Source organism: Azospirillum brasilense (assembly GCF_008365405.1).
Lineage (GTDB): Bacteria > Pseudomonadota > Alphaproteobacteria > Azospirillales > Azospirillaceae > Azospirillum > Azospirillum brasilense_D.
Window position 1 is genome coordinate 169,170 of sequence record NZ_QOKV01000007.1, and the last position, 54,223, is coordinate 223,392.

Below are 54,223 nucleotides of genomic sequence, written 5' to 3' on the forward strand. Positions count from 1 at the left end.
TCATGATGATCTCGGCCTCCCGCGGGATGCCGACGAGGCCGAGGCGGGTGGCCCGCTCGCCCGAATTCATCATGCCGCCGCTGGCGAGGCTCGGCTCCTCCGGATGCTGGACGATCAGCTTGTCGAAGGTGCGGGCGTAGCTGAGCGCGCGGCGCATCGCCTTGGCGCTGGCGATCGCCTTGGTGCCGTCGGTGAAGGCTACGGCTCCGGCGCGGGACAGCAGGCCCATCTCGGTGATCTCGTTGCCGTCCGTCCCGCGGGTGGCGGCGGCGTAGGCGAAGACCTTGACCAGACGCACCTCGCGGGCGCGCCGGGCGATGAACTCCAGGCTCGCCACCTCGTCGGTCACCGGATCGGTGTTGGGCAGCAGGACCACGGCGGTGATGCCGCCGGCCACCGCGGCGCGCGACGCGCTCTTGATGGTGTCCTTTTCCTCCTCGCCGGGCTCGCCGATCAGGACGCGCATGTCGACGAGGCCGGGGGCGAGGCATTGGCCCTGGAGGTCCACGACCTCGATCCCCTCCGGAACGCCGTCGGCGAACAGGGACGGGCCGAAGTCGGCGATCTTCGCGCCGTCGGTCAGCAGGTCGCCCCGCTGGTCCAGGCCGCTGGCGGGGTCGAGCAGGCGGGCGTTGCGGTAGGCGACGCGGGGTGCGGTGGAATTAGGCATTGGAACCCCGGCCTTCATTTTTATTGGGGTCTCGGGTGAGGAGATCAAGAACGGCCATGCGGACGGCCACGCCCAGTTCCACCTGATCGAGGATCATGGAGCGCTTAAGGTCGTCGGCGACCTCGGAGTCGATCTCGACGCCGCGGTTCATCGGGCCGGGATGCATCACCACCGCGTGCGGCTTCGCCACCGCCAGCTTCTCGTAGTCGAGGCCGTAGAAGTAGAAGTATTCGCGGGTCGAGGGGACGTACTGGCCGCTCATCCGCTCGGTCTGGAGGCGCAGCATCATCACCACATCGGCGTCCTTCAGGCCGGTCGCCATGGAGTGGTGGATCTCGACGCCCAGCCGGTCGATCTGCGAGGGGATCAGCGTTGGCGGCGCCACGACGCGGACGCGGGCGCCCATGGCGTTCAGCAGATGGATGTTGGAGCGCGCGACGCGGCTGTGCAGGATGTCGCCGCAGATCGCCACGATCAGCCCGTCGAGGCTGCCCAGACGGCGGCGGATCGCCAGCGCGTCCAGGAGCCCTTGCGTCGGGTGCTCGTGGTGGCCGTCCCCGGCGTTGATGACCGAGCAGTTGACCTTGTCGGCCAGCAGCTTCACCGCCCCCGAATCGGCGTGGCGAACGACCAGCGCGTCGAGGTGCATGGCGTTCAGCGTCATCGCCGTGTCGATCAGCGTCTCGCCCTTCTTCACCGAGCTGCCGTCCGACGACATGTTGATGACGTCGGCGCCGAGCCGCTTGCCGGCCAGCTCGAAGCTGGTGCGGGTGCGGGTCGAGTTCTCGAAGAACAGGTTGACGATCGTCCGCCCGTCGAGGAGCGACGACTTCTTCGAAGGCTGGCGGTTCTGCTCGACGTAGCCGTCGGCGAGGTCGAGGATGGTGGTGATCTCGCCTGCCGTCAGCCCCTCGATGCCAAGGAGGTGGCGGTGCGGGAAAACCGTCGTGGAATGGGGCGATCCGGTCATGGGCCGCGACTATAGGAGCGGTCCCGAACGCCCGCAAGCGCGCCCTATGACCTTTTCCTATACGTAGGCTATGAGCCGCCCGCAGGCCAGGGCGCCGACCCACAGCGCGAGCGAGGCGGCGCCCGCGAACCGGGCGCCCGGCGGCGGCCGGTCCGCAAGGCTCCAGTCTGCCATGCGCCGCCCGGCGAGCCCGTGGAAGGCCAGGATGTTCAGCAAGGCCAGCCCGATCAGCGCCAGCTTCGCCAGGAAGGCGGGGTTGCCGGCCAGCGCCGTCGCCTCCGTCGTGAAGAGGAGGAGGCCGGTCGGCACCGCCAGCGCGAAGCCGATCACCGCCACCGGCAGGAGCAACCGCGCCAGCGCATCCGCCGGCAGCAGCGGCGCACGAACCCCGATCAGCCGCAGGTCGAAGGCCAGGATCGCCCCGACCAGAAGCGCGAATCCGAGGATATGCGTGATCTCGACCAGCGGGTAGAGCCAGACCGACTGGCGCAGCGACTCGCCGAGCCCGGACGTCTCCAGCGCGACGAGCCAGCCGGGGCCGGTGGGGCCGAGATCGTGGTCCATGCGCGGAACCCGGCGTCAGCGCAACTCGATGGTCTTGTCGGCGGCGGTGATGCGCTCCGCCCGCAGCTCCGCCGGGTCGGACTTGGCAGGGTAGCCGACCACCGTCACGGTCTGGCCGGGCTTGATCGAATCGGCGGGCAGGCCGCGCGTGCTCATGCGGCTGGGCGGGGCGAGCACGACGTGCCAGAGCTTGCCGTCGGCCTGGAGGTTCAGCATGGCGTGCGGGTTGTTGAAGGCGATCTGCTGCACGGTGCCGGTCAGCGTCATCTCCTGCCCCGACTCGTAACCGCCCCAGCCGTGGTGGGCGGCGGCGGGCCAGGTCAGCGAAGCGGACAGGAGGGCGGCGAGGACGAGTGGGCGTGCGGGCGTCATGGCGCAACCTTTCCCCGGTCAGGCGTCTGTTCAGGCGTCTGGAGAAGAGGTTGTGGCGGACTCGGCCGCGGACAAGGCCCGGCTGTGGCCGGCGGCTGGATCGGCGGCGGCCTCCTCGAACAGCCAGTCGCGGAACGCCTTGACCTTCGGGCGCGAGAAGTAATGGGGCGGGGCGGCGACATAATAGGCGTAGTTGCCCGGCAGATGGACGTCGAACAGCCGGACCAGCCGCCCGGAAGCCACGTCGTCCGCCACCAGGACGCCGCGGGCCAGCGCCACGCCGCCGCCCTCCGCCGCGACCTGGAGCAGCAGCGCCGAATCGTCGAAGCGCGGACCGCGGGCGTGGTCCAGCCCGGCGATCCCGGCGGCTTCGCCCCAGGTGCCCCAGGTGATGAAATAGTCGTCGTGGAGCAGCGTATGGTGGCGCAGATCCTCCGGTCGGCACAGGGGGCGGGGGCCGGTCAGAAGGGACGGGCTGCACACCGGATAGATGTCCTCGGTCATCAGCCGCTCGCAGCGCAGGCCGGGCCAGTTTCCGGCGCCGAAGCGGATGCCGATGTCCACGTCTTGCTGGGTGAAATCCACGAGCTGCGGGGTGGTGTGCAGCCGCACCTCCAGCTCCGGATGGCGGGCCTGGAAGCGGCCCAGCCGCATGACCAGCCATTTTGCCGCGAAGCTGGGCATGGTGGATATGGTCAGCGCGCCGGACCCGTCCATGCGGAACAGCCGCTCCGTCGCTTGGGACAGCGTGTCGAGGGCGTCGCGCACCGGCGGCAGATAGGACTGCCCGGTCTCCGTCAGGATCAACGCGCGGTTCATCCGGCGGAACAACGGCATGCCCAGCCATTCCTCCAGCCCCTTGATCTGATGGCTGACGGCGGCCTGGGTGACGTGAAGCTCCTCCGCCGCCTTGGTGAAGGACAGGTGGCGGGCGGCGGATTCGAAGGCGCGCAGAGCGTTCAGAGGCGGCAGGCGGCGGGCCATGGAGCGACTCCGGGAGGCTGTCTTCGGATTAGTTTTCCTAATCCAAACTATGAGAAAGCGTCGTTTGTGCGCAAGGACCGGGTGGCCCATCCTCCAGTCACGGAACACAGTCCGGAACGTCGGGCGACAGGCTCCGACGACCGACACAAGAGGAGACGCGGTCATGGCCCAGAGCATGAATGACGGCATGAACGGCAGCATGAGCACCCGCACCGATGCGCGGGAGCGGCCCGGCCAGGGGATTGGCGGTACGCTGGTCGTCCTGTTCGACACGGTGGCGACCTGGAACGAGCGGCGGCGCCAGCGTCGCGCGTTGGAGGCTTTGCCCGATCATCTGTTGCAGGACATCGGCCTGTCCCGCGCCGACGCGGTGACCGAGGCCGACAAGCCCTTCTGGCAGGGTTGACCTACCCCTATCGAGGAAACGGACGGGAGCGGACCGATGAGCGACAGCGGAGTTCTGACGGGCGGTTGCCTGTGCGGCGCCGTCCGGTACAAGGCGACCGAGCGGCCCATGGGGGTGGTGAACTGCCACTGCGGCCAGTGCCGGCGCTTCCACGGCCATTTCGGCGCCTACATCACCATTCTGCGCGAGACGGTCGTCATCGAGGCGCAGGACACCCTGTCCTGGTACCGTTCCTCGGCGAAGGCGCAGCGGGGCTTCTGCTCGCGCTGCGGTTCGTCGCTGTTCTGGAGTGGCGACGAGTCGGGCTTGTTCGACATCGCCGCCGGCACGCTGGACCAGCCGACCGGTTTGACGACGCTGCGGCATATCCATGCTGAGGACAAGGGCGATTACTACGCCATCGACGACGGGCTGGAGTGTTTCCCGCAGGGAGCACCCGAACCGCCGTGAGCGGTCACGAAAAACCGTTGCGGCAGCCTCAGCCAAGGAGGCTGTGGATGGTTTCCAGGATGGTCTTGGAATTCACCCTGGCGTAATCGTCGGCGTTGTTGGCAATGACCATGCCGAAGACTTCGCCGCCGCCGTTCGTGTCGTTGGTGAGAGCGTAGGCGTTGGCCGAGCCGCCTGGATTCCAACCGCCCGCGCTGTCCAGCGACGCGCCAAGCGCCGAGGTTCTGATTTTCGTCAAGGCGCCTTGAGCGTTCGCACCGCCGTTCTTCAAATCGACCAGAGAGCTGTCGGCGCCGGGCTTCTTCGCGCTGTCGAACAGGATGCGGAGGTTGCCGCCTTTCTCCGCGCCATTCGGCAGGAAAGCGATGTCGAACATGCCGGTGGTTCCGCCGCTTTTGTCGGTCCACATGCTTTCACCCGTCGTCTGCAGCATGTTGGCTACGGCCGGGGGCATTCTCGGTTCGATCAGACCATTCTTTTCCGCCAGGTTCCTTATGGCGGTCAGCGCGGCTCCGCCCGCCGCCCAACCGTTTCGGTCGGCGCTGAGACCGAAAGTCTGGTCGACGAGGTCGCGGACCTTGCCTTTATAGTCCGTGTGCTTCTCCCGCCACTCGGCATGGGCTGCCATCGCTTCGGGTGTGAAGCGTTCCGCGTCGGCGTTCAGTCCCGGCACCGTCTTCGCGGCCGCCGCGGCTTGAGCCAGCGAGTCGGCGGTTACGGTGAACCTCGTCGCGTTGCTCATCCGAAATTGCGCCTCGGTGGAGAGGCTGACCGTGTCCACAGGCCCGGAGGAGGGCGGTTCCGCCGACGGGGCGGCCGCCGCAACCGGACCATGTCCTGAAACCTTCCCCAACGCGGCAAAGGACGGGCTTGGGCTGTGGGTCGCTGCGGGAGGAATGGTCATGGCTGTGTAAGCCTCAAGAATAAACCATTCAGGGTAGTATCGTGGCCGGCGCCTAACGAACCATTAAAGGCGATGGATCGTCAGCCCGCCAAGGCGATGACCAGCGGCAGCGTCGCGGCGGAAGCCAGCGTCTGAACGGTGATGATGCCGGCCACCAGCGCGTGGTCGCCGCCCATCTGCCGGGCCAGGACGTAGGAGCTGGCCGAGCAGGGCAGGGCGTTGAACAGCACCGCGATGGTCAGCGGCAGCCCGTCCACCCCCAGCCAGGACCCGGCGAGCGCCGTCGCGGCAGGGACCAGCAACAGCTTCAGGACGCTGGACAGCGCCACGCCGAGCCCGGCGCCACGCGCCGCGGCGAGGTCCAGCCCAGCGCCGACCGAGAGCAATCCCATGGGCAGGGCGGCCCGCGCCAAAATGCCCACCACGTCCCCGATCACCGGAATCCGGCCGATCCCGCCCAGGTTCAGGGCGGCGCCGATGGCGACGGCGATGATGATCGGGTTGCGCAGGATGCCGGAGACGACCGCGCCGACGCCGTTGCGCTGCGGCGCTCCGTCCGTCACGCGGCCATAGTGCACCATCGCCGTGACGCAGAGCAGATTGACCAGCGGCACCACCACGGCGATGCCCACCGCCGTCAGCGTCAGCCCGGGGGAGCCGTAGAGCGCGCTGGCCCCCGCCAGACCCACATAGGTGTTGGGCCGGATCGCCCCCTGGAAGACCGAGGTGAAGGCCGGCCCGTCCAGCCCGATCGGGCGACGGACAGCGAGCGCCAGGGCGGCGCCGGCGAAGATCCCCGCCGCCATCGTGGCGCCCATCGAACCCATGGACAGGGCGCGCAGGTCGGTCCGCGTCAGTTCGTCCACGATCAGGCAGGGGAAGAACAGCAGGTAGGTCAGCCGGTCGAGCGACGGCCAGGCGGAGTCGGGGATCACGGCGCGGCGGCGCAGCCCCTGGCCGAACAGGATCAGCAGGAAGATTGGGGCCAGCGCCCCAGCGATGGGCAGCATGGGGCCGTCAGGCGTCCCCGTTGTCGCCGCTGTGGCCGCTGCCGCCGCCAATGTCGTTGTCGTACTCGTCGCGTTCCCGCTGTTCCCGCTGTTCCCGCTCCATCCGCCGAATGTGGGCCAGCGCGTCCAGCGCGCCTTGCAGGATGTAGGCGGCGGCCATCTTGTCCACCACCTCGTCCCGGCGCTTGCGGGTCATGTCGGCCTCGCCGATCATGAAACGCTCCACCGCGGAGGTCGACAGCCGCTCGTCCCAGAAGGCGATCTCGGCGTCCCAGCCCAGCAGGTCGGACCGTTCCATCAGGTTCTTGGCGAAGGCGCGGGTGGATTCGGCGCGTGGCCCCTCCGACCCATCCATATTCAGCGGCAACCCGATCACCAGCCCGCCGATCCCGTAATCGCGCAGCGTCCGCGACAGCTCGCGGGCGTCCTGGGTGAACTTCGTGCGCTTCAGCGTGCCGATCGGCGAGGCGACGACGAAGTTCGGGTCGGACACGGCCATGCCGACGGTCTTGGTGCCGACGTCGAGGCCGAGCAGGCGCTGGCCCCGGCCCAGGCGGGCGGCCAGTTCGGGAAGCGTATGGATCATGCCGCGAACCATAGAAGCCGTCTGCCGGAACGGCAAGCCCGGCGGAGATGTTGGGCGGTGCAATGGCGCAGCGAAGCTGCTTGAGTTGTTCTCCGGCATACTTATTCTAGCGCATGTGAATTCCGGAGTCCCTCCATGCCCACCGCCGCCACCGATCCGACTCCCGCGGCTGCATTCAGCCACCGCCCTTTGGCCGATGCCGACATTCCCAACATCTGCCGGTTCGCCCGTGATCGGGAGGAGCTGTATTTCCTGTTCCCCCGCGCGACGTGGCCGCTGACCCCGGAACAGGTGCGCGCCTCGCTGGCCGTACGCCGCGATCCCATGGTGGTGCTGCGCGGTGGCGAGGTGGTCGGCTATGCGAACTTCGCCACCTTCGAGGCGGAATGCAGCGCCAGCCTGGGCAATGTCAGTGTGGCGCCCTGGGCTCGGCGAACCGGCGTGGCGAAGCATCTGGTGCGCATCATGATGGACCGCGCCTTCGACCATCACGGCTTGCCCGAGCTTGTGCTGCGTTGCTTCAACACCAACACCCCGGGACTTCTTCTCTACGCCGCGCTGGGATTCGTCCCGATCGCCGTCGAGGAGCGGACGGCGCCCTGGGGCGACCGGCTTGCCCTTTTCACCCTGCGCATCGACCGGGCGCGTTGGGACGCGGCACGCGGCAAAGATTGACGCGGCCCAACGTCCGGCGTCGGGCGCCTTCGCGAGGTCAGGCGCTGCGGATGCGCTGGACGAATTCGTCCACCGCTCGACGCATGGCCTGGGCATGGTTGCCCAGGCTATTGGCGGCCTCCAGCACATCCGCCGCCGCCTGCCCGGCCTCGCGGGAAGCGTCGTTCACCTGCAGGATGCTGCGCGAGGCGTCGGCGGTGCCTTGGGCGGCCTGCTGGACATTGCGCGAAATCGCCCCGGTCGCCGCGGACTGGCGTTCCACGGCCAGGGCGATGGCGCCGGCGATGTCGTTCACCTGCCGCACCGTGTCGGCGATGTCGCGGATCGCCGACACGGCGTCGTGGGTCTCCTTCTGGATCGCCTGGATCTGGGACGTGATCTCCTCCGTCGCGCGCGCGGTCTGGTTGGCGAGGCCCTTCACCTCGTTGGCGACGACGGCGAAGCCCTTGCCGGCCTCACCGGCACGGGCGGCCTCGATCGTGGCGTTCAGCGCCAGCAGGTTGGTCTGCGAGGCGATCTGCTGGATGAGCTGAACCACGCTGCCGATGCGCTCCGCCGTGCCGGACAGGCTTTCCACCGTGGCGTTGGTGCGCTGCGTCTCCTCAAGAGCGGTCCGGCTGGTGCGCGCGGCGCTGTCGACCTGATCGGCGATCTCGGTGATGGAACCGCTCAGTTCCTCAGTGGCGGAGGCGACCGTCTGGACGTTGTCCGACGCCTGCTCGGTCACCGCGGCGACGGACGATGCCTGGACCGTTGTCCGTTCGGCGATGGCCGCCATGCTGCGCGCGCTGCCCTGAAGTTGCCCCGCCGCCGCCGCGACGGCGCTGACCATGTCCTGCACGCCGGTCCGGAAGGAGTCCGCCAATTCGTTCATCAGCCGCCGCCTGTCCGCCGTTGCGCGCTGGTCGGCCTGCCGGGCTTCCTCCTCCATGACGCGGTTGCGCTGGAGGCTGTCCTTGAAGACCAGCATGGCGCTGGCCATCGCGCCGATCTCGTCGCGCCGGTTCTGCGCGGGAACGGCGATGGAGAGATCCCCGTCGGCCAGCCGGCGCATGGCCTCGGTCATGGCGCGCACCGGCCCGGCCACCGCACGTGTGGTCAGCAGCGCGGTCAGCAGCAGGATGGCCGTCATCGCCACCGAGATCGACGCCCCGATCATGCCGTAATGCCGGGCGGTGTCGTCAAACTCCTCGTCCGCTTCCCTGGCCTCGCGGGCGGTGGAAATCTTGATCTTCTCGTACAGGTCCGACATGGCGGCCAGTTCGCCGTCGATGCGGTCGTCCATGGCGCGGGTCCGTGCGTCGGCGGGACCGCTGCGCAGGATGGGCAGCATCTCCTTCTCGAAGATGTCCACGGCGGCTCCGAAGTGCTTCTCCGCCTCTTCCGCCCAACCGCGCTCTTCCGGCGTGTCCATCACCCCGGCGGTCTTGCGGATGTAGAGTTCGGCGTTCTGGCGGACGGTCTTCCACTGTTCGGCGTGCTGCGGGCTGTAACCGTTGATCTGCGCGTCGGCCACGATCTTGTAGAGACGCCCGTCATAGCCGGCGAGTTCGGTCAGGGTCGTGGCGTCGGCGACCCGCCGCATTCCCTCCTGCTGCAGGTCGCTCAGCCGCGTCATCGCGAGGTTGTTGAACAGGGCGACGGCGGCAAAGCCCGCCACGCCGATGCCGAAGCCGAGGAAAAGGCGTTTCGCCAGCGTCAGTGATGCCGTCATTGAGAGCCTGCCCGGCTGGGTGCGGTGAGGTGGCTTCGGCGCGAATTTGACTGGTATGTTCGGCAATCTAACAGGGAACCCGTCAACGCACCACGCGGCGTCGGCCCTGGGAACCTTTTGCCGCGCTTTCTCCTCCCGGCGCCTCTCGCCGCCGGTCCGGAGGCGCACGCCGGTGGAAGGGATATCCCTGAATCATTGCGGTAATAGAATTCGGGTGATAGCTTCCAAGCCGTTTTTCCAGACGTTTCGGAAGAGAGTGGAAGGCATGTCGCTCGACAAGGCCACCGTGGCCAAGATCGCGCATCTGGCCCGCATCAAGGTGCCGGACGATGAACTGGATCACCTGGCGGGTGAGCTGAGCCAAATCCTGAGCTTCGTCGAACAATTGGGCGAGGTCGACACGCAGGACGTGCCGCCGATGACCAGCGTGGCCGCGCAGACGCTGCGCCGCCGCAAGGACGAGGTGACCGACGGCGGTTACCGCGACGCCGTCCTCTCCAACGGCCCGGAGACGGCCGAAGGCTTCTACGTCGTTCCGAAGGTGGTCGAGTGATGACCGGTCTTACGCATCTGACCATGGCGGCGGCCCTCGACGGCCTCGCCAAGAAGGAATTCACCGCGGTCGAGCTGACCGAGGCCCACGTCAAGGCGGTGGAGACGATCCGCCCGCTGAACGCCTTCATCACCGAGACGCCGGAGCAGGCGCTGGCGATGGCCAAGGCGTCCGACGCCCGCCGCGCCAAGGGCGAGGCCGGCCCGATGGAGGGCCTGCCCATCGCGGTGAAGGACCTGTTCTGCACCAAGGGCGTGCCGACCACCGCGGCCAGCCACATCCTCGACGGCTTCAAGCCGGAGTATGAGTCCACCGTCACCAGCAACCTGTGGCGCGACGGCGCCGTCATGCTGGGCAAGGTGAACCTGGACGAGTTCGCCATGGGCTCGGCCAACATCACCTCGCACCACGGCAACGTCATCAGCCCGTGGAGCCCGGGCGAGGTCGGCAACTGGTCGCGCCAGATCGTCCCCGGCGGCTCGTCGGGCGGCTCGGCCGCGGCGGTGGCCGCGCGCGCCGCTCTGGGCGCCACGGGCACGGACACCGGCGGCTCGATCCGCCAGCCCGCCGCCTTCACCGGCATCGTCGGCATCAAGCCGACCTACGGCCGCTGCTCGCGCTGGGGCGTGGTCGCCTTCGCCTCCTCGCTGGATCAGGCCGGCCCGATGACCCGCACGGTCGAGGACGCGGCGATCATGCTGCGCTCGATGTGCGGCTTCGACCCGAAGGATTCGACTTCGGTCGACATGGCGGTGCCGGATTTCCGCGCCGCGCTGACCGGTGACATCCGCGGCCTGAAGGTCGGCATTCCCAAGGAATACCGGGTGGAGGGCATGCCCGCCGAGATCGCCGCGATCTGGGACCAGGGCATCGAATGGCTGAAGCAGGCCGGCGCCGAGCCGGTGGAGATCAGCCTGCCGCACACCAAGTACGCGCTGGCCACCTACTACATCGTCGCTCCGGCCGAGGCGTCGTCGAACCTCGCGCGCTACGACGGCCTGCGCTACGGTCTGCGGGTCGAGGGCGCCAGCCTGAAGGACATGTACGAGAACACCCGCGGCGCCGGCTTCGGCAAGGAGGTCCGCCGCCGCATCCTGATCGGCACCTACGTGCTGTCGGCGGGCTATTACGACGCCTACTACAACAAGGCCCGTCAGGTGCGCACGCGCATCAAGTGGGACTTCGACGAGGCGTTCAAGCAGTGCGACGTCATCCTGACGCCGACCGCGCCGAGCACCGCCTTCGCCATCGGCGAGAAGATGGACGATCCGATCCAGATGTACCTGAACGACGTGTTCACGGTGCCGGCCTCGCTGGCCGGCCTGCCGGGCATGTCGGTTCCGGCGGGCGTCGGGTCGGACGGGCTGCCGCTGGGGCTCCAGCTCCTGGGCCGGCCCTTCGATGAGGAAACCGTCCTGCGCGTCGGTCAGGTCATCGAGAAGGCCGCCGCCGTCACCGCCACCCCGCCGTTCATGGCCTGAGCCGGACGAGAGAAGAGACCGATGTCGTACATTCAGGGCGAAACGGGCGATTGGGAAATCGTGATCGGGCTGGAGGTCCACGCCCAGGTCATCTCGAACGCCAAGCTGTTCTCCGGCGCCGCCACCGCCTTCGGCGCGGAGCCGAACAGCCAGGTCAGCTTCGTCGATGCCGCCTTTCCCGGCATGCTGCCCGTCATCAACGAGCGTTGCATCGAGCAGGCGGTGCGCACCGGCCTGGGGCTGAAGGCGCAGATCAACCTGCACTCGGTGTTCGACCGCAAGAACTACTTCTACGCCGACCTGCCGCAGGGCTATCAGATCAGCCAGTATCTGCAGCCCATCGTCGGCAAGGGCGAGATCGTTCTGGACCTGCCGGACGGCTCGTCTCGCACGGTCGGCGTGACGCGCCTGCACCTGGAGCAGGACGCCGGCAAGTCGCTGCACGACCAGCACCCCGCCAAGACCTACATCGACCTGAACCGGTCGGGCGTGGCGCTGATGGAGATCGTGTCGGAGCCGGACATGCGCACCGCGGAGGAGGCCGGCGCCTATGTGCGCAAGCTGCGCTCCATCCTGCGCTACCTCGGCACCTGCGACGGCAACATGGAGGAAGGCTCCATGCGCTGCGACGTCAACGTGTCGGTGCGCAAGCCGGGCGCGCCCTTCGGCACGCGCTGCGAGATCAAGAACGTCAACTCGATCCGCTTCGTCATGCAGGCGATCGAGTACGAGGCGCGCCGCCAAATCGAGATCATCGAGGAGGGCGGCAAGATCGACCAGGAGACGCGCCTGTGGGACACGACCAAGTTCGTGACCCGCTCCATGCGCTCCAAGGAGGAAGCGCACGATTACCGCTACTTCCCCGATCCCGACCTGCTGCCGCTGGAACTGGATCCGGATTGGGTCGAGGACATCAAGAAGACCCTGCCGGAACTGCCGGACGACAAGAAGGCCCGCTTCATCAGCGAGTACAAGCTGTCGCCCTATGACGCCAACGTGCTGGTGTCGGAGAAGGCCCGCGCCGACTTCTACGAGGCGGTGGCCAAGGGCCGCGACCCGAAGCTGGCCGCCAACTGGGTCACCGGCGAGCTGTTCGGCTATCTGAACAAGGCCGGCAAGGAGATCGAGGAGAGCCCCGTCTCGGCGGAAAACCTCGGTGGCCTGATCGACCTGATCGCCGACAACACCATCTCCGGCCGAATCGCCAAGGAGGTGTTCGAGGCGATGTTCGAAACCGGCGAGAAGCCGGCCGACATCGTCGAGAAGAAGGGCCTGCGCCAGGTCACCGACACCGGGGCCATCGAGTCGTCCATCGACGCCGTGCTGGCCGCCAACGCCGACAAGGTGGCCGAGTTCCGCTCGGGCAAGGACAAGCTGTTCGGCTTCTTCGTCGGTCAGGTCATGAAGGCGACCCAGGGCAAGGCGAACCCAGCCCTGGTCAATGAAATCCTGATGACCAAGCTGAAAGGCTGATTGGCGACGGTTGTGGCGCCATGTCATGGCATGGTGCGGCGTCATAACCGTTGATTTTGTTCTCCCGTCGGTTTCAATTGGGGCCGGCGGGAGGCCCAATGATTGCAAATTCGCTGACGGTGGCGCTGCTTGCGCTGTGCGCCGGTCTCCTGGCCGGATTTCTCGCCGGTTTTCTGGCGGCGCGGCGCATGGGAGCAAGGCCTTCAGAAGGGAGCCTTTCAAACGCCTCCGGCGCGACGGAGGACCGGCTGCGCGCCATCCTGGACACCGCTCCCATCGGCGTTCTCATCAACACGCGCGACGGCGACAATCTCTACCACAGCCCCAGCGCCATCACCTGTTTCAAAGTCAGCGGCGAGCAACTCCGGCGCGACGGCATGTGGCCGCTCTATCATGACCCGCGGGACCGCCGGACCGCCATCGACCGTCTCTACGCCGATGGCCTTTTCGACGGACAGGAGGTGTTGCTGCGCCGCGGCAACGGCGAAACCTGCATGGGGTCGCTGAGTTCGACGGTCATCGACTTCGAGGGGCAGCGCTGCCACATCAGCTGGTTTTACGACCTGACGGAGCAGAAGAAGGCCGACGCGGTGCGCCGCGATCTGGCCGACCGCCTGGAGATGGCGTTGGACGCCACCGGTGCGGCGGTGTGGGACACCGACATCCAGCGGGGGACCTGCTGGTGGTCCGACAGCTTTCCGCGCATGCTGGGCTACGCCGAGCCACCGGAGATGCCCGCCGACTTTTGGGAATTGCGTCTGCATCCCGACGACCGGCGGCGCGTGCTGACCACCATCGATGCCCATCTGCGGGGCGAGACGGCGGCCTACGCCTATGATTATCGGCTGTGCCGCGCCGACGGCGGCTGGATGTGGATCGCTGCTCAGGGGCGGGCGATTCGCGACGGTGCCGGGCAGGCGGTGCGCTACGTCGGCATCATGACCGACATCACCGAGCGCCGCCGGCAGGAGGAGGAGGTCCGTGCCGGCAAGGAACGGCTGCTGCGGATCCTGGAGGCCAGCCCCATCGCCGTGAACATCACGCGCCGCGATGGTCTGCTGGTGTTCTGCAACACGCAGTCGGAGATCATTCTAGGCCGGTCGCGCGACGACCTGCTGCCGATGCCCGCCGAGCGGCTGTACGCCGACCCGGCGGACCGCCAGGCCCTGATCGACCGCTTCGAACGGGAAGGCCCGTTCCGCGACGCCGAGGTGCGCTTCCGCAAGCCGGACGGAACGATCGTCTGGGTGCTGTCGAGCTGGGGCGAGATTGAGATGGACGGGGAGCCGGCGCTGCTGACTTGGCTCTACGACATCAACGACCGCAAGGCGGCGGAGGCTGCCATGGCGGCTGCCCGCGACGAGGCGGAGCGCGCTCTGGCCGACCTGCGTGCCGCCCAGGAAAGCCTGATCCAGGCGGAGGCCATGGCCTCGCTGGGCCAATTGGTCGCCGGGGTCGCGCACGAAATCAACACCCCCATCGGCATCGGCCTCACCGCCGCCAGCCACATCGCCGAACAGGCCCGCGACCTGCGCGTCCGTTTCGATTCGGGCACGTTGAAGAAGACCATCCTGGCCGAGTATCTGGACACGGTGATGGAGGCCGCCCGTCTGCTCGTTTCGAACATGAACCGGGCGGCGGCGCTGGTGCAGAGCTTCAAACAGGTGGCGGTGGACCAAACGTCCGGCGAGTGGCGGTCCTTCGATCTGCGGACCTACGTCGACGAGGTGCTGTTTTCCTTGCGGCCGCGCTTGAAACGCACGCAGGTGACGGTCGAGGTGGACTGTCCGGAGGGGCTTGAGATGGACAGCTTTCCCGGCGCGCTGAGCCAAGTGCTGACCAACCTCGTGATCAACGCGTTGATTCACGCCTATGACGAGAAGCAACGGGGGACCATCCGGATCGCGGTCCGTGCGGACGGCGGCGATCATGTCGTCATTGACTTTTCCGACGACGGGGCCGGCATCCCCGAGGATCATCTGCAAAAGGTGTTCGAACCCTTTTTCACGACCAAGCGCGGCGAGGGGGGCTCGGGGCTCGGCCTGCACATCGTGCAGAGTACGGTGACAGGCGTGCTGGGCGGTACGGTGGCGGTGCGGTCGGCGACCGGGTACGGCACGGGCTTCACCCTGCGTCTGCCTCGCCGCATCGCACGGGAGGCCGCCATGCCGACGGTGCAGGCGCCTCGGCCGGGGCCGGTGGTGCCGGTCTGATGACTGCCGACGGATCTCGCTAGGCGTGGAGATCTTGGATCTGCAAATGCTTGGGCCTGCGACCACGCCGCTTGGGCGCCTCGAATGCGGCTGTGGCCCCATTTTCGCCGCGCGCTTCCGCCTTCAGTTCCTCAACACAGCGCAATAGCAGTTCCTTTTCGCGAAGGTCCTCGCGGTCGGTGATCTCCAAGCAGCTCAGCTTGATCTCGACCAGATCGATCAGCGTTTCGGCGCAGCGGCGTGACAAGCTCATGGCGTCCCCCTGACCAAAGATTGCTATCGCGTTCTGGTGGTAAACTACCTTTGATTTTCTAAAAAGTACATAAAATTTTATACAGATTTCGTTCTTTTCTGGCTCGTTCCAAATTTTTGGCGAGTAAGCGTTGACAGGCCCCATTCGGATCGTTAGAACGCACCCACGCCAGCGGCGCCACAGAGCGTCGACCCGGTAGGAGGGGTGGCCGAGAGGCTGAAGGCGGCGGTTTGCTAAACCGTTATAGGGGCTCAAACCCCTATCGTGGGTTCGAATCCCATCCCCTCCGCCATTCCTTTCAAATCAAATACTTAGCTGGCTGATTTGGCGGTTTCCTGGGGATGCAACCCAGGAGAAACCGTTGCGCGCGCCGGTGTCGGTCGGAATGCACCCGGGACAGTGCTCCGTCACTTCCAGGTTGCCGCTAATTGTGGAGATCTGACGGTTCGGCGCCTACGCCTCCAAAACGGATTCGACCTCGGACAGGTCGCTCAGGCGGCGGGCCAGCTTGTCCGTGCACTGGATTTCCAGGATGCCGAAGCCGGCGTTGGGCGCAATCGCGTGCAGGTCGCCGGCCATGCCGTTCTGGCTGGCGAAGCGCTTGACCCGCTCCACCATGGCGTCGCGCTCGGGCCGGCCCGGACGCAGGCCGGGCAGGGGACGGGTGAACAGAATCTTGTAGCGTTTGAACATGGCGTGAGCCATGGGAGAGGCTCCCGGCCTGCGGAGTGGAGACGGACGCGCCAGGGGATGTGGCACGTCCGCCCCCACCGGTGCAAGCCCTTCAGGCCGCCATCAGTCCTTGGTCGGCTCCACATTCTCGGCGCCCTTGCGGGTGCCGCCGAAGCGGTCGGCGCCCTTGGCGTCGGGAGCATCCGGCTTCTTGTGGTTGCCGGTGTTCTGCTGGTCGTCGGTGTGCTTGACGGTCTCTTCGGTGTGGGGCTGCTTCATCGCGGGGCCTCATGCTCCGTTCGGAATGGTCACCCCATCAACCGGCCAGGCTCGCGCCCGTTCCCTCAGATCACATTCGTCTCCAACAGGGGGCGGTTCTCTACCAGACGGTCGTAGGCGAAGGCCGACAGGTTCAGGCTGCGGAAGGCGCCGGTCGCGATCAATTCCGCCAGCCCACGTCCGGCGCCCGGCGCCTGTTGCAGGCCATGGCCGCTGAAGCCGTTGCAGAACAGGAAGTTGCGAAGCTCCGGATGCGGCCCGATGACAGCGTTCTGGTCGATCTCGTTGTATTCGTAGAAGCCGGCCCAGGCGGTGGTGACCTTGATCGCCTCGAAGGCGGGGACGCGTTCGGCCAGCGCCGGCCACATCATCTCCTCGAACAGGTCGTGCTCCACCGTCAGGTCGTCGGTATCCGGGTCGCGATCGGCGGGCGGCGGGGCGCCGCAGATGAACTGCTTGCCCTCGGGCCTGAACCACACGCCGGACGGGTCGATGACCAGCGGGCAGCCGGGAAGCTCCTCGCGGCAGTCGAACACGAAGACGCAGCGCTTGCGCGCCGACACCGGCAGGTCCACCCCGGTCATGGTGGCGACGTGGCGGGCCTGCGGCCCGGCGGCGTTGACCGCCACCCCGCAGGACAGCCGCCGGCCGTCGGCCAGACGCACCGCGGTGACCTTGCCGTCGGCGGTGTCGATGCCCGCGACTTCCCCGGCAATCATGGCGACGCCCAGCGCCTTGGCCTTGCGGCGGAAGGCCTGCATCAGGCTGTAGCCGTCGAACCAGCCCTCCCCGGACAGTCCCAGCGAGCCCAGCGCGATCCCTTCCACCGACAGCCAGGGGAAGCGGGCGGCCAGCTCCTCCGGCGACAGCAGGGCGATGTCGGCGCCGCAGGAGAGCTGGATGGCGTTGTTCCGGCGCAGGATGTCCGCCCCGGCGCCGGTCGCCAGATAGAGATAGCCCGGCTCGCGCAGACCTAGATCCACCGGGTCGCCGTCCACAGACAGATGTTCTGTCGCGTTGCGGATGAAGGAGAGGCCGAACTGCGACAGGGCGATGTTCGCCGGGGTCGAGAACTGCTGACGGATCGAGCTGGCCGACAGGGCGGAGGAGGCGCGCTGGTAGGTCGGATCCCGCTCCACCACCGCCACGCTGCCGCCGAAGCCGGGGTCGCTCGCCAGGAAATAGGCCACCGCGCAGCCCATCACACCACCGCCGACGATCACGACGTCGTACCGATCCGCCATCGAACGCTCCCGAATTAACCTTGTTTATCGTTCCGGTGATCGGGCCAGAAGGCGGGGCCGCCGTCAAGAGGGCTCAATAGGGCCGGGGCTCACAGCCCGGCGATGGCGCGGGCGACGGTCATCCACTCGTCACCCGACTCGGCGTCGCGCAGAGCCAGCAGGGGCGGCCAGACGCCAAGCCGGCTGCGGCGACGCTGGGTGACGAAACGCTCGATCTCCTCCGCCGTCGGCAGGCGGTCGGCCTTGCGCTGGTTGCAGCGGCGGTGCGCCAGAACGACGTTCGGCGCCGCGTCGAGTCCGCCATAGGCCAGCGGAATCAGATGGTCGAAAGTCGCCTTAGTGCCCACCGGCTCCCTGCAATAGAAGCAGAGCCCACCCTGCAGCACGTCCATGAGGCGGTAGTCGTCGGGGCTGACGGGCATGGCGGAGGCTCCAGGAGGCTTCACACCGGCAGGCGGATCAGCACGCGCAGGCCGCCGTAGGGGCTGTCGCTGAGCGTGATGTCGCCGCCGTGGCTGCGGGCGACGTCGCGGGCGATGGTCAGCCCCAGCCCGGCGCCGCCGGTCGCCTGGTTGCGCGAGCTGTCCAGGCGGAAGAAGGGCTTGAACACGTCGTCGCGCGACGCCTGCGGGATGCCCGGTCCGTCGTCGTCCACCAGGATGTCGATGAAGCCGTCCTCCCGCTCCGCCCGCACCCAGATGCGGTCGCCGTGACGCCGGGCGTTGGACAGCAGGTTGGCGAGGCAGCGCCGCGTCGCGTTGGGGCGCAGAGGCAGGGTCAGCCCGTCCGGTGCGACCAGGGCGACCTCCGCCCCCTCGCGGCGGACGCCGGAGACCACCTCGTTCAGGATGCGGGTCAGGTCGGTCGGCTGAACGGCCTCCGTCCCCTCGCCGCGGGCGAAGGCCAGATAGCCCTCGATCATCGTCTCCATCTCGGAGACGTCGGTCAGCAGCTCCTCGACCTCCGGCCCGTCGCCCAGCATGTCTAGCGCCAGCTTCATGCGGGTCAGCGGCGTGCGCAGGTCGTGGCTGACGCCGGCCAGCATCTCCGTGCGCTGGGTGATCTGGCGGTGGATGCGCTCGCGCATGCGCAGGAAGGCGACGGCGGCCTGCCGCACCTCGGTCGCGCCCTCCGGCTTGAAGTTGCGCACGTCGCGGCCCTTGCCCAGCGCGTCCGCGGCGGCGGCCAGCCGCTTGATGGGGCGGATCTGGTTGCGCATGAAGATGATGGCGACGGTGAACAGCACCAGGGCCGAGCCGACCATCCACAGAATGAAGATGTAGCTGGTCGGGCTGAACAGGCGGCGTTCCGGCGACATCACCGACAGCACGCCGTCCGGCATCTGCACGCGGATCTCGTACCATTCGCGGGTGATCCGGGTGTTGATGGCGAAGGGCCGCCGCACCCGCTCGTGCAGCGCCTTGCTGAGCGTGTTCTCCAGCATGCCGCGCAGCTTCGGCGGGTGGTCGGGCAGGGTGCTGCCGGGCTCCAGCGTCACGATCAGGTCGGTGCTGCGCGCGGTGGCGGCCAGCGTCCAGTTGCGGCCTTCCGGGGTCGGGTCGTGCTCCAGCATGCCGATGACCATGGCGATGTCGCCAGCCACCGCGAAGGCCAGCCGGTTCGTCATGGTGTCCCAATGCCGGTCGTAGAAGATCCAGGTGGCGACCGCCTGGGCCAGGATGACCGGCGTCACGATGATCAGCAGCGAGCGGCCGAACAGCGTCCGGGGCAGGAACCGCTTCAGCAGCCCCGTCTTTTCCCGGCGCGGCATCGGCATCGGTCCGGCAGCGGTGTCGGTGGTCATTGGTCCTGGTCCTGTTCCTGGCGCTCTGGCGGCCCCGTTACGGGTCCGGCCTCAGCACATAGCCCTCGCCGCGCACCGTGTGGATGTAGCGCGGCTCCCGCGGATCGGATTCGATCTTGCGGCGCAGGCGGGTCACCTGCACGTCGATGGTGCGGGCGTTGCCGGCGACCTTGCTGCGCTCCGTCAACTCCTCACGCGAGAAGATGGTGCCGGGGGAGGCGGCGAGCACGCGCAGCAGCCCGGCCTCCGCGGTGGTCAGCCGGACCACCTCGTCGCCCGCCCGAAGCTCGTCGCGGTCGGGCAGGTAGATCATCGGGCCGAGCTTCACCGGCTGCGGTGGCACCGGGTCGGCCGGGCGGCTGGCCTGGCGGCGCAGGATCGAGTTGATGCGCAGCAGCAGCTCACGCGGGTTGAAGGGCTTGGCGAGGTAGTCGTCGGCCCCGGCCTCCAGCCCGGCGATGCGGTCGTCCGGCTCGCCCCGCGCGGTCAGCAGCAGGATGGGCAGGTCGCGCTCCCGCCGCAGCGACTCGGTCAGCTCCAGCCCGGTTTCGCCCGGCATCATGATGTCGAGCACCAGCAGGTCGAAGGCGAGCCCGGCCAGCTTGGCCCGCGCCTCCGCGGCGTCCTTCGCGGTGGTCACCAGGAAGCCGTTGCCGGCGAGGTACTTGCGCAGCAGCTCGCGCAGACGGGTGTCGTCATCGACGACCAGGATGTGGGGCTGGTCTTCTTCGGTCATGACGCGACTGTAGCGCAACCGCGCGCCGCGCACCAAGGGAAGCGGCGGCGGCCGGGCAGGGCATCAGGTCCCACATCCGGCGGCGGCATCGGCGCCCGCGGTCAGCTCCGCCAGGGTGGACAGGATGCGGTTGGGTGCTGCGGGTTTGGTCAGCACGAGACAGCCCGCGTCCTTGGCCGCGCGCACGAGGTCGGCGGACAATTCCCCGGTGAGCAGGATGGCCGGAACGTCCCGTCCCAACACCCCGCGAAGCGTCTGGATGCCGCTCAGCCCGTCGGTGCCGCCGGGCAGCCGGTAATCGCTGAGGATCGCCGAGGGCGCCTGGAGCGTTGCTTGGGCGGCGGCGAGGGCGGAATCGAAGCTGTCGGCCGCCATCACACCGGCCCCGGCCTGCTCCAGAAGCAAGGTCAGGGAGCTGCGCTGCAACGGATCGTCCTCGACCACCAGCACCCGCCGTCCGGACAGGCGTCCGAGGGACCGTTCGGCGGGGCGGTCCGGGGCGGGATCCGCTGCGGTCTCCTCCTCCGGCCGGGGACGCGCCACCGGCGCCGGGATGGCGGAGGACCGAACGCTGGGCAGAGTGACCGCGAAGACGGAACCGCGGCCGACCCGCGACCGGACCTCCAGCGGATGGCCGAGCAGGCGGGCGGTGCGCTCCGCGATGGACAGGCCGAGGCCGGCGCCGCGCGAGCCGTCGCGGGCGGGGTTGCCGATCTGGTAGAACTCCTCCCAGATCGTGCCCAGCTCGGCGCTGGCGATGCCCTGGCCGCTGTCCCAGACCTCCACCCGCAGGGCGTCGCCGCGCCGCCGCGCCCCGACGACCACCCCGCCGCGCGCCGTGTATTTGACGGCGTTGGACAGCAGGTTGCGCAGGATTGGCTGAAGCCGCGCCGGATCGCTGCGCACCCAGGCTTTGGTGGGCATCACGGTCAGCCGCAGGCCCTTGCCCTCGGCCTCCGCTCGCAATTCGGCGGCCAGTTGCTCCAGCAGCGGGGCGAGCGGAAAGACGCCGACCTCCACCGGCACCACGCCGGCCTCCAGCCGCGACAGGGTCAGCAGATCGTCGAGCAGCCGCTGCCCGGCCTGGAGCGACGCCGAGGCCATGGCGCCCAATTGCTTGAGCGTCGGGTTCGGCGCCTCCTTCAACAGCAGCTCATGAAAGGCGGCCAGACCTTGCAAGGGTTGGCGCAGGTCATGGCTGACGGTCGCCAGCACCTTCATCTTGGCGAGGCTGGCCATTTCCGCGCTGCGCAGGGCCTTCTCCAGCTCCGCCGTCCGCTGGCGGACGCGGTCGTCGAGGCTCTGGTTGGCGCGCAGAAGCTCCGCCCGGACCGCTTCCTCCCGCCGGGCGCCGGCCAGAGCGAAAACGAACAGCACCGCCGCGCCGGTCAGGATGCCGCCGCTGACCGCGGTGGTCCACAGGGCGCGTTCCCGCCAGGGGGCCAACACCTCGGCCAGAGGGCGGCTCGCCACCACCACGATCGGGAAACCGGTCAGCATCCGCGCGGCGGTGATCTGCCTCCCCTCCACGATCGCCGGGCTTTCCGGCGGGTCCCAGGGCTGGGGCCAGGCGGTGGAGGGCGGAGCGACGGCGCTGTCCGGCGGCCATTCGGCCAGCTTCTCCTTGCCGCTGGTGAACAGGGCCAGCCGAGCGCCCTCGCCCCAGCCGGCCTCCCCGTACATTTGCGAGAAATAGGTGTTCTGGATGCCCGCCACCGCGATGGCCTGCAGACCTCCCTCGTCGTCGCGCAGGGCGCGGCTGATGGTGAAGCGCCCTTGGTTGACGCCGGCGCCGTCGGGCAGGTGGGACCCGACATGAAGACCCGGCGGCGGTCCCCGCGTGGTGTCCAGATGAGCCTTGGCATAGTCCCGCTCCGACAGGTCGCGGGGCGGTGGCGGGTGTTCCGCGCTGTCCAGAAGCAGCCGGCCCTGCGCATCGAGCGCCCAGACGCCGCCGATCTGCGGCAGTCGTTCGGCGCGGGCGCGCATCGCCGCCTGGATGCGCTGTCCTTCGGCGGAGTCGCGGCGGTCCCACCGCTCCAACTCTGCCAGCAGCATGCGCAGTTGGGCATCCCCCGATTCGATGGCGCGGCTGGCGTGTTCGTCGAGGAGGTGAGCGGTCGCGGCGAACTCGCGGCGGGCCTGTTCCAGCGTGGCGTGGCGGTCGCGCGACACCGAAAGGGCGGACACGCCGACGCACAAGGCGGCAAAGGTCAGGAAAGCGGCCACAAGATGGGCACGCTGCATGCCGCCGGCTCCTTCCAGGAAAGCTAAGACAAAAGAATCAGGGCGCCAAAACTATGGGCTAAGCAACAAGCCCGGGACAACTCCGCCGAAGGGCAGGGCCGACTCCGACGAACGAGGCAAGAGTCGTGAGTCGGAACAAGTGTCCGGGCTTTGGCCGAGGGGTTCGGGTTGCATTGCGGCCTTTCGATCCCCACGTGAGAAGAGTCGAATTTCTTTGGGTCTACGGTCCGCTTGCAGATCGCTGCGTCTGGTCCTTCCCCTCGGTGATTTGATGTGAACCCGTGGCATGAGCGCCATGGGAAACCTCGTTCAAGGAACTACCAGATGGCTACTGGAACCGTGAAATGGTTCAACACCACCAAGGGCTACGGCTTCATCCAGCCGGATGACGGGACGGCCGACGTGTTCGTCCACATCTCCGCCGTTGAGCGGTCGGGCATCAATATTCATGAAGGCCAGAAGCTGTCCTACGAACTCCAGCGCGACCCCAAGAAGGGCAAGAGCGCCGCGGCCAACCTGAAAGAGGCGTAATTTTCAGCTCCGATTTCTGTCGGGGCCGCTCATTCAGGGGCCGATTGCCCCCAATCCTGTAACAGCCGCTTCACAAAAGAAACGCATGCTCCATGGACCGCCGGGACCGCCCGGATGGTGCCATGGGGCACGATGACGATCACAGGAGGCATGCATGGCATCCGATAACCGCAGCGCGGATCGGAATGATCTCGACTCCATGACCCGCGAGTTTCTTGCGAAGGGGGGTAAAATCGTTCAGTGCCCGCCGGGGTCTTCGGACAGCGTGGTGTATAAGCGCACGTCCTTCCGCCGCCGTGGCGCCGCGAACGCCGCGGGCAAGGACGGGGCGGAGGGCGTCGCCGGCACCCCGCCGGCGGATGCGGCTTCCACCGCCGCCGCTGAGACGACCCCGGCCGCCGCCGAGACGACCCCGGCCAAGGATGCCTGATCGAGGGCTTGCCTGAGACCGGTCTTCCGGCCCGGTTCCTACCGCTTCACGGCGGCGAGCCGGGCCGGCACCGGGGGCGCGAACTTCACCCGGTCCTCCTCGTCCATCATGCCCAGCATCACCTTGCGGAAGCCCTCGACGGCCTCCGCCCCGGCCATGCGGTAGGCGCGGGCGATCCGCTGCCGTTGCGTTTCGGACAGCTGGCGTTCCAACTCCACGCCCTTTTCCGTCAGTTCCAGCAGACGTTGCCGCCGGTCCCGCACGCCTGTCTGCTGCTGGATGAATTCCTGCCGGACCAGTTCCCCCAGCACGCGCGACAGGCTCTGCTTGGTGATCTTCAGGATCGCCAGAAGCTCCGACACGGTGATCTTCGGATAGCGCCCGACGAAATAGATGACGCGGTGGTGCGCCCGGCCGAAGCCGATCTGCGCCAGGATCTCGTCCGGCTCCGCGGTGAATTCCCGATAGGCGTAGAACAGCAGCTCCATGCCCGTGCGAAGTTCCTCTTCGCGCAGGAAAAGCTGGTTCACGCCCGCTTTTATGTCAGCCATGTTGACGTGATCGGTGCGATTCGTTACAAATGGGTCAATAAGCCAGACATAAACGAACAAAGGCCGCGAGACAAGCGCGGCTTTCGACAATTCCATTCCAAGTCCCGAGCAACGGGCCAAAGACCAAGGTGGGAGCCGCCATGTCCATCCTTCCCTTCGACGACCGCGACGGCGTGATCTGGTACGACGGCGCGCTGGTGCCGTGGCGCGACGCGAATTTGCACGCCCTGTCGCATGGCCTGCATTACGCGAGTTGCGTGTTCGAAGGCGAGCGCGTCTACAACGGCACGGTGTTCAAGCTGACCGAGCACAGCGAGCGTCTGGCCGCCTCGGCCCGCATCCTGGGCTTCGAGCTTCCTTACTCGGTGGCGGAGATCGACGCGGCGACCAACGAGACGGTGAAGGCGATGGGCTTCACCGACGCCTATGTGCGCCCGGTGGCGTGGCGCGGCAGCGAGATGATGGGCGTGGCGGCGCAGGACAGCCGCATCCACGTCGCCATCGCCGTCTGGCAGTGGCCGAGCTACTTCAGCCCCGAGGCGAAGATGGCCGGCATCAAGCTGACCTGGGCGCCCTGGCGCCGCCCGGCCCCGGACACCGCCCCCACCGCGTCGAAGGCGGCGGGCCTCTACATGATCTGCACGCTGTCCAAGCACGCGGCGGAGGCGGAGGGCTACCAGGACGCGCTGATGCTCGACTACCGCGGCTATCTGGCCGAGGCGACCGGGGCGAACCTGTTCCTGGTGATGGACGGCAAGATCCACACGCCGAAGCCCGACTGCTTCCTGGACGGCATCACCCGCCGCACGGTGATCGACCTCGCCAAGGCCCGCGGCATCGAGGTCATCGAACGCCACATCCAGCCCGACGAACTGGCGAACACCCAGGAGGTTTTCCTGACCGGCACCGCCGCGGAGGTGACTCCGGTCGGCCAGATCGGTGAACACCGCTTCACGCCGGGCCGCGTCTGCGAGACGCTGGTGAAGGATTACGACGCGCTGGTGCGCGGGTAAGGAGCACGCCCTTTTTTCCCCTCCCCTGCGCAGCTCTCGCGCAAGCCAAAGGTTTGCGCTGACGCGGCAGGCGGACCATAGGTTCGCCAAGAGCGGGGGAGGGCCAGGGAGGGGGCAAGCATTGTAAGGCGCTTATCGCTCCATCACCACGACGCGTGCATGATCCCGCGAGTCCGGTTTCGGGCGGACCGTGATCTCGACATCACGGCCAAGCGCCACCAGTCCGCGCACCAACCGCTCGATCGAAAAGCCTGTCAGCTTCCCGCGAATCAGTGCGGATACTTTGGGCTGATCCAGACCCATCCGCTCCGCAGCCTGCTTCTGCGTCAGGTCCAAGTCGCGGATCGCGAGCGCAATCTGTCCCGCCAGCCGTGCCTTCGCCATGGTTTCCTCAGCATCCGCCAAGCCCAGGTCGGCAAACACGTTGCCGCTTCCCTCGGCAAGCGTCAGCTTGGTTTCGTCTGTCCTGTCTTCCATTGCGCGTACAACTCCTCCGCCACCTTCAACCGCTGACGGATCAGGTCGATCTCGTGGGCTGGTGTGGCAATTCCTCGTTTGGACTTCTTCTGAAAGGCATGAAGCACGATCACAGCGTCCTCGAAGCGAACCGTGTAGACGGCCCGGTAGGCATCTCCGCGATGATCCTCCACGACCTCCAGCACCGAAGCTCCGCCGAAGCCATGCAAGGGCTTGGCTTGCTCATGCTTCAGTCCGATTTGCGCCAAGTGGACAGCGAAGCCGATTGTTCTTTTGACAGCGTCAGGAAACCCTAGGAGATCAGCCTTCGCGCTGGAGACCCACAAAACAGCCCTTTCCTCTGATGGCATTTCTTGTTCCTTGGATTCTATCAGTTAGGGAATTTTCCTTGACCACAGGCATGAATGGGTCCTTCCGCAAGTTTTTTCTAATCTCTGCTTTTGCAGATTTCTGTCAGTAAAATATGCTAAAACAGGCATGCGGTCAATGCCAGAAATGGCATTGATAACGTGAGGCGGGCGAGCAGCAGCTACCGGACAAGCCCACGCTCGACAGCGGGGGTGGTGTGGGCCATATACTCGGTTCCCGTTCCGTACCCTTGGCGCGAGCGTACCCGCATGTCCCATCCCGTCCTGACCGCCCTCCCGCAGAAGTCCCTGCCCAAGCTGGAGGCGGGCAAGAAGTTCGAACTGGTGTCGGAGTTCAATCCCTCCGGCGACCAGCCGCGCGCCATCGGGGAGTTGACCGAGGGGCTGCGCGCCGGCGAGAAGGATCAGGTGCTGCTCGGCGTCACGGGGTCCGGCAAGACCTTCACCATGGCGCACGTCATCCAGCACGTTCAGCGTCCCACCCTGGTGCTCGCTCCGAACAAGACGCTGGCGGCGCAGCTCTATGGCGAGATGAAGTCCTTCTTCCCGAACAATGCGGTGGAATACTTCGTCTCCTACTACGACTATTACCAGCCGGAAGCCTACGTCCCGCGCACCGACACCTTCATCGAGAAGGAATCCTCGATCAACGAGCAGATCGACCGGATGCGCCACTCGGCGACGCGGGCGCTGCTGGAGCGGGACGACGTCATCATCGTGGCGTCGGTGTCCTGCATCTACGGCATCGGCTCGGTCGAAACCTATTCGGAGATGACCGTCGATCTGCGCAAGGGCCAGGTGGTCGCCCAGCCCGACCTGCTGCGCAAGCTGACCGAGCTTCAGTACAAGCGCAACGACGCGGCCTTCGGGCGCGGCCTGTTCCGGGTGCGCGGCGACACGGTGGAGCTGTTCCCCGCCCACATGGAGGACCGCGCCTGGCGCATCTCGCTGTTCGGCGACGAGATCGAGGGCATCCACGAGATCGATCCGCTGACCGGTGAGAAGATCGCCTCGCTGGAGGCCGTCCGCATCTATCCCAACAGCCACTATGTGACGCCCAAGCCGACGCTCAATCAGGCCATCGAGCAGATCAAGCGCGAGTTGAAGCTCCGGCTGGAGGAGTTCAACGCCCAGGGCAAGCTGCTGGAGGCGCAGCGGCTGGAGCAGCGCACGACCTTCGACATCGAGATGATGGCGGCCACCGGCGCCTGCGCCGGCATCGAGAACTATTCCCGCTACCTGACCGGCCGCGCGGCGGGCGAGCCGCCGCCGACGCTGTTCGAGTATCTGCCGGGCGATGCTCTGCTGATCGTGGACGAGAGCCACGTCATGGTGCCGCAGATCGGCGGCATGTACCGCGGCGACCGGATGCGCAAGGAGACGCTGTCCGAATACGGTTTCCGCCTGCCCAGCGCCATGGACAACCGCCCGCTGAAGTTCGAGGAGTGGGAGGGCATGCGCCCGCAGACGGTCTTCGTCTCGGCCACCCCCGGCCCGTGGGAGATGGAGCGCACCGGCGGTGTCTTCGCCGAGCAGGTGGTCCGCCCGACCGGCCTGATCGACCCGGAGGTGATCATCCGCCCCACCGAGACGCAGGTGGACGACCTGATCCACGAGTGCAAGGAGGTGGTGGCGAAGGGCAACCGCGTGCTGGTCACAACCCTGACCAAGAAGATGGCCGAGGCGCTGACCGAATACATGCACGAGGCGGGGCTGCGCGTGCGCTACATCCACTCCGACGTGGAGACGCTGGAGCGCATCGAAATCATCCGCGACCTGCGGCTCGGCGCCTACGACGTGCTGGTCGGCATCAACCTGCTGCGCGAGGGGCTGGATATTCCCGAATGCTCGCTGGTCGCCATTCTCGACGCCGACAAGGAGGGCTATCTGCGCTCCAAGACCTCGCTGATCCAGACCATCGGCCGCGCCGCCCGCAACATCGAGGGGCGGGCGATCCTCTACGCCGACAGGATCACCGGCAGCATGCAGTACGCCATCGACGAGACGGCGCGCCGCCGCGAGAGGCAGCGGGCGTACAACTTGGAGCACGGCATCACGCCGGAATCCGTGAAGAAGGCCATCGGCGACATCCTGGAGAGCGTGTACGAGCGCGGCGACCACGTCACCGTGAAGACCGGCCTCAACGCGTCGGAACTGGTCGGCCACAATTTGAAGTCCGTGATGGCCGATATGGAGAAGCGCATGAAGGCCGCCGCCGCCGACCTGGAGTTCGAGGAGGCCGCCCGCCTGCGCGACGAACTCCGCCGGTTGGAGGCGATGGACCTCGGGCTGGAACAGCCGGGCAGCATCGGCATCAGCTCCGCCCGCCAGGGCCGCGGCATTCCCGAGGGCGCTCCGAAGAAGCAGGGACGCCGGGGACGGCGGTGACCGGGACGGCGCCACCTGCGGAATAATATCCCCGTCGCAGGCGTTCATCCTGTCAGCACGGCCCGCCCGTCGGGCCGCGACCCCTGGCACAGGAACGCCAATGACGACGCTCCGCTCGCTGTCCCTTCTGTCCTTCGCCGCTCTTCTGCTGTCCGGCTGCTACGTCGCCGCCGGAACGCCCGGACCCGTCTATGGCTATGGACACCGTTCCTATGGGTACGGCTATTACGAGCGCCCGCTGTACCGCCATTACGGGCCGCCGCCCGTGGTGTATGGCCGCCCCTACTACGGCGGCCATCGCGGCGGTCATCACGGTGGCCTCCGTCACCATCAACGGCACGGCGGGCACCGGCACGGTGGCTGGTGAGGAGCGGCCGGGACCGGCCCGTCGCCGGAAATCGTCGTTAACAAAGGCTCAATGCTTTGGTCCGATCATGACCTGAATACATTCGCTCCCGCTGATGCACGAATCCGAGGCGCGGGGGCGACGCAGGGCAGGAAAGGGTCAGGGACCCATGAGCGACCAACTCACCAAGGACGACGTGTCCCGGCTGCTGTCGGACCCGTCGCCGAACAGCCGCTCCGAACTGGCGGTCAAGGTTGCCAGGCAATTCTCCGCGGCCACCTTGACGGACGGCGAACGCCGGCTCGCCGAGGACATCATCCGCTTCATGGCGCGCGACGCGGTGGTGCGCGTGCGCCAGTCGCTGGCCGAGAATCTGAAGGCCAACCCGGCGCTGCCGCGCGACGTCGCGCTGATGCTGGCGCGCGACGTGGAGGCCGTGGCGATTCCGGTGCTCAGCGTCTCCACGGTGCTGACCGATGCCGACCTCGTCGAGCTGGTGCGAACCGGCACCGACGCCAAGCACGCCGCCATCGCGCAGCGCCCGGCCCTATCGGCCAGCGTCGCCGACGCGCTGATCGACACCGCGTCGGAAGGGGCGGTGGCGGTCCTGGTCGCCAACGAGAGCGCGGATCTCGGCGAGCGCACGCTCGGCCGGGTCATCGAGCGCTTCGCCGACAGCGAAACCGTTCAGGAGCCGCTGGTCCAGCGCGCCCGCCTGCCGATCACGATCGCCGAACGGCTGGTCGCCGTGGTCTCGGAGAAGCTCCAGCAGCATCTGGTGACCAACCACGACCTTCCGGCCAAGGTCGCCGCCGACCTGATCCTGCAAAGCCGCGAACGCGCCACCGTCGCCCTCTTCTCCGGGGAAAGCGACGAGGGCGCGCTGGAACGGCTGGTCGCGCAACTGTCGCGCAGCGGCCGGCTGACGCCGTCGCTGCTGGTGCGGGCGCTGTGCATGGGCGACAGCGCCTTTTTCGAGACGGCCCTGTCCCATCTGGCCAACGTGCCGCTGACCAACGCCCGCCTGCTGATCCACGACGCCGGACGGCTGGGTCTGAAATCCATCTACGACAAGGCGAAGCAGCCGCCGGCCCTGCTGCCGGCCTGCCGGATCGCCTTGGACGTGCTGAAGGAAACCCCTTACGACGGCGAGGCGCACGACATCGAGCGCCACCGCCGCCGGGTGATCGAGCGCATCCTGACCCAGTATGAGGATCTGGCGGCCGAGGACCTGGACTATCTGCTCGACAAGCTGGGCGACCTCATGCGTGTGGAAGCGGAATAACGCCGAGGGCTGCGAAAATTGTCCAACGCGCCGTTTGCGGTTGTTGCTTCAAGCAGCCCCGGCAACCTTTCATTTGCCATGGCTTTGCGGTGATCTGATCATCCGGGCGCGATCACCTTGGGTGGCCCATTCCGTGGTGCCATCCCGCGGCGTCCGCTGTTCCTAACCTTTGCTTCTGGCCGCCGTCGCTGGACGCCGTGAATTTCCTTCTGGCGGACGTGCGTGGGGCGCTCGGCCCCTATCTCAACGTTTTCCTGGTGACCCAGCAGCATTGGAGCCAGTCGGAGGTCGGGTTGGTGACCAGTTTGGCCGGCCCGCTCCGTCGACGCCGAACCGGGACCTTTGGAGGAACCCAGCCTCGCCGAGTAGACTTGACGAAGCCGGTCACCCGATCCGGTCGGGATTGGTCAGGTGCCGCTACCCCGCCCGCGATTCCTTCAGGCCCGCGATGGGTGGGGCCGTCAGACGTGTGACGGGAAGGAGAATGGTCACGGTCGTGCCCCGCCCCGGCGCGCTGTCCAACTCCACACTGCCGCCATGCAATTCGGCGAAGCGGCGGACGATGGGCAGGCCGAGCCCGATCCCCTCATGCTGGCGCACGAGCGAGCATTCGCCCTGGATGAACGGGCTGAAGACGTGATCAACGATGCCCGGTGGGACGCCGGGGCCGTCGTCGGCGACGGCGATGGCGACCATCCCGCCCTGCAGGGCGATCCGCAGCGAGACCCGCCCGCCCCGGTGACCGAACTTCACCGCGTTGTCCAGCAGATGGACGATCATCTCCGCCAAGCGGCGCCGGTCGGCGCGCAGCGTGACGGGCGGTCCGGGCTGAAGCGTGATGGTCTGTGACTTGGCCTGCGCCTTGGCGCCGAGTAGATCGATGCAGTGCATCAGCAGGCCCGGCAACTCGATGGTCGATTCGGCGAGGTCGATGCCGCCGGAGCCGCGGGTGAAGTCCAGGATGTTGTTGACCATGCCGAGAAGCGCCTTGCCGCTCTCCTCGATCAGCCGGACATAGTCCAGATAGTCGCGGTGGCCGAGCGGCCCATTGGCCTCGCTGGACAGCACCTCGGCAAAGCCGATGATGGCGTTCAACGGAGTCCGCAACTCGTGACTGGTCACCGAGAGGAAGTCGAGCTTGGCCCGGTCGGCTTGGCGGGCGGCCTCTAGGGCGGCGCTGAGTTCTGCCGTGCGCTCCGACACGCGGCGTTCCAGCCCGCGGTTCTGCTCGGCCGCGCGCTGGTAGAGCTTGCGGATCTCCAGCACGCTGCGCACGCGGTGCAGCAGTTCCCAGGCGATGAAGGGTTTGGTGAGGAAGTCGTTGGCGCCCAACTCCAGCGAACGCCGCCGCGTCTCCTGGTCGGTGTGGGCGGTCAGCACCAGGATGGGCACGTAATCGTCGCCGTAGAGGGTGTTGACGCGCTCCATCAGATCGAATCCGCTCATGTGCGGCATGCGGATGTCGATCAGCAGAAGATCGAAGCGCTGGGCCTCGCAGAGCGCGGGAACCTGGCGGGGATCGGTTTCCCCCCGCACGGCGGTGTAGCCTTCGTGGGTCAGGATGTCGCGCACCAGAGCGACGTTCGACGCATTGTCGTCGACGATCAGGATGGCGGCATCCTTGACGTCCCGCGCGAGCGTCGGGTCAAGAGCACTGCGGGTCATGACGGTGCCGCCGATGCCCGTCCGACGCGCCTCTGCATGCCACCCTCCACCTGTGCACCGCTCCGCGGGATTTTACGGGTTTTAGATTAACCTTGTGCACAGGAGGCCCGTCAAGACCGGTGGTGACAAACGAATGCAATATTACGCCGCGTTAGCGGTATCACTGGAAGAATTCTTTAAAACCTACAAAAGGCGTTGGCTTCAGGCGCGCTTTTCCCAACCGCCGCGGTCGTTTTGCTGCCAGTAGGTGAGGGCGTGTCCGGCGGCCTTGCAGATCTTCCAGCGGTCCCTTGCGGCAAGCACCGCGTCGCCGTCATTGCCGTCGAACAGGTCGCAGACGAGGTCGAAGGAGCCCATCGCGCCGCTGGTCATCCCGTCCACCAGAACCAGGACGGTGGCCCCGTTGGGGTTCTCCTCCTCGGCGGTCAGCCAGACCGGCTGTTCGGCGGCGAAGCCGTCGCGGGCGGCACCGTGCGGCAGGAAGGAGGAGGGGTCGTAGGTCCACAAATGCTGATTGAGCGCGTCCACCCGCTCCGGCGAGCCGGCGAGGACGACGGCGCGCCAGTTTCGCTCCAGAACCTTTTCCAGGATCTTCGGCAACGCCTGTTCGAGCGTGCGCCGCTGGAGGTGATAGAAACGGACCTCGGTCATGGCCTCATCGTCGAGATGGCCCTCTCCCCTCTGGGGAGAGGGCTAAACCTTACTTGCTCTCGTGGTAGTTCGCCACGAAGCGGTCGAGCAGGCGGACGCCGAAGGCGGTGCCGCCTTTCGGGACAGTGGCCGTGTCCTTCTTCGACCAGGCGACGCCGGCGATGTCGATGTGCGCCCAGGGCAGGTCCTCGACGAAGCGCTTCAGGAACTGAGCGCCGACGATGCTGCCGGCGCCGCGGCCCGACCCGACGTTCTTCATGTCGGCGATGTCGGAGTTGATGTCCTTGTCGTAGGCGTCGCCCATCGGCAGGCGCCACAGCGGCTCGCCCACCGACCGGCCGGCGGCCAGCAGGTTCTCGGCCAGCCAGTCGTCGTTGGCGAACAGGCCGGCGTGCTCATGGCCCAGCGCGATGATGACCGCACCGGTCAGCGTGGCGAGGTCCACCAGCAGGCGCGGCTTGAAGGTCTCCTGCGCGTAGGTCAGGCAATCGGCCAGGACGAGGCGGCCTTCGGCGTCGGTGTTGATCACCTCGATGGTCTGGCCGGACAGCGAGGTCACCACGTCGCCGGGCCGCTGCGCGGTGCCGGAGGGCATGTTCTCGACCAAGCCGACGATGCCGACGGCGTTGACCTTGGCCTTGCGGGCGGCGAGCGCGCGCATGGTGCCGATGACCACCGCGGCGCCGCCCATGTCCCACTTCATGTCCTCCATCCCGGCGGCGGGCTTGATGGAGATGCCGCCGGTGTCGAAGGTCACGCCCTTGCCGATGAAGGCGAGCGGGCGGCGGTCCTCGGCGTCGGGGGCGCCGTCCCAGCGCATCACGACGACGCGCGGCTCGAAGGCGCTGCCCTGGGCGACGCCGATCAGCGCGCCCATGCCGAGCTTCCTCAGCTTCTTGAGGTCCAGCACCTCGACCTGCAGGCCGACGTCGGTCAGGTCCCGGCAGCGGTCGGCGAGGCTTTCCGGATTCAGGACGTTGGCCGGCTCCGACACCAGATCGCGGGTGTAGGCGACGGACTCGGCCAGCGGCTCCAGGCGGCCATAGGCGCGCTTGGCGGCGTCCGGCTCGGCGGTCAGGACGATGATCTTCCTGAGGGAGGGCTTGGCCTCCTTCTTCTCGGTCGTCCGGTACTTGTCGAACCGGTAGGAGCGGAGCTGCGCGCCGAAGGCCAACTCCGCCGCCGCGGCGTCGGGAGCCACGGTACCGCCGTCCGGCAGGTCGAGCAGGACGGAAACCTCCGTCTCGCCGGACTTGTCCAAGGCGGCGACGATGGCGCCGCCGACGGCCTGGAGGGTGGCCTCGGACAGATCCTCGCCCTTGCCGGTGCCGACGAGAAGGACGCGGTCGAACTCGACCCCGGCGGGGGCGAGGATGGCCAGCGTCTCCTCCTTCTTGCCGGTGAAGCGGCTGGCCTTCATGGCGCGGGACAGCGTGCCGCCCGTCTTCTGGTCGAGATCCCGCCCCGCGGCGCCGAGCGCGCGATCGGTGGCGACGGTGACGGCGACGGTGCCGGACTTGGGCAGCGCGGGCTTCGCAAAGGCGAACTTCATCGGCTCCTCTCGGGCTCCTCTCGACTGGAACGGCCGGCGCGCGGGCGCCGGGGCGGGTGGGATCGATCCGCAACCACCCTGGGATAAAGACCTTCCCGTGCGCCCTGTCAAGGCGCGGACCGGTTGTTTCCCGCGCCCGTCCGCAGTACATAGCCCCGGCACGCCGTGACGGAAGCCCCCGGCGCGGCGCGTACCGCCCGTCGATCGGCCGGGGAGGCCGGAGCCCATGTATTCATCCGCTACGCTGTCGCGCTACATCGGGCGCCAGTTCGTCATCTGGTTTCTGCTGCTGCTTGGCATCCTGCTGTCGATCATCCTCCTGCTCGACGTCGTGGAGCTGTTGCGCCGCGCCGGGACCAAGCCGGACATCACCTTCTGGCTGGTCCTGCGCATGGCCCTGCTGAAGCTGCCGGAGATCGGCCAGCAGATCTTTCCCTTCGTGATCCTGTTCAGCGGCATGTTCACCTTCTGGCGGCTGACGCGCAGCGCGGAGCTGGTGGTGGCCCGCGCGGTCGGCGTGTCGGCGTGGCAGTTCCTGACCCCGGTGCTGATCGCCGTGCTGATGATCGGCGCGGTGAAGGTGACGATGATCAACCCGGTCGGTGCCGTCTTCATCGCCAAGTACAACCAGCTCCAGGACCGCTATCTGAAACTGAAGTCGAGCAGCTTCGACGTCTCGCGCAGCGGCCTGTGGCTGCGCCAGCAGGAGGCGGGGGAGCAGTATTTCATCCACGCCGACGGTGTGAACCCGCTGACCTTCGAGATGAGCCAAGTGATCGTCCTGCGCTTCGACACCAACATGACTTACATCGGCCGGGTGGACGCGCCGCGGGCCGTGCTTCGCGACCGGAAGTGGGAATTGCAGGACGCCACGATCAACCTCGGCAAGAAGGAATCGGAGACGGTCCCGACCTACGTCATCCCGACGGAGCTGAACCGGACCACCATCGAGGAAAGCTTCGCCTCGCCGGAGACGATCTCCTTCTGGGACCTGCCGCAGTTCATCCGCACGCTGGAGGCCACCGGCTTCCCCGCGGTCCGGCACCGGCTGCATTACCAGTCGCTGCTGTCGCAGCCCTTGCTCTACGTGGCGATGGTGCTGTTCGCCGCGGCCTTCTCGCTGCGGCTGCCGCGGCGCGGCGGCACCATGACGATGGTGTCCGGCGGCGTTCTGACCGGATTCGTGCTGTTCGTGATGACCGACGTGATCCGCACCTTCGGCATCTCCGAAACCATCCCGCTGGCCATGGCGGCCTGGAGCCCGGCCTGCGTCAGCGTGCTGCTGGGCACCGCGGTGCTGCTGCATCTGGAAGACGGCTGACGCGGGATCCCGAGCAGGGCCGACGCCGGCCGCCCGGTCTTTGGACACAATTCCGTTCCAGGATGCGGCCCACGATTCCGTTTACACGCGCCCGGGGGGGCCGTATTAAACGGCAACCACCTCTGGAGTCTGGAGCACCATGCAGAGTTTGCGAGCCGTCCGGTCTGCCTTCGCCGTGGCGACCGCCTGCGCCCTTCTTGCCGCCGGCGCGCCGGCCGCGGCCCAGACGCGGGCTCCCAACGCTCCGAACAGCCCAGCGGCGGGAACGCAAGGCCCCGCGGAACGCATCGCCGCCGTCGTCAACGACGAGGTCATCTCGCTGTCCGACGTGCACGCGCGGATCCGCCTCGCTCTGCTGAACGCCGGTGCCCAGGACAGCGCGGAGACGCGCCAGCGCCTGACTCCGCAGGTGCTCCGCCAGCTGATCGATGAGCGGCTCCAGCTCCAGGAGGCCAAGCGGCTGGGCGTCTCGGTCCCGTCGAAGGAGATCGACGAGGCGATCGGGCGCATCGCCGAACAGAACCGCATGGGCCGCCCGCAGCTCGAAGCCATGCTGAAGACCCAGAACGTTCCGCTTTCCACCCTGCGCGAGCAGGTGCGGGCGCTGCTGTCCTGGCAGCGCGTGATGCAGCGTCGCATCCGGCAGGAGGTGGTGATCGGCGACGAGGAGATCGACGCCGTGATGCAGCGCATCAAGGCCAACATCGGCAAGCCGGAATATCTGGTGGCCGAGATCTTCCTGGCCGTCGACAGCCCCGACCAGGACGAGGAGGTGCGGCGCAACGCCGAACGGCTGGTCGAGGAGGTGCGCCGCGGCGGCAACTTCGCCGCGCTGGCCCGCCAGTTCTCGCAGTCCGCCGGCGCCGCCTCGGGCGGCGACATGGGCTGGGTGCGCACGGGTGAGCTGAACGCGGAGCTGGACAAGACGCTGTCCACCATGCGCGCCGGTCAGCTCTCGTCCCCGGTCCGCACGGCGACCGGCTATCACGTCCTGCTGGTGCGCGACCAGCGCCCCTTCGGCAGCAACGCCTCCACCGCCCCGCCGCCGGCCCCGCCGCCGCGCCCGCGGCCCCAGCCGAAGCCCGATCTGGCCAAGGCCAAGGTCAACATGAAGCAGATCGTCATTCCGGCCCCCTCGAAGGAGGAGCTGAAGGCGGTCCAGGCCCAGGCGGAGAAGCTGCGCAAGTCGATCAAGAGCTGCACCGACTTCGACGAGAAGGCGCGTGCCATGGGCATTCCGGAGTCGGGCGACATGGGCACGCTGCGGGTCAAGGACCTCGCGCCGGGCCTCCAGCAACTCGCCGTCGGCATCCCGCTCGGCCAGCCCAGCCCGGTGCTGATGAGCCCGGGCGGCGCCGTCATCCTGATCGTCTGCAAGCGCGACGTGCCGATGATCGAGCCGCCGCCCGAAGCCGAGCCGCAGCCGGTGGCCGCCCCGGCCCCGCCGCCGATCGATCCCAAGGACATCAAGATGCCGCCGCGCGAGGAGATCGAGCGCGACCTGATCAACGAGCGCGCCGACTTGCTGGCCCGCCGCTACCTGCGCGACCTGCGCCGCACCGCCTTCGTGGAGATCCGCAACTGATGACCGAATCCGGCGTCCGGCCGCCGCTCGTCCTGACCATGGGCGAGCCGGCGGGGATCGGCGGGGAGATCGCACTCAAGGCCTGGGCGGCCCGCGCGGACGGCGCGGTGCCGCCCTTCGTCCTTCTGGACGATCCCGCCCGCCTGGAGGCGCTCGCCGCCCGGCTCGGCCTGCCGGTCCCGGTGAAGGCGGTGGGCAGTGTGGCCGAGGGTGCTGCGCTGTTCGGCGCTGCGCTGCCGGTGCTGCCACAGTCGCTGGCGGCGCCGGTGACGCCGGGCCGCCCCGACCCGGCCAACGGGGCGGCGGTGATCGCCAGCATCGACCGGGCGGTCGATCTGGTCCGCCGGGGGGAGGCGTCGGCGGTCGTCACCAACCCGATCCAGAAATCGGCGCTCTACGCCGCCGGCTTCCGCCATCCCGGGCACACGGAGTATCTCGCCCATCTGGCCGGTCTGGCCGCTGGTTTGACGGGCGAGCCGGTGATGATGCTGGCCGCGCAGGACCTGCGCGTTGTGCCGGTGACCATCCATGTCTCCGTCCGCGACGCCGTGCCGCTGGTGACGCGGGAGGCGATCCTCCACGCCGGGCGGGTCACCGCCGCGGCGCTGGCCCGCGACTTCGGCATCGCCCGGCCCCGGCTGGCCGTCGCCGCGCTGAACCCCCACGCGGGGGAGGGCGGCGCCATGGGGCGGGAGGAGATCGACATCATCGCCCCGGCGATCGCCGACCTGCGGGCGGAGGGCATCGACGCGGTGGGGCCGAAGCCCGCCGACACGCTGTTCCACGCCGCGGCGCGCCGCGGCTACGACGCGGCGCTGTGCATGTACCACGATCAGGCGCTGATCCCGCTGAAGACCATCGACTTCGACACGGGGGTCAACATCACGCTGGGGTTGCCCTTCGTCCGCACCTCGCCGGACCATGGGACGGCGCTGGACATCGCCGGCACGGGCAAGGCCGGCGCGTCGAGCCTGATCGCCGCCCTGACGACGGCGGAGGCCATGGCCGCCCGCCGCCGCGGGTAAGCGTCAGAGGCGGACCGAGCTGCTGGAGAAGCGGCTGGCCGAGCTGTGGTCGATGGAGGTCAGCGCGACCGACGCACCGACGGCGATGACGATGGCGGCGGCGAAGCCGAGCAGCATGGCTTTCATGGGGGGGCGCTCCTGGAACCTGACTTTGGTTGTGGTTTCGGCGCAAACGCGCCTTTTTCCAAGACCATAAGCGGGGCGGAGCGCGCTTTCAACCACACTCGGGACTTGGCCGGGACTGGTGGTGCCTAAGCCGCGGAGGTCAAGGCGCTGCGCAGCACTTCGGGGGCCACCGGCTTGTGCAGTAGGCGGTGGCCGCTCTGCTGGACCTCGGCGAGACGCGCGGGGTCGGTGTCGCCGGTCAGCACCAGCGCGGGCACCCGCACCCCGCACACGCCGTAGATGTCCCGGATGGCCTGGAGGCCGGTCCGCCCCTCGCGCAGACGGTAATCGGCGACGATCATGTCGGGGCGCTGGCCGAGGCTGGTCAGCGTGCCGATCGCCTCGTCGGCGGAGACGGCGGCCACCACCTCGTACCCCCATTCCTCCAGCATGGTCCGCATGGAGAGCAGGATGATGGCGTCGTCCTCCACCACCACGACCAGACCCTTTCCACCGTTGGCGGCGGGCTGGGCGGCCGGGCGGCAGGTCTTCATCACCTGGCGCGGCGCGACCGACGGCACGGTCAGGCCAAAGGCGCTGCCCCGTCCCGGCCGGGAGCGCAGGGTCACCTCGTGGCCGAGCAGACCGGCCAGCCGCCTCACGATGGCGAGCCCCAGCCCCAATCCCTTACGCCGGTCGCGCTCGGGGTTGGCGAGTTGGGCGAACTCGACGAACACCTCGTCGCGCTTGTCCTCGGGGATGCCAATGCCGGTGTCGAGCACCTCGACCCGCAGGCCGTTGCCGGTGCGGCGGCAGCCGATCAGGATCCGCCCGCTCTCCGTGTAGCGGATGGCGTTCTCCACGAGATTGCGCAGGATGCGCTCGACCAGAGCCGGGTCGCTGCGCGTCCAGCCGTCGGTGGGGACGTGGCGCAACGCGATCCCCACCTCCGCCGCGCGGCCCCGGTATTCGTCGGCCAGACGCTGCAACAGGGGACCCAGCGCGAATTCCGTCACCGCGGGGGTGACCACCCCGGCGTCCAGCCGCGACACGTCCAGCAGGCTGTCCAGCAGCGTGCGCAGGCCGTTCAGCGACTCGCTCATGCTGGCCAGAAGGGGGGAGGCGGGATGGCCGTCGAGCCGGTCGGACAGGGCGTGGGCGAAGAAGAACAGCGACTGCACGGGCTGGCGCAGGTCGTGGCTGGCCGCGGCGAGGAACTTGGTCTTGGCCATGTCCGCCCTTTCGGCTTTGTCGCGGGCGGCCAGCGCCTCCTCGCGGGCGCGCTCCGCCTCCGCCTTGGCGCGGTGCAGGGCGTCCTCCGCCGCCTTGCGGGCGGTGATGTCGCGCATGATGCCGGTGAACAGGCGCTGCCGCCCGTCGTGCCATTGGGCTACCGACAACTCCAGCGGGAAGAGGGAGCCGTCCTTGCGTCGTCCCTCCACCTCGCGCCCGATGCCGATGATCCGCCGCTCGCCGGTTTCGCGGAAATGCGCCATGTAGCCGTCATGGGCGGAGCGGTGCGGCTCCGCCATCAGGATGCGGACGTTCGCGCCGATGGCCTCTTCCGCGCCGTAGCCGAAGGTCGTCTCGGCCGCCCGATTGAAGGACTGGATGGTGCCGATCTCGTCGATCACCACGATGGGGTCCACGGCGGTGTCGACGACGGAGCGGTAACGCGCCTCCTGCCCCGCCGCGCGCTCCGCCGAACGGCGCCGGTCGATCAGGACGGAGAGCAGCCCCAGCGAGAGAATCAGCAGCGTGCCGATCCCGGTTCCCACGGCGAGAGACGGCGTGGACAGCACGAGGCCGAGGTCGTCCCCGGCCGGGACGGCGTCCAGATGGGCGGCGTGCCCAATGGCTTTCCCAATGGTGTTCTCGACGGCGCTGGCGGCGGCCATGCCGACGTAATGCATGCTGACCACCGCGGCGCCGAGCACCAGCGCGCCGGACAGGCGCTGCAGGGGGCTGGCTGTGCGGAAGGCGAGCCAGAGCGCGGCGGTGGAGGCGGCGACGGCGATGACCACCGACGTGGCGACCAGAAGCGTGTCGTAGATCAGCGGCACCGGCAGCCGCATGCCGGCCATGCCGACGTAATGCATGGCGACGATCCCGAAGCCGGTCAGCATACCCGCCGCCGCCAGGGTTGCCCGGCCGCCCCCGCCATGCGCGACGGCGAACAGTCCGGTCCCGGACACCCCAACCGCGAGGAGAAAGGACAACGCGGTCAGCAGGATGTCGTAGGACACCGGCACGGGCATGCGCATCGCCATCATGCCGATGAAGTGCATCGACCAGATCCCCGCCCCCAGGGCGAGCGCCGCGGCCCCCAGCCAGCCGTTCCGCCCCCGCCCGGCTTCCCGCGCGTGGGAGGCGAGGTCCAGAGCCACATAGCCGCCGAAAGAGGCGACGACAACGGACAGCGCAACGAGGTAAGGATCGTAATGGCCGAGCACGATGGGGCGCACCGAGAGTGGACGAGAGGACGGACGCGCAATGGCAAAAACGTTAGATAGTGGAATTCCGCAGCGAACCCAAGCCGGCGAAACGCCCCTGTACGCCTGACGAAAGACCTAATGGCTACCTCGAACGGAAGTTCCTCCTCTCGGAGCTTGGGTCGGCGCTTGGGTCGGAGGCTGGTGGGACTGCTGCGCCGTTTCGTGCTGCGGCCGCTGCTGACCGTCGCGGCGCTGGTCTACTTCCTGATCGACGCGGTCGCGCTGGAGGCGGTGCGCCCGCTGGCCGCCTGGATCGGCCGGCAGCGCTTCGCCGAACGGCTGGCCGCGCGCATCCGCCGGCTCGGCCCCTATCCGACGCTGGCGCTGTTCATGGTTCCGCTGGTGATTCTGGAGCCGTTGAAGCCGGTCGGCCTGTATTTGATGGGGACCGGGCATGCGGTCCAGGGCGCGCTGCTGCTCGGTGGCGTGGAACTGGTCAAGGTCACGCTGGTGGAGCGGCTGTTCCACATTGGCAAGGACAAGCTGCTGACCATCCCGGCCTTCGCCTGGTGCTACGTGCGGGTGGTGCGCTGGCTGGCCTGGCTGACCGCCCTGCCGCCCTGGCTGGCCGCCAAGCGGCTGGTGGGGCGGGTGCGCGAGGCGACTCGTCCGGCGCAGGCGGTGGTTCGCGGCTGGGCGCGGTCGCTGCGCGGCCGCCTGCGCGCTGTGTCGAAAAGAGGGTAATCCTGTCCTGCGCTTGCCGCATCTTGCGGGCAGCCTCATATCAATGCGGTTTTGCAGACCGTTCCAAGGCCAACCCGTGCGTTTCCTCCCCCTGATGTTCGCCCTTCTCGTTGCTTTGGCGGCCCCCGCCGCCCTCGCCGCGGGCAAGTCCGGCTCCGTTTCCTCGCGCGAGTCGCGCATGGCCGACTGCGAGGCGGCGGAGAAGGGCGATCCGGAGGCGTCCTACCGCATGGCGCGGCGCTTCCTGTTCGGCGTCGGGGTGAAGCGCGACCAGCGGGTCGGCACGGCCTGGCTGCGCGCCGCGGCGTCGCGCGGCCACAAGGAGGCGCGGCGGCTGGTCGCCTATGTGCCGGGCCGCATGGGCCATGTCCGTCCCTGGTGCCGCCCCGGCGCGGCCCCGCTGCGCGAGGCGTCGCCCCCGCCGCCGGAGATCATCGCGCTGGTCCACAAGACCGCGCCCCAGTACGGGCTGGACCCGGCGCTGGTCATGGCGGTGATCCGGGTGGAGAGCGCCTTCCGCTCCGACGCGGTGTCGCCGAAGGAGGCGGCGGGGCTGATGCAGCTCATCCCCGACACGGCGGAGCGCTTCGGGGTATCGGACGTCTTCGACCCCGCCCAGAACATCCGCGGCGGCGTACGCTACCTGCGCTGGCTCTTGGCCTATTTCCAGGGGGACGTTACGCTGGCCCTTGCCGGCTACAACGCGGGGGAGCGCGCCGTGGACCGCTACCGGGGCGTTCCGCCCTACGAGGAGACGCGGAACTACGTGCGCTCCATCCGCCGCTTGTACGACGCACCGCGGCATCCCTTCGACGCCGCGGTGGCGGACCCGTCGCCCATGGTCGTCCGGCAGGCGGCGGAGCTGGCGAAGCCCGGCAAGGGCTGAGGACGAACCAACAGGGGAGGGGCCACCCGTGCCGATGTCCGAACGCAGCTTTCTCGGCCTCAGCGCGGCGGGGTTCCACCGCGTCGCCTACACCCAGTGGGGGCGCGAGGACGCGGCCCGCACCGCCGTCTGCGTGCATGGCCTGACTCGCAACGGCCGCGATTTCGACGCGCTGGCGCTCGATCTGGCCGACCGCTACCGCGTCGCCTGCCCGGATGTGGTGGGGCGCGGTAGGAGCGGCCGGTTGGCCAACCCGACGCTCTACGGCTACCCGCAATACTGCGCCGACATGGCGGCGCTGATCGCCCGGCTGGGCGTGGAGTCGGTTGATTGGATCGGCACCTCCATGGGCGGGCTGATCGGCATGCTGCTGGCCGCCCAGCCCGACAGCCCGATCCGCCGGCTGGTCGTCAACGACATCGGCCCCTTCATCCCGAAGGCGGGCTTGCAGCGCATCGCCGATTATGTCGGCAAGGACCCGGTGTTCGAGGATCTGGCGGCGGTCGAATCCTACCTGCGCTTCGTCCTGATGGGCTTCGGGCGGCTGTCCGACGAGGCGTGGCGCCACATGGCGGAGCACAGCGCCCGCCTGCGTCCGGACGGCTGCTACGGCCTCGCCTACGACCCGGCCATCGCCGAGGCGTTCAAGGCGCAGCCGATGGAGGACGTGGACCTGTGGGCCGTCTGGGACCGCATCCGCTGCCCGGTGCTGGTGCTGCGCGGCGCCACCTCGGACATTCTTCCGGCGGAGACGGCAGAGGAGATGACCCGCCGCGGCCCCAAGGCCCGTCTGATTGAGTTCGCCCACACCGGCCACGCCCCGGCGCTGATGACCGGGGACCAGATCGCCGCGGTGCGCGACTTCCTGCTGGAGGACTGACGGGGGTACCCCGGCTTGGGCGTGGCATGCGGCCCGGAATCCGGCTGGATATGGCCGCGCTCCTGGCTTAGCATCGCGGGTACGGTTGCGCCGCAACGATGGTCCGGAGGCCCGACGCCATGAGGGGTTTCGCCGCGCTCGTCCTGTTGCCGTCCTTCATGTTTCTGCCCTTCGTCTCCGGGCCGGTTCAGGCCCGCGACGCTTTGGACTGGCTGTCGCGGGAGCCGGTGACCCTGCTCGACTGGGGCATGACCCGGCTGCGTGGCGATCTGCACGACACGGTCGACGGGCTGTCCCGCGATCTGCGGGCCGAGGTGTCGCGCAGCGGCGTCTTCTACCGCTTCCAGGACCGGCGGATCGTCGCCTACGCCAACTTTGTCGATCTGCCGCGCAACCGGACCGAGGAGGTGTGCAAGGACGTCTACACCCGGTTGGCCGGCGCGCTGGTCCGCGGCGGGCCGCAGGGGGCCGGCGGGGCGGCCTGGTATCTGGAGAGTGTGTTCAGCCACGATTCCCAGGGCGGCGACCGGCCCCAGGACCTCGGCGACCAACTGGCCGACCGCGTGGTCCTGCAGGTGACCATCGGGCCGAAGCCGTCCCAGGCCTTCGACGACGGGCGTCGCATCACCTGCACGGGCCGTCTCGACGCCGCGCCGGAAAACATCGCGCTCAAAAGCGAAGGGTGACGACGATGCGCGGCAGATGACGGCGGGCTTGCGCCGTCCTATAAGTGCGGCCATGACCGACGCCACGCCCGACTCCGCCCCCATGCCCTCCGCCTTCGACCCGCAGACCCTACCGCCGCTGCGCGACGTGATCGCCCGCTTCGGGCTGGATGCCCGCAAGGCGCTGGGGCAGAACTTCCTGCTCGACCTCAACCTGACGGGGCGCATCGCGCGCTCGGCGGGCGACATGACCGGCGTGACGGTCGTCGAGATCGGTCCCGGTCCGGGCGGGCTGACCCGCGCGCTTCTGGCGACCAAGGCGAAGCAGGTCATCGCCATCGAGCGCGACCACCGCTTCATCGAGGCGTTGCAGGACGTGATCCAGGCGGCGGACGGGCGGCTGTCCATCGTCGAAGGCGACGCGCTGGAGGTCGATCCCATCCAAATCGCCCCGGCCCCGCGGGCCATCGTGGCGAACCTGCCCTACAACGTGGCGACGCCGCTGCTGATCGGCTGGCTGGAGCGGATCGAGGAGTTCGTCAGCCTGACGCTGATGTTCCAGAAGGAGGTCGCGGACCGTCTGGTCGCCAAGCCGGGCAGCAAGGCCTACGGCCGCCTGTCGGTCATCACGCAGTGGCGGTCGGACGCGCGGGTGCTGTTCAACCTGCCGGCCAAGGCCTTCACCCCGCCGCCCAAGGTGGAGTCCACCATCGTCCATCTGACCCCGCGCGCCAACCCGGAGCCGGCCGAGTGGAAGGCGCTGGAGCAGGTGACCGCCGCCGCCTTCGGCCAGCGCCGCAAGATGCTGCGCCAGAGCCTGAAGAGTTTGGGAAATGCGGAGGCGCTGTTGGCCGCCACCGGCATCGAGCCGACCGCGCGGGCGGAAGAGGTGGACGTGGCGGGGTTCGCGGCGCTGGCGCGGGCGTTCCGGGGGAGGTGAGCTTGCAATTGCCCCCTCCCTAACCCTCCCCCGCTTCGCGGTGGAGGGGATGAGTGCCCTCTCCCGCGAAGCGGGGGAGGGAGGGGACCCACGAAGTGGGGTGGGAGGGGGCCGTCGCTTTACAGCGCCGCCTGCACACTCTCCACAAACGCGGGCATCCCGACCTGCCGCGTCCGGCGCAGCCGCTCGGCACGCAGGATGGCTTGGACCGCCGTGACGCTCTCGTCGACGTCGTTGTTGACGATCACGTAATCATACTCGGCCCAGTGGCTGATCTCGTCCGACGCCTTGGCCATGCGCTGTGCGATCACCTCAGCCGAATCCTGGCCGCGGGAGTGCAGGCGGCGCTCCAGCTCGATGCCCGAGGGCGGCAGGACGAAGATGCTGACCAGATCGGCGCGGGCGTTGGCCGCCAGCTGCTGCATGCCCTGCCAGTCGATGTCGAACAGCACGTCGCGCCCGGCGCTCAGCGCGGTCTCCACCGCGTGGCGCGGCGTGCCGTAGCAGTTGCCGAACACGCGGGCGTGCTCCAGCAACTCGCCCTGGCCGGCCATGCGGTCGAACTCCGGCATGTCGACGAAATAGTAATGGACGCCCGGCTGCTCGCCGGGGCGCATCGGCCGGGTGGTGACGGACACCGACAGGGTGATGCCGGGGTCGCGGTCCAGCAGGCGGCGCGAAATGGTGGTCTTGCCCGCCCCGGAGGGGGAGGACAGCACGAGCATCAGGCCGCGCCGGGCGATCTTCGTGTTCATGGTCTCGGGCATGGGGCGGGTATCACTCGATGTTCTGGACCTGCTCGCGAAGCTGCTCGATGGAGGCTTTCAGCGACAGGCCGATGCGGGTCAGCTCCACGTCCGCGGACTTGGAGCACAGGGTGTTGGCTTCGCGGTTGAATTCCTGGCACAGGAAGTCGAAGCGGCGGCCGATGGCGCCCCCCTCCGCCAGCATGTCGCGGGCGGCCTGGATGTGGGCGCGCAGGCGGTCCATCTCCTCGCGCACGTCGGCCTTGGCGATCAGGATGGCGGCCTCCTGGGCGAGCCGCTCCTCCGGCAGGGCCGGAGCGGCGTCGAGCAGGGCGGCGACCTGATTGCGCAGCCGTTCGCGCAAAGCCTCGGGCTGGGTGCTGGCGCAGGCGGCGGCGGCGGTGATCAGCCGCTCGATCTCGTCGAGATGGCCGTTCAGCACCGTGACCAGACGCGCCCCCTCCGACAGGCGGGCGGTGACCAGTTCGCCGATCAGCCGGCCGAGGTCGGCCTTCAGCGCGGCCTCCACCCGCTCCCGCGCCTCGCCCTCGTCCTCCTCCACCGGTTCGATGATGCCACGGACGGCGAGCAGCGAATCGAGCCGCGGCGGGGCGGCGCCGGCGCCCTCGATCTCGCGCGCCAGTTCCAGCACCTGGGCGAGAAGCTCGCGGTTGATGCGGAGCTGCGACACCGACTGGCTGCGGGTAACGGTCAGGTTCAGGTTGACGCTGCCGCGGGCCAGCCGCTTGGGGATCTCGGCGCGGGCAGCGGCCTCCAGCGTGTCGAAGCCGGCGGGCTGGCGGCAGCGGATGTCGAGGTTGCGCCCGTTGACGCTCTTCACCTCAAACGTCCAGCTGTAGCCGTCGGCGTGCCCATCCACGCGTGCGAAACCGGTCATGCTGGAAACGGCGGAGCGTTGGGCGGGCAAAGCGGCCTCGACGAATATTTGTGGGATCGGGAGGCTCACGTTATAGCGTCGGGCGGCCAAGGCAACAAGCGTCAGGGACAAGGGGGAAAGGGGCATGCGCGATCCGCGCTCGATCGTCATCACCGGGGCGTCCAGCGGCATCGGGGAGGAACTGGCCCGCGCCTACGCCGCCCCTGGAGTCGCGCTGGCCCTGAGCGGACGCGACTGCGCGCGGCTGGAGGCGGTGGCGGAGCGCTGCCGCGCCGCCGGGGCGGCGGTGGAAACGGCCCTGGTCGACGCGGCCGACCGCGCGGCCATGACGGCGTGGCTGAGCGCGCTGGACGCCCGCGCGCCGGTCGATCTGGTCATCGCCAACGCCGGAATCTCCGCCGGCACCGGGGGCGGCGTGGAAAGCGCCGAGCAGGCACGGCGCATCTTCCAGGTGAATGTGGACGGCGTGCTGAACAGCGTCCACCCGCTGCTGCCCGGCATGCAGGCGCGGCGGCGCGGGCAGATCGCCCTGATGGCCTCGCTGGCCGGCTTCCGCGGCATGCCCGGCGCGCCCGCCTATTGCGCCAGCAAGGCGGCGGTGCGGGTCTATGGCGAGTCGCTGCGCGGCGATCTGGCGGGGCAGGGAATCGGCGTGACGGTGATCTGTCCGGGCTTCGTGAAAAGCCGGATGACCGCGGTGAACCGCTTCCCCATGCCCTTCCTGATGGAGACGGACCGCGCCGCCCAGGTCATCAAGAGCGGGCTGGCCCGCAACAAGGCGCGCATCGCCTTTCCCTGGCCGATGGCCGCCACCGTGTGGCTGCTGGCGGCTCTGCCGGTGGGACTGACGGATGTCCTGCTGCGGCAGGCACCGCGCAAGGAATGAGAAAAGGGGATTAGGGCTTGGCTTTCCAATAGCCCCAGACGGAGGCCGGCGGGACGTTCAGCGGGGTGAAGCCCAGCCGCTTGCCCTTGACGCCCAGCGCGCGCTGGTTCAGCGGCGACACGAGGCCGTAGGTGTAGAGAACGAAGCGTCCGCCCTCGGGCAGGATGCGGAAGCAGGCCTCGACGACCTCCTTCTGGGCGCGCATCGGCAGGTTCAGCATGGGGATGCCGATGACCACCGTGCCGACCTTGCCGACCAGCGCCGGGCCGAGGATGTCGGCGGCCTTGCGGCAGTCGTCATGGACGACGTTGACGTCCGGGTAATGGCCGCGCAGGAAGCGCGACAGGTGGTCGTCGATCTCGAAGGTGAAGATGCGGTTGCCCGGAATGCCGCGCTGAAGCAGGGCCTTGGTGATGGCACCGGTGCCGCCGCCGAACTCCACGACGACCTGGTCCGGCCCGCACAGCACCTGTTCGCCGATCAGCCGGCAGAGCGCGCCCGAGGATGGTGTAACGGAACCCATGGACAGGGGATTGGCCAACCAACGCTGGAAGAAAAGCCACGCGGCCGGCGGCGTCTTGCCGCTTTTCTGCTTCTCCGCGACGGTGATTTCCGTTGGTGTCATGATCGGCCTTTCGCCGTTGGCTGTTGAGCGTTTTACCCCGGGGCTAAACAAGCTGGAGCCTCGGGGGGTCCCGAACCTAACAATCCCAGAGCGCACTTATGTCGCATCCCGGGTTCCCCCGCAACCGGCCGAAGCGGCGGGAGCTATGCCATGAACGCGGGATATGACGTGAGGGACAACAGGGTCTGGCCGGCGTAGGACAGGCTGCTGGCGACCAGCGCGAAGAAGACCAGGGCGGCCACGGTGAGGGCGAGGCTGACCGCGACGGCGGCCCCGTCGCGCTCGATCAGGCCCAGGGACAGCAAAACCAGGGCGAAGCCGGGCAGCCAGCCGGTCAGCGGCAGCGGCACCACGCAGGTCAGCGACAGCAGAAGGACCAGCACGCCGAACCAGCGCTCTCCGTCGATGCTGGCGAAGCGGCTGTGGCGCGGCTTCAGCATCCGCTCGATGGCGGTCAGCCGCGGCATGGCCTTGTCGATCATGCGGGCGGCGAGGGAGCGGCTGACCGAGCGGCGCAGAATCCAGCCGGGCAGGGCGGCTCCCCGCTTGCCGAAGGCCATCTGGGCGGAGAAGAGCAGGATCGGCAGGTCGAACAGGCAGGACACGCCCAGCGGCACCGGCGCGATGGTGGGCAGCGACAGGGCCAGCAGGATGGTGCCCAGAGAGCGGTCGCCCAGCGCCTGGATCAGGTTGCCCAGCGACACCCGCCCGTCCGGCAGGTTGGCGCGGAAGGCGGCCAGGACGTCGGAGGTCCGCTCCTCCCCATGCTCGTGCCGCCCCCGGCGGGCGACGGTGGCGGGGAGCGAGGCCGCTCCGGTGAAGGCCACGTTGCGCGGCACGCTCATACGCCGGCCTCCGCCGCCGCCGACTCATAGGCTTCGAGATGCTCCAGCCACGCCTCCTCGGCGGCGGACAGCTTCTTGTCCACGACACCGAGGTCGATCTGGAGCTTCCGCAGCTTGTCGCTGGGACCGCTGTAGAGGGCGGGATCGGCCAGCTTCGCCTCGATCTTGCGCTTCTCCTCGGTCAGCTTGTTGACCTGCGACTCCGCGTCGGTGGCCTTCTTCTTCAGCGGGGCCAGGGTGGCGCGGGCCTCCGCCGCGGCGCGGCGCTGGTCCTTGCGGCTCGCCCCGGCGTCCGTCGCCTCGCCGCCCTTGGCGGCGGCGCGCTCGGCCCGCGCGCGGTCGAGCAGGAAGCGGCGGTAGTCGTCGAGGTCGCCGTCGTAGGGCTGCACCGTGCCGTCGGCGACCAGCAGCAGCCGGTCGGCGGTCAGCTCGATCAGGTGCGGGTCGTGGCTGATGAGGATGACGGCGCCCTCGAACCCGTTGATCGCCTCGATCAGCGCCTCGCGACTGTCCACGTCGAGATGGTTGGTCGGCTCGTCCAGCATCAGGATGTGCGGTGTCTCGCGGCTCATCAACGCCAGCAGCAGCCGGGCCTTCTCGCCGCCGGACAGGTCCGAGATGCGGGTTTCCGCCTTGCTCTGCTGGAAGCCGAAGCGGCCCAGATGGGCGCGCACCTTCTCCTCCGGCGCCAGTGGCATGATGCGCTGGGTCTGCTGGATGGGGGTCAGCGACAGGTCCAGCTCGTCCTGCTGGTGCTGGGCGAAATAGCCGACGCGCAGCTTGGTCGGGCGCTTCACCTCGCCGGCCATCGCCTCCAGCCGTCCGGCCAGCAGCTTCACCAGCGTCGACTTGCCGTTGCCGTTGGCGCCGAGCAGGGCGATGCGGTCGTCCATGTCGATGCGCAGGTTGACGCGGCGCAGGATGGCGCGGTCGCCGTAGCCGATGGTCACCCCGTCGAGCGCGATCAGCGGCGGGGCCATCTCGTCCGGCTGTGGGAAGTTGAAGACGACCTCGGCGTCGTCCTCCATCAGCGTGATGGTCTCCAGCTTCTCCAGGGCCTTCAGGCGGCTCTGCGCCTGGCGGGCCTTGGTCGCCTTGTAGCGGAAGCGTTCGACGAAGGCCATCATGTGCTTGCGCTTGGCCTCCTGCTTGGTCGCCATGGCCTGCAACCGCTCCATGTTGGCGCGGCGCTGCTTGAGGAACTGGTCGTAGTTGCCGGCGTAGGTCACCAGCTTCCCTTGGTCCACATGGATGGTCGTCGTGGGGACCGAGTTCAAGAGGTCGCGGTCGTGGCTGACCAGCAGGATCGTGTGGGGGTAGTTCTTGAGGTACCCCTCAAGCCAGATGGTCGCCTCCAGGTCGAGGTGGTTGGTCGGCTCGTCGAGCAGCAGCAGGTCGGGCCGGGCGAACAGCACGCCGGCCAGCGCCACGCGCATCCGCCAGCCGCCCGAGAAGTCGGAGCAGGGCCGCGCCTGCGCGTCGGCGTCGAAGCCCAGGCCGGAGAGCACCTGGGCGGCGCGCGACGGCGCCGAATGGGCCTCGATGTCGGCCAGCCGGGCGTGGATCTCGCCGATGCGCATGGGGTCGGTGGCCGTCTCGGCCTCGGCCAGCAGGGCGGTGCGCTCCGTGTCGGCCGCCAGGACGGCGTCGATCAGGGTGGTGGCGCCGCTCGGGGCCTCCTGCGCCACCATGCCGATCTTGGTGCCGGTGGGCACGCCGATGGCTCCGGCGTCCGTCTGGAGCTGGCCGGCGATGAGCTTGAGGAGGGTGGATTTTCCGGTGCCGTTGCGGCCGACCAGCGCCACGCGGTGGCCCTTCGACACGACCGCGGTGGCGCGGTCGAACAGCACACGTCCGCCGTAGCGGAACGTCAGGTCGTTGATGTGCAGCATATCGGCGCCGGTTTACCACGGCGAACCCCCGATTTGAAGCGGGACCCGCGGGGCAACTCTTCATGGCAGCCGCGCTTGTGCGGATGTGCCGGGGTGCCGTTTGGCAAGACGGGAACCACAGAGACACGGAGACACAGAGATCCCTGCGGCGGTATGCCGGCCGCATCGGCGAAAACTCTGTGTCTCCGTGTCTCTGTGGTTAAGGCCAGCACGGGAACCCCGCGGCCTCACGAACCGGTTGCCGTGGCCGAAAAGCGCCTATATAACCCCGCGCAACCGGCGCCCCGGCCAAACCAGCGGCGCCCATAACGCATTTCCAGCAGGAGCCCACCGCCATGGCCGTCGAACGCACCCTCTCGATCATCAAGCCCGATGCCACCCGCCGCAACCTGACCGGCAAGATCAACGCCAAGTTCGAGGACGGCGGCCTGCGCATCGTCGCGCAGAAGCGCGTCCAGCTGTCCCAGGCCCAGGCCGAGCAGTTCTACGGCGTGCATCGCGAGCGTCCGTTCTTCAACGACCTCGTCTCCTTCATGATCTCCGGCCCGGTCGTGCTCCAGGTCCTGGAAGGCGAGAACGCCATCGCCCGCAACCGCGAGATCATGGGCGCCACCAACCCGGCCAACGCCGCCGAGGGCACCATCCGCAAGGAGTTCGCCGAGTCGATCGAGGCCAACTCGGTGCACGGCTCGGATGCTCCGGAGACCGCCGCGCAGGAGATCGCCTTCTTCTTCGCCGGCATTGAGCTGGTTGGCTGATCGCGGCTCGTCCGCTTCGCAGCCTTGCGCGAAGGGCCGTCCCGACCGGGGCGGCCCTTTTCGATTCAGAGGCTTCCGCTTCAGCGGCTCCGCCCGCAACTTGTCGCCCGCGCCGGGTCACGGCATCGTGGACAGGCGTGGCGAAGTCGAGTATTCGGGGATTCTACCGCTAGGAGTACCCCCGCCATGGAAAATCCCGACGTCAAGCCGATCGTCGCGGCCCTGCTGGAACCGCTGCCGCCCCTGGTGAAGGGCAGGAACGACCTGAGCGATCCGGGCGTGGTGGAATTGCTGGTGCGCGGCTACGTCGACCAGTGCCTGGCGGCCTTCCAAGAGGTGCTGCGCGGCAACGTCGAGCAGGACGCGGCCATCGACGCGATCAACGCGCAGGCGACGGCCCTGAACGCGGTGTTCCTGGGGACCAGCGGCTTCGACACGGTGGTCGTCCATCCCTGGAACGCCGCCGACCAGCTCGGCCAGTTCCTTCAGGACACGGTGGGGCTGGATTTCCCGGCGGAGGATTGCGTGCGCGCCGCGCTGATCCACCTCGCGACCCACGTCATGCACGCCATTCAGGGCGGCACCGAGACGTGGGAGGAGCAGGTGGACGCGCTGGTCGGCGAAATGCGCGATCTGCTGCTCGGCCGTCTGCCGGACGGGGCGTAAGCGCCCCGCCACAGCTTTCCGGTTGGCCGCTTGTACGGGCCGTTAGACCAGGAAAATCGCCATGAAGACCAACACGGCGATTACGCCTGCGGTCGCCAGCGTCATGAAGCGGGTGAAGGCGTGCCAGCCCGCCTCGTGACGGCGGACGACATCCTCGCTGACCGGATTGTGGCCGTGATCGGTAACCGCCATGGCGCTTTGCCTCCCCTTTTATGGTTCCGGCGGAGAATGTGGGGAGTGCGGACGGTTGCGGCAAGGGTCCCGCTTGGGCGACTTAGGCCGGCGGGTTGATGAGGGTCGGCAAAGTCGTTTCAGGACCCGACAGGGTCACCCGGCCATCCTCGACGCGGGCGCGGCCCTCGGCGATCAGGCGCAGCGCCTGGGGGTAGAGCCGGTGCTCGGCCTCCAGCACGCGGGCGGACAGCCGGTCGGCGTCGTCGCCAGGCAGGACCGGAACCGCGGCCTGGGCGATGATCGGCCCCTCGTCCATCTCCGAACGCACGTAATGGACGGTGCAGCCGTGGAAGCGCACCCCGGCGTCTAGTGCCCGCTGGTGCGTGTCCAGCCCCTTGAAGGACGGCAGCAGCGACGGGTGGATGTTGATCATCCGGTCGTGCCAGCGCTCGACGAACCAAGGCGACAGCAGCCGCATGAAACCGGCCAGACAGACCAGTTCCACGCCCGCCGCGCGCAGGCGCGCGTCCATGGCCTCTTCGAAGGCGCGCTTGTCGCCAGGGAAGTCGCGGTGGCTGACCACGGCGACGGGCACCCCGGCGGATGCGGCGCGTTCCAACCCATAGGCGTCGGCCTTGTTGGAGAGCACCAGCGCGACCTCCGCCGGAAAGTCCGGGGCGGCGCAGGCGTCGATCAACGCCTGCAGATTGCTGCCGCGCCCGGAAATCAGGACTCCAACCTTCAGAGAGTTTGGCGTCAGGCCGACCATGCCGTGTCCATGCCGGTGACGGTGACGCGAGCGTCGCCGTCCTTGACCGCGTGGACGGTGCCGACGGTGAAGACCGTCTCGCCGCCCTGGGCCAGGATCTCGGCCGCCTGCTGCGCCTTGTCCGCCGGGACCACGACGACCATGCCGAGACCGGTGTTGAAGGTGCGCGCCATGTCCAGCGGGGTCAGTCCGCCCGTCTTCATCAGCCAGTGGAAGACCGGCGGCAGCGGCCACGCCGACGCGTCGAGCGTGACGCCCAGCCCGTCCGGCAGGACGCGCGGGATGTTCTCGATCAGGCCGCCGCCGGTGATGTGGGCCATCGCCCGCACCGTGCCGGCGCGCACCGCGGCCAGCGTGCTCTTCACATAGATGCGGGTCGGGGTCAGCAGAGCCTCGCCCAGCGTCTTCCCGGCGTCCCAGGGGCAGGGCGAGTCGTAGCCGAGGCCGGACGTCTCGACCAGCTTGCGGACCAGCGAATAGCCGTTGGAATGCACGCCGGAGGAGGCGAGGCCGAGCACGACGTCGCCGTCCCGCACGGTGGCGCCGGTCAGCGCGTCCTTGCGCTCCACGGCACCGACCGAGAAGCCGGCGAGGTCGTAGTCGCCCTCGGCGTACATGCCCGGCATTTCCGCCGTCTCGCCGCCGACCAGCGCGCAGCCGGCCTGACGGCAGCCTTCCGCGATGCCGGCGACAATGGCGCGGCCCGCGGCGACGTCCAGCTTGCCCGTGGCGTAATAGTCGAGGAACAGCAGCGGCTCCGCGCCCTGGACGACGAGGTCGTTCACGCACATCGCCACGAGGTCGATGCCCACCGTGTCGTGCCGGTTCGCCAGGATGGCGACCTTCAGCTTGGTGCCGACGCCGTCCGTGGTGGCGACCAGCAGCGGGTCGTGATACCCGGCCGCGCGCAGGTCGAACAGGGCGCCGAACCCGCCCAGCCCGGCGTCGGAGCCCGGGCGCGCGGTGGAACGGGCGAGCGGCTTGATCGCGTCAACGAGCGCGTTGCCCGCATCAATGTCCACGCCGGCCTGCTTGTAGGCGTCGGACGTGTTATTAGACTGGGTGCTGATGGTATCCTCGCTTGGGCTGAGCTATATACCTGGGCCACCTGAACCGGGTCATTTTGGGCCGGGTCATAAGGGAACGGGCCGAACATACTCGAATCGGAAGGCTTTGCAATGCTCCACCGCCGCCATGCGCCGCTGTTTGCGGGCTTCGCCGCCATCACCGTGGCCCTGGCCGTTCCGGCCGGCCCCGTGGACGCGCAGGTGCCCGGCGCCGCTCCACCCGCGGTGGCGGCCCCCATGGCCGTTCCGGGGGCAACCCCCGGAGCGGTGCCCGCAGCGGTTCCGGCGGCGGACCCCTTCACCGTGTCGGGCGTGAAGGTGGACGTCAGCGCCGCCAACGCCAACGCCGCCCGCGATCAGGCGATCCGCGACGCGCAGGTGAAGGCCTGGGCGGAGCTGTACAAGCGCCTCGTCCCCACCGCCACCAGCGCGCCGCGGGTGTCGGACATCGAGCTCGCCCGGCTGGTCCAGGGCTTCGAGATCGACGACGAGAAGGTGTCGGCCACCCGCTATGTCGGCAGCATCACCGTGCGCTTCCGTCCCAATTCCGTGCGCGAGACGCTGGCTGGCGGCGGCCAGCAGTATGTCGAGCCGCCGGCCCGGCCCACCGTGATCCTGCCGGTCACCGTCGTGGACGGGCGCCCCGTCCTATGGGAGGACCGCACCGACTGGCGCGAGGCCTGGGAGGGCCGGCAAACCGCCGCCTCGCTGGTGCCGCTGGTCGTCCCGGACGGGGAGTTGGCCGACATCTCCGCCATCGGCGTGAACGAGGCGCTGTCCGGCGATCCCGAGGC

At 68.5% G+C, this 54,223-nt stretch carries 58 protein-coding genes and 1 tRNA gene (2 of these 59 only partly in view); 26 read left to right on the forward strand and 33 right to left on the reverse strand.

The window, feature by feature from the left end; genetic code table 11:
• The 5 genes in view from DS837_RS13630 to DS837_RS13650 are tightly spaced (at most 57 nt apart) and all read right to left on the reverse strand, a layout consistent with a single transcriptional unit that may run on beyond the window.
• Positions 1–670: the 5' portion of a dihydroorotase gene (locus tag DS837_RS13630; protein WP_149165248.1), read on the reverse strand. The gene continues 638 nt to the left of window position 1, outside the view; the window shows 670 of its 1,308 coding nt (coding positions 1–670); the start codon lies at positions 668–670; its stop codon lies off the left edge, out of view.
• Entirely contained in the window at positions 663–1,640 is a 978-nt protein-coding gene (locus DS837_RS13635; RefSeq protein WP_149165249.1) for an aspartate carbamoyltransferase catalytic subunit, read from the reverse strand. Before DS837_RS13635 ends, DS837_RS13630 begins: the two co-directional genes overlap by 8 nt.
• Positions 1,641–1,697: 57 nt before the next feature.
• Positions 1,698–2,204, reverse strand: a complete 507-nt coding sequence (locus DS837_RS13640) for a hypothetical protein (protein ID WP_149165250.1) — start codon at positions 2,202–2,204, stop codon at positions 1,698–1,700.
• Between the two features lie 15 nt (positions 2,205–2,219).
• Positions 2,220–2,576, reverse strand: a complete 357-nt coding sequence (locus DS837_RS13645) for a DUF6152 family protein (protein ID WP_149165251.1) — start codon at positions 2,574–2,576, stop codon at positions 2,220–2,222.
• Positions 2,577–2,606: 30 nt separating this feature from the next.
• Positions 2,607–3,560, reverse strand: coding sequence for a transcriptional regulator GcvA (locus tag DS837_RS13650; RefSeq protein WP_149165252.1), 954 nt, complete (start codon positions 3,558–3,560; stop codon positions 2,607–2,609).
• 163 nt (positions 3,561–3,723) lie between these two features.
• On the opposite strand from DS837_RS13650, the gene DS837_RS13655 reads away from it, so the two are divergent.
• Together DS837_RS13655 and DS837_RS13660 are read left to right on the forward strand one after the other, a co-directional pair.
• Entirely contained in the window at positions 3,724–3,966 is a 243-nt protein-coding gene (locus tag DS837_RS13655; protein ID WP_149165253.1) for a DUF1127 domain-containing protein, read from the forward strand.
• A gap of 36 nt (positions 3,967–4,002) precedes the next feature.
• The gene (locus DS837_RS13660; protein WP_149165254.1) at positions 4,003–4,416 is read left to right on the forward strand and encodes a GFA family protein; all 414 of its coding nucleotides are present in this window, start codon (positions 4,003–4,005) and stop codon (positions 4,414–4,416) included.
• A 28-nt stretch (positions 4,417–4,444) separates the two neighbouring features.
• Here the strand turns inward: DS837_RS13660 and DS837_RS13665 are convergent, their stop codons facing one another.
• The 3 genes from DS837_RS13665 to ruvX all read right to left on the reverse strand — a co-directional run bounded on the left by DS837_RS13665 (position 4,445) and on the right by ruvX (position 6,916).
• Complete coding sequence (locus tag DS837_RS13665; protein ID WP_149165255.1) at positions 4,445–5,320, reverse strand: hypothetical protein; 876 nt, start codon at positions 5,318–5,320, stop codon at positions 4,445–4,447.
• 80 nt (positions 5,321–5,400) lie between these two features.
• Complete coding sequence (locus DS837_RS13670; RefSeq protein WP_149165256.1) at positions 5,401–6,330, reverse strand: AEC family transporter; 930 nt, start codon at positions 6,328–6,330, stop codon at positions 5,401–5,403.
• 7 nt (positions 6,331–6,337) lie between these two features.
• The gene (gene ruvX / locus DS837_RS13675) at positions 6,338–6,916 is read right to left on the reverse strand and encodes a Holliday junction resolvase RuvX (RefSeq protein ID WP_149165257.1); all 579 of its coding nucleotides are present in this window, start codon (positions 6,914–6,916) and stop codon (positions 6,338–6,340) included.
• A gap of 135 nt (positions 6,917–7,051) precedes the next feature.
• On the opposite strand from ruvX, the gene DS837_RS13680 reads away from it, so the two are divergent.
• Complete coding sequence (locus DS837_RS13680; protein ID WP_149165258.1) at positions 7,052–7,591, forward strand: GNAT family N-acetyltransferase; 540 nt, start codon at positions 7,052–7,054, stop codon at positions 7,589–7,591.
• Between the two features lie 37 nt (positions 7,592–7,628).
• Here the strand turns inward: DS837_RS13680 and DS837_RS13685 are convergent, their stop codons facing one another.
• The gene (locus DS837_RS13685; protein WP_149165259.1) at positions 7,629–9,305 is read right to left on the reverse strand and encodes a methyl-accepting chemotaxis protein; all 1,677 of its coding nucleotides are present in this window, start codon (positions 9,303–9,305) and stop codon (positions 7,629–7,631) included.
• 265 nt (positions 9,306–9,570) lie between these two features.
• Between DS837_RS13685 and gatC the strand changes: the two genes are divergently transcribed.
• The 4 genes from gatC (at position 9,571) to DS837_RS13705 (ending at position 15,025) form a co-directional block, all read left to right on the forward strand.
• Positions 9,571–9,858 carry an Asp-tRNA(Asn)/Glu-tRNA(Gln) amidotransferase subunit GatC gene (gene gatC / locus DS837_RS13690; RefSeq protein WP_149165260.1) on the forward strand — a complete coding sequence of 96 codons (288 nt, stop codon included), beginning with the start codon at positions 9,571–9,573 and terminating at the stop codon, positions 9,856–9,858.
• Positions 9,858–11,339, forward strand: coding sequence for an Asp-tRNA(Asn)/Glu-tRNA(Gln) amidotransferase subunit GatA (gatA, locus tag DS837_RS13695; protein WP_149165261.1), 1,482 nt, complete (start codon positions 9,858–9,860; stop codon positions 11,337–11,339). Before gatC ends, gatA begins: the two co-directional genes overlap by 1 nt.
• A gap of 21 nt (positions 11,340–11,360) precedes the next feature.
• Positions 11,361–12,812 carry an Asp-tRNA(Asn)/Glu-tRNA(Gln) amidotransferase subunit GatB gene (gene gatB / locus DS837_RS13700; protein ID WP_149165262.1) on the forward strand — a complete coding sequence of 484 codons (1,452 nt, stop codon included), beginning with the start codon at positions 11,361–11,363 and terminating at the stop codon, positions 12,810–12,812.
• A gap of 98 nt (positions 12,813–12,910) precedes the next feature.
• Positions 12,911–15,025 carry a PAS domain S-box protein gene (locus DS837_RS13705; RefSeq protein ID WP_149165263.1) on the forward strand — a complete coding sequence of 705 codons (2,115 nt, stop codon included), beginning with the start codon at positions 12,911–12,913 and terminating at the stop codon, positions 15,023–15,025.
• A 19-nt stretch (positions 15,026–15,044) separates the two neighbouring features.
• Here DS837_RS13705 and DS837_RS13710 read toward each other — a convergent pair whose 3' ends face one another.
• On the reverse strand, positions 15,045–15,278 hold the full coding sequence (locus DS837_RS13710; protein WP_149165264.1) for a hypothetical protein: 234 nt from the start codon (positions 15,276–15,278) through the stop codon (positions 15,045–15,047).
• A 198-nt stretch (positions 15,279–15,476) separates the two neighbouring features.
• On the opposite strand from DS837_RS13710, the gene DS837_RS13715 reads away from it, so the two are divergent.
• Positions 15,477–15,570: transfer RNA gene (locus DS837_RS13715), tRNA-Ser, on the forward strand.
• A 161-nt stretch (positions 15,571–15,731) separates the two neighbouring features.
• On the opposite strand, the gene DS837_RS13720 is transcribed toward DS837_RS13715, so the two are convergent.
• From DS837_RS13720 to DS837_RS13745, 7 genes are all read right to left on the reverse strand, one after another.
• Positions 15,732–15,983 carry a hypothetical protein gene (locus tag DS837_RS13720; RefSeq protein ID WP_149165265.1) on the reverse strand — a complete coding sequence of 84 codons (252 nt, stop codon included), beginning with the start codon at positions 15,981–15,983 and terminating at the stop codon, positions 15,732–15,734.
• A gap of 90 nt (positions 15,984–16,073) precedes the next feature.
• Positions 16,074–16,229: a hypothetical protein gene (locus DS837_RS32070; RefSeq protein WP_014197509.1), complete on the reverse strand. Its 156-nt coding sequence runs from the start codon at positions 16,227–16,229 to the stop codon at positions 16,074–16,076.
• Positions 16,230–16,294: 65 nt separating this feature from the next.
• Positions 16,295–17,473 (reverse strand): NAD(P)/FAD-dependent oxidoreductase, encoded by a 1,179-nt coding sequence (locus tag DS837_RS13725; RefSeq protein WP_149165266.1) that lies wholly within the window; start codon positions 17,471–17,473, stop codon positions 16,295–16,297.
• 89 nt (positions 17,474–17,562) lie between these two features.
• A complete protein-coding gene (locus tag DS837_RS13730; RefSeq protein WP_149165267.1) occupies positions 17,563–17,895 on the reverse strand; it encodes an HNH endonuclease in 333 nt (110 codons plus the stop codon).
• A 20-nt stretch (positions 17,896–17,915) separates the two neighbouring features.
• Positions 17,916–19,277: an ATP-binding protein gene (locus DS837_RS13735; RefSeq protein WP_211102219.1), complete on the reverse strand. Its 1,362-nt coding sequence runs from the start codon at positions 19,275–19,277 to the stop codon at positions 17,916–17,918.
• A gap of 37 nt (positions 19,278–19,314) precedes the next feature.
• Positions 19,315–20,013, reverse strand: a complete 699-nt coding sequence (locus DS837_RS13740) for a response regulator (protein ID WP_149165268.1) — start codon at positions 20,011–20,013, stop codon at positions 19,315–19,317.
• A gap of 63 nt (positions 20,014–20,076) precedes the next feature.
• Positions 20,077–22,260 carry a hybrid sensor histidine kinase/response regulator gene (locus DS837_RS13745; protein WP_149165269.1) on the reverse strand — a complete coding sequence of 728 codons (2,184 nt, stop codon included), beginning with the start codon at positions 22,258–22,260 and terminating at the stop codon, positions 20,077–20,079.
• Positions 22,261–22,584: 324 nt separating this feature from the next.
• Between DS837_RS13745 and DS837_RS13750 the strand changes: the two genes are divergently transcribed.
• Both DS837_RS13750 and DS837_RS32710 read left to right on the forward strand, forming a co-directional pair.
• Positions 22,585–22,791, forward strand: a complete 207-nt coding sequence (locus tag DS837_RS13750; protein ID WP_014197503.1) for a cold-shock protein — start codon at positions 22,585–22,587, stop codon at positions 22,789–22,791.
• 268 nt (positions 22,792–23,059) lie between these two features.
• On the forward strand, positions 23,060–23,221 hold the full coding sequence (locus tag DS837_RS32710; RefSeq protein WP_247889925.1) for a hypothetical protein: 162 nt from the start codon (positions 23,060–23,062) through the stop codon (positions 23,219–23,221).
• Positions 23,222–23,259: 38 nt separating this feature from the next.
• On the opposite strand, the gene DS837_RS13760 is transcribed toward DS837_RS32710, so the two are convergent.
• Positions 23,260–23,772, reverse strand: a complete 513-nt coding sequence (locus DS837_RS13760; RefSeq protein ID WP_035676767.1) for a MarR family winged helix-turn-helix transcriptional regulator — start codon at positions 23,770–23,772, stop codon at positions 23,260–23,262.
• 140 nt (positions 23,773–23,912) lie between these two features.
• On the opposite strand from DS837_RS13760, the gene DS837_RS13765 reads away from it, so the two are divergent.
• Complete coding sequence (locus tag DS837_RS13765; protein WP_149165271.1) at positions 23,913–24,785, forward strand: branched-chain amino acid aminotransferase; 873 nt, start codon at positions 23,913–23,915, stop codon at positions 24,783–24,785.
• A gap of 132 nt (positions 24,786–24,917) precedes the next feature.
• Here the strand turns inward: DS837_RS13765 and DS837_RS13770 are convergent, their stop codons facing one another.
• Entirely contained in the window at positions 24,918–25,262 is a 345-nt protein-coding gene (locus DS837_RS13770; RefSeq protein WP_149165272.1) for a helix-turn-helix domain-containing protein, read from the reverse strand.
• Positions 25,232–25,612 (reverse strand): type II toxin-antitoxin system RelE/ParE family toxin, encoded by a 381-nt coding sequence (locus tag DS837_RS13775; protein WP_149165273.1) that lies wholly within the window; start codon positions 25,610–25,612, stop codon positions 25,232–25,234. The genes DS837_RS13770 and DS837_RS13775 overlap by 31 nt, the downstream gene beginning before the upstream one ends.
• 267 nt (positions 25,613–25,879) lie before the next feature.
• On the opposite strand from DS837_RS13775, the gene uvrB reads away from it, so the two are divergent.
• The 3 genes from uvrB to spbR all read left to right on the forward strand — a co-directional run bounded on the left by uvrB (position 25,880) and on the right by spbR (position 29,649).
• Positions 25,880–28,018 (forward strand): excinuclease ABC subunit UvrB, encoded by a 2,139-nt coding sequence (uvrB, locus tag DS837_RS13780; protein WP_149165274.1) that lies wholly within the window; start codon positions 25,880–25,882, stop codon positions 28,016–28,018.
• 100 nt (positions 28,019–28,118) lie between these two features.
• A complete protein-coding gene (locus tag DS837_RS13785; RefSeq protein ID WP_149165275.1) occupies positions 28,119–28,385 on the forward strand; it encodes a neuropeptide-like protein 29 in 267 nt (88 codons plus the stop codon).
• Between the two features lie 148 nt (positions 28,386–28,533).
• Entirely contained in the window at positions 28,534–29,649 is a 1,116-nt protein-coding gene (spbR, locus tag DS837_RS13790) for a SpbR family protein (protein ID WP_149165276.1), read from the forward strand.
• Between the two features lie 417 nt (positions 29,650–30,066).
• On the opposite strand, the gene DS837_RS13800 is transcribed toward spbR, so the two are convergent.
• The 3 genes from DS837_RS13800 to DS837_RS13810 form a co-directional block, all read right to left on the reverse strand.
• Positions 30,067–31,314, reverse strand: coding sequence for an ATP-binding response regulator (locus tag DS837_RS13800; RefSeq protein ID WP_149165277.1), 1,248 nt, complete (start codon positions 31,312–31,314; stop codon positions 30,067–30,069).
• A 201-nt stretch (positions 31,315–31,515) separates the two neighbouring features.
• Positions 31,516–31,965 (reverse strand): DNA polymerase III subunit chi, encoded by a 450-nt coding sequence (locus DS837_RS13805; RefSeq protein ID WP_149165278.1) that lies wholly within the window; start codon positions 31,963–31,965, stop codon positions 31,516–31,518.
• Positions 31,966–32,014: 49 nt separating this feature from the next.
• Positions 32,015–33,517, reverse strand: a complete 1,503-nt coding sequence (locus DS837_RS13810; RefSeq protein WP_149165279.1) for a leucyl aminopeptidase — start codon at positions 33,515–33,517, stop codon at positions 32,015–32,017.
• Positions 33,518–33,743: 226 nt separating this feature from the next.
• Between DS837_RS13810 and lptG the strand changes: the two genes are divergently transcribed.
• The 3 genes from lptG (at position 33,744) to pdxA (ending at position 37,448) form a co-directional block, all read left to right on the forward strand.
• A complete protein-coding gene (gene lptG, locus DS837_RS13815) occupies positions 33,744–34,838 on the forward strand; it encodes an LPS export ABC transporter permease LptG (RefSeq protein ID WP_149165280.1) in 1,095 nt (364 codons plus the stop codon).
• 139 nt (positions 34,839–34,977) lie between these two features.
• Positions 34,978–36,423 (forward strand): peptidylprolyl isomerase, encoded by a 1,446-nt coding sequence (locus DS837_RS13820; RefSeq protein WP_149165281.1) that lies wholly within the window; start codon positions 34,978–34,980, stop codon positions 36,421–36,423.
• Positions 36,423–37,448, forward strand: coding sequence for a 4-hydroxythreonine-4-phosphate dehydrogenase PdxA (gene pdxA, locus DS837_RS13825; RefSeq protein WP_149165282.1), 1,026 nt, complete (start codon positions 36,423–36,425; stop codon positions 37,446–37,448). Before DS837_RS13820 ends, pdxA begins: the two co-directional genes overlap by 1 nt.
• A gap of 3 nt (positions 37,449–37,451) precedes the next feature.
• Here the strand turns inward: pdxA and DS837_RS33080 are convergent, their stop codons facing one another.
• Both DS837_RS33080 and DS837_RS13830 read right to left on the reverse strand, forming a co-directional pair.
• Positions 37,452–37,574, reverse strand: coding sequence for a hypothetical protein (locus DS837_RS33080; protein WP_257722160.1), 123 nt, complete (start codon positions 37,572–37,574; stop codon positions 37,452–37,454).
• A gap of 125 nt (positions 37,575–37,699) precedes the next feature.
• Positions 37,700–40,006 carry a hybrid sensor histidine kinase/response regulator gene (locus tag DS837_RS13830; RefSeq protein ID WP_149165283.1) on the reverse strand — a complete coding sequence of 769 codons (2,307 nt, stop codon included), beginning with the start codon at positions 40,004–40,006 and terminating at the stop codon, positions 37,700–37,702.
• 183 nt (positions 40,007–40,189) lie between these two features.
• Between DS837_RS13830 and DS837_RS13835 the strand changes: the two genes are divergently transcribed.
• From DS837_RS13835 to rsmA, 5 genes are all read left to right on the forward strand, one after another.
• On the forward strand, positions 40,190–40,732 hold the full coding sequence (locus DS837_RS13835) for a hypothetical protein (RefSeq protein WP_247889926.1): 543 nt from the start codon (positions 40,190–40,192) through the stop codon (positions 40,730–40,732).
• Between the two features lie 76 nt (positions 40,733–40,808).
• Entirely contained in the window at positions 40,809–41,618 is an 810-nt protein-coding gene (locus DS837_RS13840) for a lytic transglycosylase domain-containing protein (protein WP_149165285.1), read from the forward strand.
• 28 nt (positions 41,619–41,646) lie between these two features.
• Entirely contained in the window at positions 41,647–42,498 is an 852-nt protein-coding gene (locus tag DS837_RS13845) for an alpha/beta fold hydrolase (RefSeq protein WP_149165286.1), read from the forward strand.
• A 119-nt stretch (positions 42,499–42,617) separates the two neighbouring features.
• The gene (locus tag DS837_RS13850) at positions 42,618–43,184 is read left to right on the forward strand and encodes a hypothetical protein (protein WP_149165287.1); all 567 of its coding nucleotides are present in this window, start codon (positions 42,618–42,620) and stop codon (positions 43,182–43,184) included.
• A 52-nt stretch (positions 43,185–43,236) separates the two neighbouring features.
• Complete coding sequence (rsmA, locus tag DS837_RS13855) at positions 43,237–44,103, forward strand: 16S rRNA (adenine(1518)-N(6)/adenine(1519)-N(6))-dimethyltransferase RsmA (protein ID WP_149165288.1); 867 nt, start codon at positions 43,237–43,239, stop codon at positions 44,101–44,103.
• Between the two features lie 119 nt (positions 44,104–44,222).
• On the opposite strand, the gene gmk is transcribed toward rsmA, so the two are convergent.
• The gene (gene gmk / locus DS837_RS13860) at positions 44,223–44,870 is read right to left on the reverse strand and encodes a guanylate kinase (protein WP_149165289.1); all 648 of its coding nucleotides are present in this window, start codon (positions 44,868–44,870) and stop codon (positions 44,223–44,225) included.
• A gap of 10 nt (positions 44,871–44,880) precedes the next feature.
• A complete protein-coding gene (locus tag DS837_RS13865; RefSeq protein WP_149165290.1) occupies positions 44,881–45,747 on the reverse strand; it encodes a YicC/YloC family endoribonuclease in 867 nt (288 codons plus the stop codon).
• A 124-nt stretch (positions 45,748–45,871) separates the two neighbouring features.
• Here DS837_RS13865 and DS837_RS13870 point away from each other — a divergent pair, with 124 nt between their 5' ends.
• Positions 45,872–46,633, forward strand: a complete 762-nt coding sequence (locus DS837_RS13870) for an SDR family NAD(P)-dependent oxidoreductase (protein WP_149165291.1) — start codon at positions 45,872–45,874, stop codon at positions 46,631–46,633.
• A gap of 10 nt (positions 46,634–46,643) precedes the next feature.
• On the opposite strand, the gene DS837_RS13875 is transcribed toward DS837_RS13870, so the two are convergent.
• From DS837_RS13875 to DS837_RS13885, 3 genes are all read right to left on the reverse strand, one after another.
• A complete protein-coding gene (locus tag DS837_RS13875) occupies positions 46,644–47,258 on the reverse strand; it encodes a class I SAM-dependent methyltransferase (RefSeq protein ID WP_145623835.1) in 615 nt (204 codons plus the stop codon).
• Positions 47,259–47,401: 143 nt separating this feature from the next.
• Positions 47,402–48,103: an exopolysaccharide biosynthesis protein gene (locus tag DS837_RS13880; protein ID WP_149165292.1), complete on the reverse strand. Its 702-nt coding sequence runs from the start codon at positions 48,101–48,103 to the stop codon at positions 47,402–47,404.
• Positions 48,100–49,995, reverse strand: a complete 1,896-nt coding sequence (locus DS837_RS13885) for an ABC-F family ATP-binding cassette domain-containing protein (RefSeq protein ID WP_149165293.1) — start codon at positions 49,993–49,995, stop codon at positions 48,100–48,102. Before DS837_RS13885 ends, DS837_RS13880 begins: the two co-directional genes overlap by 4 nt.
• 335 nt (positions 49,996–50,330) lie before the next feature.
• Here DS837_RS13885 and ndk point away from each other — a divergent pair, with 335 nt between their 5' ends.
• Both ndk and DS837_RS13895 read left to right on the forward strand, forming a co-directional pair.
• Positions 50,331–50,753, forward strand: coding sequence for a nucleoside-diphosphate kinase (gene ndk, locus DS837_RS13890; protein WP_145623832.1), 423 nt, complete (start codon positions 50,331–50,333; stop codon positions 50,751–50,753).
• 186 nt (positions 50,754–50,939) lie between these two features.
• A complete protein-coding gene (locus DS837_RS13895) occupies positions 50,940–51,419 on the forward strand; it encodes a hypothetical protein (RefSeq protein WP_149165294.1) in 480 nt (159 codons plus the stop codon).
• Between the two features lie 42 nt (positions 51,420–51,461).
• Here the strand turns inward: DS837_RS13895 and DS837_RS13900 are convergent, their stop codons facing one another.
• The 3 genes from DS837_RS13900 to purM all read right to left on the reverse strand — a co-directional run bounded on the left by DS837_RS13900 (position 51,462) and on the right by purM (position 53,384).
• Positions 51,462–51,611: an aa3-type cytochrome c oxidase subunit IV gene (locus DS837_RS13900; protein WP_109072472.1), complete on the reverse strand. Its 150-nt coding sequence runs from the start codon at positions 51,609–51,611 to the stop codon at positions 51,462–51,464.
• Between the two features lie 82 nt (positions 51,612–51,693).
• The gene (gene purN, locus DS837_RS13905) at positions 51,694–52,362 is read right to left on the reverse strand and encodes a phosphoribosylglycinamide formyltransferase (RefSeq protein ID WP_149165295.1); all 669 of its coding nucleotides are present in this window, start codon (positions 52,360–52,362) and stop codon (positions 51,694–51,696) included.
• Positions 52,350–53,384: a phosphoribosylformylglycinamidine cyclo-ligase gene (purM, locus tag DS837_RS13910; RefSeq protein ID WP_425599249.1), complete on the reverse strand. Its 1,035-nt coding sequence runs from the start codon at positions 53,382–53,384 to the stop codon at positions 52,350–52,352. Before purM ends, purN begins: the two co-directional genes overlap by 13 nt.
• A 156-nt stretch (positions 53,385–53,540) precedes the next feature.
• On the opposite strand from purM, the gene DS837_RS13915 reads away from it, so the two are divergent.
• A protein-coding gene (locus DS837_RS13915) for a DUF2066 domain-containing protein (RefSeq protein WP_149165297.1) crosses the window boundary here: on the forward strand, positions 53,541–54,223 show its 5' end (the start). 772 nt of this gene lie beyond the right edge of the window; 683 of the gene's 1,455 nt are visible here — the first part of the coding sequence; the start codon lies at positions 53,541–53,543; its stop codon lies beyond the right edge, outside the window.

Bases quoted from the DNA above. Each gene is read 5' to 3' on its own strand.
- DS837_RS13635 (WP_149165249.1), bottom strand. From the start codon at position 1,640: ATGACCGGATCGCCCCATTCCACGACGGTTTTCCCGCACCGCCACCTC.
- DS837_RS13640 (WP_149165250.1), bottom strand. From the start codon at position 2,204: ATGGACCACGATCTCGGCCCCACCGGCCCCGGCTGGCTCGTCGCGCTG.
- DS837_RS13645 (WP_149165251.1), bottom strand. From the start codon at position 2,576: ATGACGCCCGCACGCCCACTCGTCCTCGCCGCCCTCCTGTCCGCTTCG.
- DS837_RS13650 (WP_149165252.1), bottom strand. From the start codon at position 3,560: ATGGCCCGCCGCCTGCCGCCTCTGAACGCTCTGCGCGCCTTCGAATCC.
- DS837_RS13655 (WP_149165253.1), top strand. From the start codon at position 3,724: ATGGCCCAGAGCATGAATGACGGCATGAACGGCAGCATGAGCACCCGC.
- DS837_RS13660 (WP_149165254.1), top strand. From the start codon at position 4,003: ATGAGCGACAGCGGAGTTCTGACGGGCGGTTGCCTGTGCGGCGCCGTC.
- DS837_RS13665 (WP_149165255.1), bottom strand. From the start codon at position 5,320: ATGACCATTCCTCCCGCAGCGACCCACAGCCCAAGCCCGTCCTTTGCC.
- DS837_RS13670 (WP_149165256.1), bottom strand. From the start codon at position 6,330: ATGCTGCCCATCGCTGGGGCGCTGGCCCCAATCTTCCTGCTGATCCTG.
- ruvX (WP_149165257.1), bottom strand. From the start codon at position 6,916: ATGATCCATACGCTTCCCGAACTGGCCGCCCGCCTGGGCCGGGGCCAG.
- DS837_RS13680 (WP_149165258.1), top strand. From the start codon at position 7,052: ATGCCCACCGCCGCCACCGATCCGACTCCCGCGGCTGCATTCAGCCAC.
- DS837_RS13685 (WP_149165259.1), bottom strand. From the start codon at position 9,305: ATGACGGCATCACTGACGCTGGCGAAACGCCTTTTCCTCGGCTTCGGC.
- gatC (WP_149165260.1), top strand. From the start codon at position 9,571: ATGTCGCTCGACAAGGCCACCGTGGCCAAGATCGCGCATCTGGCCCGC.
- gatA (WP_149165261.1), top strand. From the start codon at position 9,858: ATGACCGGTCTTACGCATCTGACCATGGCGGCGGCCCTCGACGGCCTC.
- gatB (WP_149165262.1), top strand. From the start codon at position 11,361: ATGTCGTACATTCAGGGCGAAACGGGCGATTGGGAAATCGTGATCGGG.
- DS837_RS13705 (WP_149165263.1), top strand. From the start codon at position 12,911: ATGATTGCAAATTCGCTGACGGTGGCGCTGCTTGCGCTGTGCGCCGGT.
- DS837_RS13710 (WP_149165264.1), bottom strand. From the start codon at position 15,278: ATGAGCTTGTCACGCCGCTGCGCCGAAACGCTGATCGATCTGGTCGAG.
- DS837_RS13720 (WP_149165265.1), bottom strand. From the start codon at position 15,983: ATGGCTCACGCCATGTTCAAACGCTACAAGATTCTGTTCACCCGTCCC.
- DS837_RS32070 (WP_014197509.1), bottom strand. From the start codon at position 16,229: ATGAAGCAGCCCCACACCGAAGAGACCGTCAAGCACACCGACGACCAG.
- DS837_RS13725 (WP_149165266.1), bottom strand. From the start codon at position 17,473: ATGGCGGATCGGTACGACGTCGTGATCGTCGGCGGTGGTGTGATGGGC.
- DS837_RS13730 (WP_149165267.1), bottom strand. From the start codon at position 17,895: ATGCCCGTCAGCCCCGACGACTACCGCCTCATGGACGTGCTGCAGGGT.
- DS837_RS13735 (WP_211102219.1), bottom strand. From the start codon at position 19,277: ATGACCACCGACACCGCTGCCGGACCGATGCCGATGCCGCGCCGGGAA.
- DS837_RS13740 (WP_149165268.1), bottom strand. From the start codon at position 20,013: ATGACCGAAGAAGACCAGCCCCACATCCTGGTCGTCGATGACGACACC.
- DS837_RS13745 (WP_149165269.1), bottom strand. From the start codon at position 22,260: ATGCAGCGTGCCCATCTTGTGGCCGCTTTCCTGACCTTTGCCGCCTTG.
- DS837_RS13750 (WP_014197503.1), top strand. From the start codon at position 22,585: ATGGCTACTGGAACCGTGAAATGGTTCAACACCACCAAGGGCTACGGC.
- DS837_RS13760 (WP_035676767.1), bottom strand. From the start codon at position 23,772: ATGGCTGACATAAAAGCGGGCGTGAACCAGCTTTTCCTGCGCGAAGAG.
- DS837_RS13765 (WP_149165271.1), top strand. From the start codon at position 23,913: ATGTCCATCCTTCCCTTCGACGACCGCGACGGCGTGATCTGGTACGAC.
- DS837_RS13770 (WP_149165272.1), bottom strand. From the start codon at position 25,262: ATGGAAGACAGGACAGACGAAACCAAGCTGACGCTTGCCGAGGGAAGC.
- DS837_RS13775 (WP_149165273.1), bottom strand. From the start codon at position 25,612: ATGCCATCAGAGGAAAGGGCTGTTTTGTGGGTCTCCAGCGCGAAGGCT.
- uvrB (WP_149165274.1), top strand. From the start codon at position 25,880: ATGTCCCATCCCGTCCTGACCGCCCTCCCGCAGAAGTCCCTGCCCAAG.
- DS837_RS13785 (WP_149165275.1), top strand. From the start codon at position 28,119: ATGACGACGCTCCGCTCGCTGTCCCTTCTGTCCTTCGCCGCTCTTCTG.
- spbR (WP_149165276.1), top strand. From the start codon at position 28,534: ATGAGCGACCAACTCACCAAGGACGACGTGTCCCGGCTGCTGTCGGAC.
- DS837_RS13800 (WP_149165277.1), bottom strand. From the start codon at position 31,314: ATGACCCGCAGTGCTCTTGACCCGACGCTCGCGCGGGACGTCAAGGAT.
- DS837_RS13805 (WP_149165278.1), bottom strand. From the start codon at position 31,965: ATGACCGAGGTCCGTTTCTATCACCTCCAGCGGCGCACGCTCGAACAG.
- DS837_RS13810 (WP_149165279.1), bottom strand. From the start codon at position 33,517: ATGAAGTTCGCCTTTGCGAAGCCCGCGCTGCCCAAGTCCGGCACCGTC.
- lptG (WP_149165280.1), top strand. From the start codon at position 33,744: ATGTATTCATCCGCTACGCTGTCGCGCTACATCGGGCGCCAGTTCGTC.
- DS837_RS13820 (WP_149165281.1), top strand. From the start codon at position 34,978: ATGCAGAGTTTGCGAGCCGTCCGGTCTGCCTTCGCCGTGGCGACCGCC.
- pdxA (WP_149165282.1), top strand. From the start codon at position 36,423: ATGACCGAATCCGGCGTCCGGCCGCCGCTCGTCCTGACCATGGGCGAG.
- DS837_RS33080 (WP_257722160.1), bottom strand. From the start codon at position 37,574: ATGAAAGCCATGCTGCTCGGCTTCGCCGCCGCCATCGTCATCGCCGTC.
- DS837_RS13850 (WP_149165287.1), top strand. From the start codon at position 42,618: ATGAGGGGTTTCGCCGCGCTCGTCCTGTTGCCGTCCTTCATGTTTCTG.
- rsmA (WP_149165288.1), top strand. From the start codon at position 43,237: ATGACCGACGCCACGCCCGACTCCGCCCCCATGCCCTCCGCCTTCGAC.
- gmk (WP_149165289.1), bottom strand. From the start codon at position 44,870: ATGCCCGAGACCATGAACACGAAGATCGCCCGGCGCGGCCTGATGCTC.
- DS837_RS13865 (WP_149165290.1), bottom strand. From the start codon at position 45,747: ATGACCGGTTTCGCACGCGTGGATGGGCACGCCGACGGCTACAGCTGG.
- DS837_RS13870 (WP_149165291.1), top strand. From the start codon at position 45,872: ATGCGCGATCCGCGCTCGATCGTCATCACCGGGGCGTCCAGCGGCATC.
- DS837_RS13875 (WP_145623835.1), bottom strand. From the start codon at position 47,258: ATGACACCAACGGAAATCACCGTCGCGGAGAAGCAGAAAAGCGGCAAG.
- DS837_RS13880 (WP_149165292.1), bottom strand. From the start codon at position 48,103: ATGAGCGTGCCGCGCAACGTGGCCTTCACCGGAGCGGCCTCGCTCCCC.
- DS837_RS13885 (WP_149165293.1), bottom strand. From the start codon at position 49,995: ATGCTGCACATCAACGACCTGACGTTCCGCTACGGCGGACGTGTGCTG.
- ndk (WP_145623832.1), top strand. From the start codon at position 50,331: ATGGCCGTCGAACGCACCCTCTCGATCATCAAGCCCGATGCCACCCGC.
- DS837_RS13895 (WP_149165294.1), top strand. From the start codon at position 50,940: ATGGAAAATCCCGACGTCAAGCCGATCGTCGCGGCCCTGCTGGAACCG.
- DS837_RS13900 (WP_109072472.1), bottom strand. From the start codon at position 51,611: ATGGCGGTTACCGATCACGGCCACAATCCGGTCAGCGAGGATGTCGTC.
- purN (WP_149165295.1), bottom strand. From the start codon at position 52,362: ATGGTCGGCCTGACGCCAAACTCTCTGAAGGTTGGAGTCCTGATTTCC.